General features: G+C 62.3%; 55 protein-coding genes and 1 tRNA gene (2 of these 56 running past the window's edge). 33 read left to right on the top strand and 23 right to left on the bottom strand.

The window, feature by feature from the left end; translation table 11 throughout:
• A protein-coding gene (locus tag NCT32_RS17585) for a metallophosphoesterase (RefSeq protein ID WP_250490459.1) crosses the window boundary here: on the bottom strand, positions 1-946 show its 5' portion. 44 nt of this gene lie to the left of the window's left edge; the window shows 946 of its 990 coding nt (coding positions 1-946); the start codon lies at positions 944-946; the stop codon falls past the left edge of the window.
• Positions 947-1252: 306 nt separating this feature from the next.
• On the opposite strand from NCT32_RS17585, the gene NCT32_RS17580 reads away from it, so the two are divergent.
• The 9 genes from NCT32_RS17580 to NCT32_RS17540 all read left to right on the top strand — a co-directional run bounded on the left by NCT32_RS17580 (position 1253) and on the right by NCT32_RS17540 (position 13538).
• Entirely contained in the window at positions 1253-1924 is a 672-nt protein-coding gene (locus NCT32_RS17580) for an RNA polymerase sigma factor (RefSeq protein WP_061115777.1), read from the top strand.
• Complete coding sequence (locus NCT32_RS17575) at positions 1914-2654, top strand: anti-sigma factor (protein ID WP_061115778.1); 741 nt, start codon at positions 1914-1916, stop codon at positions 2652-2654. The genes NCT32_RS17580 and NCT32_RS17575 overlap by 11 nt, the downstream gene beginning before the upstream one ends.
• Before the next feature lie 407 nt (positions 2655-3061).
• Positions 3062-4273 carry an ABC transporter substrate-binding protein gene (locus NCT32_RS17570; RefSeq protein WP_409219295.1) on the top strand — a complete coding sequence of 404 codons (1212 nt, stop codon included), beginning with the start codon at positions 3062-3064 and terminating at the stop codon, positions 4271-4273.
• Positions 4274-4737: 464 nt separating this feature from the next.
• Positions 4738-5610, top strand: a complete 873-nt coding sequence (locus tag NCT32_RS17565; protein ID WP_061115780.1) for a branched-chain amino acid ABC transporter permease — start codon at positions 4738-4740, stop codon at positions 5608-5610.
• Positions 5611-5617: 7 nt separating this feature from the next.
• Complete coding sequence (locus NCT32_RS17560) at positions 5618-7561, top strand: branched-chain amino acid ABC transporter ATP-binding protein/permease (RefSeq protein ID WP_061115781.1); 1944 nt, start codon at positions 5618-5620, stop codon at positions 7559-7561.
• Positions 7562-7704: 143 nt separating this feature from the next.
• A complete protein-coding gene (locus tag NCT32_RS17555) occupies positions 7705-8439 on the top strand; it encodes an ABC transporter ATP-binding protein (protein WP_061115782.1) in 735 nt (244 codons plus the stop codon).
• Positions 8440-8538: 99 nt separating this feature from the next.
• On the top strand, positions 8539-9375 hold the full coding sequence (locus tag NCT32_RS17550) for a shikimate dehydrogenase (protein WP_061115783.1): 837 nt from the start codon (positions 8539-8541) through the stop codon (positions 9373-9375).
• 138 nt (positions 9376-9513) lie between these two features.
• On the top strand, positions 9514-11439 hold the full coding sequence (locus NCT32_RS17545; RefSeq protein WP_250477424.1) for a potassium transporter Kup: 1926 nt from the start codon (positions 9514-9516) through the stop codon (positions 11437-11439).
• 95 nt (positions 11440-11534) lie between these two features.
• Positions 11535-13538, top strand: a complete 2004-nt coding sequence (locus NCT32_RS17540; protein WP_061115785.1) for an acyl CoA:acetate/3-ketoacid CoA transferase — start codon at positions 11535-11537, stop codon at positions 13536-13538.
• A gap of 34 nt (positions 13539-13572) precedes the next feature.
• On the opposite strand, the gene NCT32_RS17535 is transcribed toward NCT32_RS17540, so the two are convergent.
• Positions 13573-15081, bottom strand: coding sequence for an amino acid permease (locus NCT32_RS17535; protein WP_061116073.1), 1509 nt, complete (start codon positions 15079-15081; stop codon positions 13573-13575).
• A 442-nt stretch (positions 15082-15523) separates the two neighbouring features.
• Here NCT32_RS17535 and NCT32_RS17530 point away from each other — a divergent pair, with 442 nt between their 5' ends.
• Positions 15524-16180, top strand: coding sequence for a peroxiredoxin (locus NCT32_RS17530; RefSeq protein ID WP_061115786.1), 657 nt, complete (start codon positions 15524-15526; stop codon positions 16178-16180).
• A gap of 61 nt (positions 16181-16241) precedes the next feature.
• On the opposite strand, the gene NCT32_RS17525 is transcribed toward NCT32_RS17530, so the two are convergent.
• The 3 genes from NCT32_RS17525 to NCT32_RS37265 all read right to left on the bottom strand — a co-directional run bounded on the left by NCT32_RS17525 (position 16242) and on the right by NCT32_RS37265 (position 17849).
• Complete coding sequence (locus NCT32_RS17525; protein ID WP_061115787.1) at positions 16242-16715, bottom strand: bacterioferritin; 474 nt, start codon at positions 16713-16715, stop codon at positions 16242-16244.
• Between the two features lie 213 nt (positions 16716-16928).
• The gene (locus tag NCT32_RS17520; RefSeq protein WP_061115788.1) at positions 16929-17639 is read right to left on the bottom strand and encodes a FadR/GntR family transcriptional regulator; all 711 of its coding nucleotides are present in this window, start codon (positions 17637-17639) and stop codon (positions 16929-16931) included.
• Between the two features lie 81 nt (positions 17640-17720).
• Positions 17721-17849: a hypothetical protein gene (locus tag NCT32_RS37265; RefSeq protein ID WP_284508532.1), complete on the bottom strand. Its 129-nt coding sequence runs from the start codon at positions 17847-17849 to the stop codon at positions 17721-17723.
• 278 nt (positions 17850-18127) lie between these two features.
• On the opposite strand from NCT32_RS37265, the gene NCT32_RS17515 reads away from it, so the two are divergent.
• The 3 genes from NCT32_RS17515 (at position 18128) to NCT32_RS17505 (ending at position 19913) form a co-directional block, all read left to right on the top strand.
• Complete coding sequence (locus tag NCT32_RS17515) at positions 18128-19021, top strand: ketopantoate reductase family protein (RefSeq protein ID WP_061116074.1); 894 nt, start codon at positions 18128-18130, stop codon at positions 19019-19021.
• Positions 19022-19123: 102 nt separating this feature from the next.
• Positions 19124-19438: a DUF4148 domain-containing protein gene (locus tag NCT32_RS17510; RefSeq protein ID WP_061115789.1), complete on the top strand. Its 315-nt coding sequence runs from the start codon at positions 19124-19126 to the stop codon at positions 19436-19438.
• A 97-nt stretch (positions 19439-19535) separates the two neighbouring features.
• Positions 19536-19913 (top strand): DUF427 domain-containing protein, encoded by a 378-nt coding sequence (locus NCT32_RS17505; protein ID WP_061115790.1) that lies wholly within the window; start codon positions 19536-19538, stop codon positions 19911-19913.
• 3 nt (positions 19914-19916) lie between these two features.
• Here NCT32_RS17505 and NCT32_RS17500 read toward each other — a convergent pair whose 3' ends face one another.
• The gene (locus NCT32_RS17500) at positions 19917-20810 is read right to left on the bottom strand and encodes a LysR family transcriptional regulator ArgP (protein ID WP_061115791.1); all 894 of its coding nucleotides are present in this window, start codon (positions 20808-20810) and stop codon (positions 19917-19919) included.
• Between the two features lie 94 nt (positions 20811-20904).
• Here NCT32_RS17500 and NCT32_RS17495 point away from each other — a divergent pair, with 94 nt between their 5' ends.
• Positions 20905-22032, top strand: a complete 1128-nt coding sequence (locus tag NCT32_RS17495; protein WP_061115792.1) for an aminotransferase class I/II-fold pyridoxal phosphate-dependent enzyme — start codon at positions 20905-20907, stop codon at positions 22030-22032.
• Here NCT32_RS17495 and msrA read toward each other — a convergent pair.
• Genes msrA through msrB form a run of 3 tightly spaced genes read right to left on the bottom strand, consistent with a single transcriptional unit; the run spans position 21996 to position 25100 of the window.
• The gene (gene msrA, locus NCT32_RS17490; RefSeq protein WP_061115793.1) at positions 21996-22709 is read right to left on the bottom strand and encodes a peptide-methionine (S)-S-oxide reductase MsrA; all 714 of its coding nucleotides are present in this window, start codon (positions 22707-22709) and stop codon (positions 21996-21998) included. The genes NCT32_RS17495 and msrA overlap by 37 nt on opposite strands.
• A gap of 23 nt (positions 22710-22732) precedes the next feature.
• Positions 22733-24544, bottom strand: a complete 1812-nt coding sequence (locus tag NCT32_RS17485; protein ID WP_061115794.1) for a cytochrome c biogenesis protein DipZ — start codon at positions 24542-24544, stop codon at positions 22733-22735.
• Between the two features lie 40 nt (positions 24545-24584).
• Positions 24585-25100, bottom strand: coding sequence for a peptide-methionine (R)-S-oxide reductase MsrB (gene msrB, locus NCT32_RS17480; RefSeq protein ID WP_061115795.1), 516 nt, complete (start codon positions 25098-25100; stop codon positions 24585-24587).
• 174 nt (positions 25101-25274) lie between these two features.
• On the opposite strand from msrB, the gene NCT32_RS17475 reads away from it, so the two are divergent.
• From NCT32_RS17475 to NCT32_RS17455, 5 genes are all read left to right on the top strand, one after another.
• On the top strand, positions 25275-26006 hold the full coding sequence (locus NCT32_RS17475; protein ID WP_061115796.1) for a response regulator transcription factor: 732 nt from the start codon (positions 25275-25277) through the stop codon (positions 26004-26006).
• A complete protein-coding gene (locus tag NCT32_RS17470; protein WP_250490458.1) occupies positions 26003-27538 on the top strand; it encodes a HAMP domain-containing sensor histidine kinase in 1536 nt (511 codons plus the stop codon). The genes NCT32_RS17475 and NCT32_RS17470 overlap by 4 nt, the downstream gene beginning before the upstream one ends.
• An 819-nt stretch (positions 27539-28357) precedes the next feature.
• Positions 28358-28753, top strand: a complete 396-nt coding sequence (locus NCT32_RS17465) for a hypothetical protein (protein ID WP_061115798.1) — start codon at positions 28358-28360, stop codon at positions 28751-28753.
• Between the two features lie 258 nt (positions 28754-29011).
• Positions 29012-30817, top strand: a complete 1806-nt coding sequence (locus tag NCT32_RS17460; protein WP_250490457.1) for an alpha/beta fold hydrolase — start codon at positions 29012-29014, stop codon at positions 30815-30817.
• 186 nt (positions 30818-31003) lie between these two features.
• Positions 31004-31429, top strand: coding sequence for an organic hydroperoxide resistance protein (locus NCT32_RS17455; RefSeq protein WP_061116076.1), 426 nt, complete (start codon positions 31004-31006; stop codon positions 31427-31429).
• A 48-nt stretch (positions 31430-31477) separates the two neighbouring features.
• Here NCT32_RS17455 and NCT32_RS17450 read toward each other — a convergent pair whose 3' ends face one another.
• A complete protein-coding gene (locus NCT32_RS17450; RefSeq protein WP_250477423.1) occupies positions 31478-32914 on the bottom strand; it encodes an aldehyde dehydrogenase family protein in 1437 nt (478 codons plus the stop codon).
• 162 nt (positions 32915-33076) lie between these two features.
• On the opposite strand from NCT32_RS17450, the gene NCT32_RS17445 reads away from it, so the two are divergent.
• Positions 33077-33478 (top strand): VOC family protein, encoded by a 402-nt coding sequence (locus NCT32_RS17445; RefSeq protein ID WP_061115800.1) that lies wholly within the window; start codon positions 33077-33079, stop codon positions 33476-33478.
• A 62-nt stretch (positions 33479-33540) separates the two neighbouring features.
• Here NCT32_RS17445 and NCT32_RS17440 read toward each other — a convergent pair whose 3' ends face one another.
• From NCT32_RS17440 to NCT32_RS17425, 4 genes are all read right to left on the bottom strand, one after another.
• Complete coding sequence (locus NCT32_RS17440) at positions 33541-34038, bottom strand: H-NS family nucleoid-associated regulatory protein (RefSeq protein WP_061115801.1); 498 nt, start codon at positions 34036-34038, stop codon at positions 33541-33543.
• Positions 34039-34391: 353 nt separating this feature from the next.
• Positions 34392-34730, bottom strand: coding sequence for a hydroxyisourate hydrolase (gene uraH / locus NCT32_RS17435; RefSeq protein ID WP_061115802.1), 339 nt, complete (start codon positions 34728-34730; stop codon positions 34392-34394).
• Between the two features lie 41 nt (positions 34731-34771).
• Positions 34772-35296, bottom strand: a complete 525-nt coding sequence (locus NCT32_RS17430) for a hydroxyisourate hydrolase (protein WP_061116077.1) — start codon at positions 35294-35296, stop codon at positions 34772-34774.
• A gap of 1 nt (position 35297) precedes the next feature.
• On the bottom strand, positions 35298-36638 hold the full coding sequence (locus NCT32_RS17425) for an MFS transporter (protein WP_061116078.1): 1341 nt from the start codon (positions 36636-36638) through the stop codon (positions 35298-35300).
• 285 nt (positions 36639-36923) lie between these two features.
• Between NCT32_RS17425 and NCT32_RS17420 the strand changes: the two genes are divergently transcribed.
• Both NCT32_RS17420 and uraD read left to right on the top strand, forming a co-directional pair.
• Positions 36924-37871 carry a LysR family transcriptional regulator gene (locus NCT32_RS17420; protein WP_061115803.1) on the top strand — a complete coding sequence of 316 codons (948 nt, stop codon included), beginning with the start codon at positions 36924-36926 and terminating at the stop codon, positions 37869-37871.
• 110 nt (positions 37872-37981) lie between these two features.
• Positions 37982-38506, top strand: a complete 525-nt coding sequence (uraD, locus tag NCT32_RS17415) for a 2-oxo-4-hydroxy-4-carboxy-5-ureidoimidazoline decarboxylase (RefSeq protein ID WP_061115804.1) — start codon at positions 37982-37984, stop codon at positions 38504-38506.
• A 47-nt stretch (positions 38507-38553) separates the two neighbouring features.
• Here the strand turns inward: uraD and NCT32_RS17410 are convergent, their stop codons facing one another.
• The gene (locus NCT32_RS17410; protein ID WP_250477422.1) at positions 38554-39090 is read right to left on the bottom strand and encodes an SgcJ/EcaC family oxidoreductase; all 537 of its coding nucleotides are present in this window, start codon (positions 39088-39090) and stop codon (positions 38554-38556) included.
• 90 nt (positions 39091-39180) lie between these two features.
• On the bottom strand, positions 39181-39717 hold the full coding sequence (gene hpaC, locus NCT32_RS17405) for a 4-hydroxyphenylacetate 3-monooxygenase, reductase component (RefSeq protein ID WP_061115805.1): 537 nt from the start codon (positions 39715-39717) through the stop codon (positions 39181-39183).
• A gap of 429 nt (positions 39718-40146) precedes the next feature.
• Here hpaC and NCT32_RS17400 point away from each other — a divergent pair, with 429 nt between their 5' ends.
• The 9 genes from NCT32_RS17400 (at position 40147) to NCT32_RS17360 (ending at position 47929) form a co-directional block, all read left to right on the top strand.
• On the top strand, positions 40147-41088 hold the full coding sequence (locus tag NCT32_RS17400; protein WP_061115806.1) for a helix-turn-helix domain-containing protein: 942 nt from the start codon (positions 40147-40149) through the stop codon (positions 41086-41088).
• A 262-nt stretch (positions 41089-41350) separates the two neighbouring features.
• The gene (locus NCT32_RS17395) at positions 41351-42481 is read left to right on the top strand and encodes an amine dehydrogenase large subunit (RefSeq protein ID WP_061116080.1); all 1131 of its coding nucleotides are present in this window, start codon (positions 41351-41353) and stop codon (positions 42479-42481) included.
• 9 nt (positions 42482-42490) lie between these two features.
• Complete coding sequence (locus tag NCT32_RS17390; protein WP_061115807.1) at positions 42491-43048, top strand: MauE/DoxX family redox-associated membrane protein; 558 nt, start codon at positions 42491-42493, stop codon at positions 43046-43048.
• Positions 43045-43689 carry a methylamine dehydrogenase accessory protein MauD gene (gene mauD, locus NCT32_RS17385; RefSeq protein ID WP_061115808.1) on the top strand — a complete coding sequence of 215 codons (645 nt, stop codon included), beginning with the start codon at positions 43045-43047 and terminating at the stop codon, positions 43687-43689. The genes NCT32_RS17390 and mauD overlap by 4 nt, the downstream gene beginning before the upstream one ends.
• A gap of 39 nt (positions 43690-43728) precedes the next feature.
• Positions 43729-44250 (top strand): methylamine dehydrogenase light chain, encoded by a 522-nt coding sequence (locus NCT32_RS17380; protein ID WP_250490456.1) that lies wholly within the window; start codon positions 43729-43731, stop codon positions 44248-44250.
• Complete coding sequence (locus tag NCT32_RS17375) at positions 44247-44732, top strand: cytochrome c (protein ID WP_061115810.1); 486 nt, start codon at positions 44247-44249, stop codon at positions 44730-44732. Before NCT32_RS17380 ends, NCT32_RS17375 begins: the two co-directional genes overlap by 4 nt.
• Positions 44729-45187: a cytochrome c gene (locus NCT32_RS17370; RefSeq protein ID WP_086960624.1), complete on the top strand. Its 459-nt coding sequence runs from the start codon at positions 44729-44731 to the stop codon at positions 45185-45187. Before NCT32_RS17375 ends, NCT32_RS17370 begins: the two co-directional genes overlap by 4 nt.
• An 11-nt stretch (positions 45188-45198) precedes the next feature.
• Positions 45199-46704 (top strand): aldehyde dehydrogenase family protein, encoded by a 1506-nt coding sequence (locus NCT32_RS17365; protein ID WP_061115811.1) that lies wholly within the window; start codon positions 45199-45201, stop codon positions 46702-46704.
• A gap of 10 nt (positions 46705-46714) precedes the next feature.
• Complete coding sequence (locus tag NCT32_RS17360) at positions 46715-47929, top strand: porin (RefSeq protein WP_086960626.1); 1215 nt, start codon at positions 46715-46717, stop codon at positions 47927-47929.
• 125 nt (positions 47930-48054) lie between these two features.
• Here NCT32_RS17360 and NCT32_RS17355 read toward each other — a convergent pair whose 3' ends face one another.
• The gene (locus NCT32_RS17355; protein WP_061116083.1) at positions 48055-48546 is read right to left on the bottom strand and encodes a nucleoside deaminase; all 492 of its coding nucleotides are present in this window, start codon (positions 48544-48546) and stop codon (positions 48055-48057) included.
• A 171-nt stretch (positions 48547-48717) separates the two neighbouring features.
• On the opposite strand from NCT32_RS17355, the gene NCT32_RS17350 reads away from it, so the two are divergent.
• The gene (locus NCT32_RS17350) at positions 48718-48936 is read left to right on the top strand and encodes a hypothetical protein (RefSeq protein WP_061115812.1); all 219 of its coding nucleotides are present in this window, start codon (positions 48718-48720) and stop codon (positions 48934-48936) included.
• Positions 48937-49039: 103 nt separating this feature from the next.
• Here NCT32_RS17350 and NCT32_RS17345 read toward each other — a convergent pair.
• From NCT32_RS17345 to NCT32_RS17325, 5 genes are all read right to left on the bottom strand, one after another.
• Positions 49040-49116: transfer RNA gene (locus NCT32_RS17345), tRNA-Val, on the bottom strand.
• A 306-nt stretch (positions 49117-49422) separates the two neighbouring features.
• Positions 49423-50412: a dihydroxyacetone kinase subunit DhaK gene (gene dhaK, locus NCT32_RS17340; protein ID WP_061116084.1), complete on the bottom strand. Its 990-nt coding sequence runs from the start codon at positions 50410-50412 to the stop codon at positions 49423-49425.
• A 22-nt stretch (positions 50413-50434) separates the two neighbouring features.
• On the bottom strand, positions 50435-51064 hold the full coding sequence (gene dhaL / locus NCT32_RS17335; protein ID WP_061115813.1) for a dihydroxyacetone kinase subunit DhaL: 630 nt from the start codon (positions 51062-51064) through the stop codon (positions 50435-50437).
• Positions 51065-51133: 69 nt separating this feature from the next.
• Positions 51134-52975, bottom strand: coding sequence for a glycoside hydrolase family 15 protein (locus NCT32_RS17330; protein ID WP_061115814.1), 1842 nt, complete (start codon positions 52973-52975; stop codon positions 51134-51136).
• 109 nt (positions 52976-53084) lie between these two features.
• Complete coding sequence (locus NCT32_RS17325; protein WP_061115815.1) at positions 53085-53309, bottom strand: hypothetical protein; 225 nt, start codon at positions 53307-53309, stop codon at positions 53085-53087.
• 137 nt (positions 53310-53446) lie between these two features.
• Here NCT32_RS17325 and NCT32_RS17320 point away from each other — a divergent pair, with 137 nt between their 5' ends.
• Positions 53447-55057, top strand: a complete 1611-nt coding sequence (locus tag NCT32_RS17320; protein ID WP_061115816.1) for a Na+/H+ antiporter — start codon at positions 53447-53449, stop codon at positions 55055-55057.
• Positions 55058-55062: 5 nt separating this feature from the next.
• Here NCT32_RS17320 and NCT32_RS17315 read toward each other — a convergent pair whose 3' ends face one another.
• Positions 55063-55755 carry the final stretch of a hypothetical protein gene (locus tag NCT32_RS17315; RefSeq protein WP_250477421.1) on the bottom strand. The gene runs 831 nt beyond the window's last position, so only the last 693 of its 1524 coding nucleotides appear in the window; its start codon lies off the right edge, out of view; the stop codon is at positions 55063-55065.

The raw sequence follows: 55755 nt of genomic DNA, 5'->3' as shown, positions 1-55755 counted from the left end.
GCCCGCGTCCCGCGACATGCGTGACCTCCCGCAAGCCGAGCATCGTGCGCAATTGCTCCGCCGGCACCTTCATGGGCCCAGGGCCGGACGGCGCGCCGGGCGCGGGTTGCGGAAACGCGGTCGACATCGCCGAATAGAAACGCATCTCTCCCTCCACTTTTTGCGCCACCTGATGAACGTGGCCATTCAATACCGTCACCGAGCCGAAGCGTTTCAGTAGCGCGAGCGCCTGCGCGCTGTCGTCGGTGCCCCAGCCCCATTGCGGATACAGCGCCCAAAGCGGGATATGCGCGAACACGACGATCGGCGTGCTGCTCGATTTGCCCTGAAGGTCGGCCTTGAGCCACGCGAGCTGCGCATCGCCGAGAAAGCCGAGGCCGCCGCCCTTCAGGTCGATCACGTTGGTGAGGCCGATGAAATGCACGCCGGCCTGATCGAAGCTGTACCAGTGGCGCGTGCTGTCCTTGCCGTACTGCCCGGAAAAGCGTTCGAAGAACGGATTGCCTTCCTCGACCAGCACGTCGTGCTCGCCCGGCACGTAATGCACGTCCATGCCCGCCCGGCCGATGATCTGCGTCGCCGTGTCGAACTGCGCGGGCTTCGACATATGCGTGATATCGCCCGTGTGGATCATGAAGGCGGGGCGCGTGCTCATCGTGCTCACGCGGTTGACCGCTTCTTCGAGCGTGCTCGTCGGCTCGGTGTTCGGGTCCTTGTTGAAGCCGATATGGCTGTCGCTGATCTGCACGAAGCTGGACGAGCTCGTCTTCTCTGCAGCCTCCGCCGACGAAATCAGCCGCGAAACGGGCACGCCGCCGCTCACGGTCCAAATGACGCCGGCACCCGCCCAGGCCATGCAGGAGAGGGCGGTGCGGCGGCGTTTGCCGTGCTCGTCGAGTTCGTCGCGTTCCGGCGCGGGCGGCAGTGCGGTCGGGTCGGGTGTCATGATGGTTCCTCTAGGGATTGCGGCCGCGGTTCTTGTCGTTCGAATCGGCAAAGTCGCGCCCACGGCGGCTCGATGCATGGGCGCGAGGCCGGCGACGTCCGCTCGCTCGGGCGAGGTCGCTTGGGCATCCGTTCATCGAACCGGCGAAGGGGGCGGGATATTCCCGCTATATTTTTTCGAGTCGCTGCCGCAAATGGGAATAAACCGTCCGCGCGGGGAGTAACGGAGGGGAAGGCGCGGAAAAGCAATGCCAGCCGCGCCCGAAGGAATGTTTTCCGAACGTGGCTGTAAAAGGAGACTCGCGCGATGTGGCCAGGCAGGTCGAGAGAAGACAAGTCCGGGCGCCGCGGCCAGGCGGGCGCCGAGGCGATGCACGCGCGCTTCGAGGCGACGGTGATGCCGCACCTCGACGCCGCGTACAACCTCGCGCGCTGGCTGTCGGGCAGTGCGAGCGACGCCGACGATGTCGTGCAGGAAGCGTATCTGCGCGCGTTCCGATTTTTCGGCGGATTCGAGGGCGGCGAGGAAGCGAACGCGCGGGCATGGCTGCTCGCGATCGTGCGCAATACGTGGTTCACGGAATGGCGGCGGCGCGTGCAGCTCGCGGACGCGACGCCCTATGACGAAGAGCTGGGCGGCGACGAAGCATTGCCGGGCTGGTCCGAGGAAGGCGCGGCCGACCCGGAGACGCTCGCCGTGCGCCGCGACGAAGTTCATCTGGTGCATCGCGCGCTGGAGGCGCTGCCGATCGTCTTTCGCGAAGTGCTGGTGTTACGTGAGCTCGAAGACATGAGTTACAAGGAAGTCGCATCCGTGACGGGCGTGCCCATCGGCACGGTGATGTCGCGGCTCGCGCGCGGTCGCAAGATGCTGGCGGGGGCGGTACGCGCGGCACAGGGCGGGCAGGACAAGCCGAGCGTGCGCCTCGTGCGCCGTGCGGGACCGGGACATGCAGAGGAGTCGGGAAATGGACAATAACGACACCGCCTCGCTCGATACGAGGCTCACCGATGGTTCGCTCTATCAGCGCGCACCCGCGCATCTGCGGGCGCAAGTGCTCGCGCGCGTGCGGGAGGAAGCCGAGCGGGACGCCCGCAAACGTGAGCCGGCGCGCGCCGGCAAGCGCGGCTGGAGCGACCTGCTGGCTGCGCCCTGGCCGTTTTTCGGCGGCGCATTCGCGGGCGCGACGCTCTGCGCGCTCGTGCTCGGCACGATGCTGTGGTTCCAGGCGGCGCCGCTCATGACCGGCGTAGCGGGCGCTTCGCCCATTGCGCAGGAGATCGTGTCGAGTCATGTGCGCGCGTTGATGTCGGACCGTCCGATCGACGTGCTTTCCAGCGACAAGCACACGGTGAAGCCGTGGTTCAACGGCCGCATCGACTACGCGCCGCCGGTGATCGATCCGGCGGGGCCGGGCTTCGCGCTCGTCGGCGGGCGGCTGGATTACATCGATCATCGGCCGGTGGCGGTCGTGGTGTATCGCTACCTGAAGCATCCGATCGACGTGTACGTGTTTCCGGAGCGCAAGGGCGACGTGAAGAGCGACGCGAACGACAAGGCGTTCTCGCCGGTCGTCACGCAGTCCGACGACGGTTACGCGCTTGCGCGCTGGAACCACGACGGCATGACGTTCTGGGCCGTCACCGATGCATCGGGCGCGGTGCTGCGCCAGTTCGCTCACGCGATCGAAACCGGTGCGCCGCGCTAAAGAGGTGCATGAAGAAATTCGCTGAAAGAACCTGAGAGTGCGCAAGGTTGCGCGCGGCGATCCTCCGGGAACCCGCGCGTTTTTTATTCGATGCTTTACGCGTATACCCGCTGTCTCTTCGCTTGCCCGTGACTTAAAAAACGCTTCGGGATGCTGTCCAAATCGCGCCTTCGCAATGCCTGTTTTCGCGCCGGTTCATCGCTCTGCACCCTTACGAGGCGTCAGGTGTGCGCTAACGCTCGTGCTCTTCGGGTATGTCCGAATATGGTCATATCCTTACATTTTTCTACACTCGCTCACAGCCTATGTAATCGATAACGCGTAATGCATTTAAAAAGCATTGCTGGCATTTCCCGCGTTGCATGGGACTTCAAATAACGAATCAGGCGACGGAGACACACATGGGAATGAAGATGAAGCTCATTGCGAGCACGCTCGCGTTCGGCGTTTTCTCGTTGGCGCACGCGGCCGATCCGATCAAGATCGGCGTCGATGGGCCGTTCACGGGCGGTTCGTCTTCCATGGGTGTCAGCATGCGCGACGGCGTGCGTCTCGCCACCGCGGAGATCAACAAGTCCGGCGGCGTGCTGGGCCGTCAGATCGTGCTCGTCGAGCGCGATGACGAAGCGAAGAACGAGCGCGGCGTGCAGATCGCGCAGGAACTCATCAACAAGGAGAAGGTCGTCGCGGTCGTCGGCTACATCAATACGGGTGTGGCGCTCGCGTCGCAGCGTTTCTTCCAGGAAGCGAAGATTCCCGTCTTCAACAACGTCGCGACCGGCACGGTGGTGACCAAGCAGTTCGACGATCAGCCCGATAACTACGTGTTCCGCAACGCGGCCGCCGACCGCATCCAGGCGCCGATGATCGTCGAGGAAGCGGTGACGAAGCGCGGCTTCAAAAAGGTCGCGATTCTCGCCGATTCGACCAACTACGGCCAGCTCGGCCGTGAAGATCTGGAGAAGGCGCTGGCCGCAAAAGGCGTGAAGCCCGTGGCCGTCGAAAAGTTCAACATCAAGGACGTCGACATGACGGCCCAGTTGCTGAAGGCGAAGGAAGCGGGCGCCGAAGCCGTGCTGACTTATGGCATCGGGCCCGAGCTTGCACAAATCGCGAACGGCATGGCCAAGCTCGGGTGGAAGGTGCCGCTGATCGGCAGCTGGACGCTTTCGATGGCGAACTACATCGACAACGCGGGCACGAACGGCGAAGGCGCGCGCATGCCGCAGACCTTCATTCAGGAAGCGAATACGCCCAAGCGCAAGGCCTTCATCGATGCGTACCTGAAGGAATTCAAGCCGAAGAACGATCGCATCGATTCGCCAGTGTCGGCGGCGCAAGGTTATGACTCGGTGTATCTGCTCGCGGCCGCGATCAAGCAGGCGGGCACGACGGACGGCCCGAAGGTTAAGGACGCGCTCGAAAGCCTGAACACGAAGGTCGAAGGCGTCGTGATGGTCTACGACAAACCCTTCAAGAAGGGCGATCACGAAGCGATCTCGCCGAACGTGCCGGTGATCGGCGAAGTGAAGAGCGGCCGCGTGGTCTATGCGTATGACGACGACAAGAAAGGCGGCGGGACTTTGCGTAGCAAGCAGGCTACTACTGCTTCTAATTGACCTTAGCACGCCCCTGTGCGGCGCGGCAGTCACTTTCTTTGCTGCTGCAAAGAAAGTAACCAAAGAAGGCAGCTCGATATGCCCGCGGTCACACGCAGTCTGGCCATGCTTGCCATGTGATCGTGGGCTACCTGAGTGTCGCCCTCACAAGAATACCGGGCTTGGATCGCGCACGGTCTGACAAGCCAGCAGTCATAGGGCGCTGGTTCAGCACGCGCTGCCGACAGGTATGGAAGGGACAACATCGGTCTGTACATGCAGTGAGATGGACGCGTTACTGAAGAGGTACGGGCGGACCCGATTGACCCATCGGCCGCAAAGCGGGCTGGAGCCGTTTGGCGCTGATCCTTTCTTTGCTGCTGCAAAGTGACTGCCGCCCCGCACAGGGGCAGTGCCAATGGAGCGACACGAATTCAGGATTTCACAGAAGCGCAAACCGCATCGCACCCAAACGCAAGCCTCCCATGATCCTTCTGCAACTCATCTACAGCGGCATAGCCCTCGGCATGATCTACGCCGTGATCGCCTTCGGCTATCAACTCACGTTCGCCACATCGGGCACGCTGAATTTCGGTCAGGGCGATGCGCTGATGCTCGGCGCACTCGTCGGCCTCACGCTCGTCTCGGCGGGCGTCAACTACTGGCTGATGATTCCGCTCGTATGCCTCTTCGGGCTCGTGCAGGGCGCGTTCGTCGAGCGCATCGGCGTGCGGCCCGCCATCAAGATCAAGTCCGAGTTCGGCTGGATCATGTCGACGATCGCGCTCGGCATCATCTTCAAGAACGTCGCGGAAAACGTGTGGGGCCGCGACGATCTGCGCTTTCCGTCGCCGCTGCCCGAAGCGCCGCTCAACGTGTTCGGCGCGAACGTGCTGCCGATGGAACTGCTCGTCGTCGGCGGCGCGCTCGTGATGATGCTCGCGGTCGAGTTCTTCAACCGCAAGACGATCTTCGGCAAGGCCGTGGTCGCAACCGCGAACGATCGCGATGCGGCGTCGCTCATGGGCATCAACACGGGGCTCGTCATCACCTTCTCGTATGCGCTTTCGTCGCTGACCGCTGCATTTGCAGGGGTTTTGATCGCGCCGCTCACATTGACCGGCGCGACGATGGGCGCGGTGCTCGGCCTCAAGGCGTTCGCCGTGGCGATCATCGGCGGCCTGTCGAGCGGCATGGGCATCATCGTCGGCGGGATGATTCTCGGCATCGCCGAAACGACGACCGGCTTCTACATTTCCACCGGCTACAAGGATGTGCCGGGACTCGTGCTGCTCTTGATCGTGCTCGCGGTCAAGCCCGCAGGTCTCTTCGGCAAGATGGCGATCAAGAAAGTCTGAGGCGGCGATGAAAGCAAAGAACTGGATTGCGGCGCTGGCCGGACTTGCCGCGCTCGCGATATTTCCGGTGGTGTCGGGCAACCCGTACTACATCCACCTCGTCGAAACGATCATGATCTACGCGATCCTGCTGTTCGGGCTCGATATCGTGGTGGGTTATACCGGCCAGGTATCGCTCGGTCATGCGGGGCTGTTCGGCGTGGGCGCATACACGGCGGGCGTGCTGTTCATGAAGCTCGGCATGCCGTTCTACGTGACGGCGCCGCTTTCGATTCTGGTGACGGCCGGCTTCGGTGCGATCCTCGCCTTGCCCGCGCTGCGCGTGTCCGGCCCTTATCTCGCGATGGTCACGCTCGCGTTCGGCACGATCATCCAGATCCTCATCAACGAGATGGATTTCCTGACCAACGGGCCGATGGGCCTCAAGATCCCGAAGCCGATGTTCGCGGGTCACCGGCTCGACGAGGTGCAGTATTACTGGCTCGTCGCGGCCTTGCTCGTCGTGTCGCTTATCGTCGTGCATCGCGTGCTGAAGTCGCATCTCGGACGAGCGTTCGAGGCCTTGCGCGACAGCCCGATCGCATCGGACTGCATGGGCGTGTCGGTCTATCGGTACAAGGTGTATGCGTTCGTCATCAGCGCGGGCTTCGCGGGACTCGCGGGCTGTCTGTATTCATATTCCGAGCAGTACATTTCGCCGAACACGTATAACTTCGAGCTGACGATCCTGTTCCTGCTCGCGATCATCATGGGCGGACGCAAGACGCGCACGGGCGCGATCATCGGCTCGACGGTCATTGTGATGTTGCCGAAGTTGCTCGACGATATAGCGACCTTTCGCGTCGTCGCGACCGCGCTGGCGGTGATCGTCGTCGCGGGTGCGGTGCTCGCGCTCGCGCGCAGGACCACGACGCCGCAGCGCGTGGCGGTGCCGATCATCGGCACGGCGGGTCTTGCGGTGTTTTCCTTCTGGATCGAGGCCTTGACTGACTGGCGCCTCACCATCTTCGGCCTGATGATCCTGCTTGTCGTGTATTACTTGCAGGACGGCATCGTCGGCTTCGTACGCAAGACGCTGAATCTGGGCCGCGTGCGTGTGACGAAGGTCGATACCGATGCACTCGCGACCGACACGCGTGAGGACGATGCGGTGTCGGCGGTCGGAACGCACGGCACCGACGCGATCCTCGACGTGCGCGGCGTACTGATGCAGTTCAGCGGCCTGAAGGCATTGAACGACGTGGACCTCACGGTCAAGCGCGGCACGATTCACGGCTTGATCGGCCCGAACGGTTCGGGCAAGAGCACGATGATGAACGTGCTGACGGGTATCTATGTGCCGACGGCCGGTGCGATCGAATACGAGGGGCAGTCGCTTGCGGGGCGGACGTCGTCGAAGATTGCGCTGTCGGGTATTGCGAGGACGTTTCAGAACGTGCAGCTCTTTGGCGAGATGACGGCGCTGGAGAATGTGCTGGTCGGCTTGCATCACACGTTCAGGTCGAACTTCGCGGATGTCGGCGTGATGAGTCCGCGCTATCGGCGTGAAGAACGCGCGGCGCGTGAGCGGGCGTTCAACATGTTGCGCTTTGTCGGGCTGGAGAATGTTGCTGCGGAGGAAGCGCGCAATCTTCCTTACGGCAAGCAGCGTCTGCTCGAGATCGCGCGGGCCTTGGCGCTCGATCCGCAATTGCTTTTGCTCGATGAACCGGCGGCCGGTTTGACCGCGCCGGATATTCGCGAGCTTGTCGCGATCATTCGCAAGGTGCGAAATCATGGCATTACGCTTGTGTTGATCGAGCATCACATGGATGTGGTGATGAGTGTTTGCGATACGGTTTCCGTGCTCGACTTCGGGCAGAAGATTGCTGAAGGGAAGCCTTCCGAGATTCAGGCTAATGAGAAGGTAATCAAGGCTTATTTGGGGGGGCAGGCTGCTCAGGTGGCTTGATGTTTTCCTTATTCGTGTTGGTTTATTAGCGTTGCCCCACGCGGGGCCGAGCAAATAGACCGACACGAAAACAGGATTTTCACGAAAGCAATAGACGCCCACGCGACCGCCAGAAACCCCGCGGAAACAACAGCGAAAACACCATGCTGACGATAAAAAACCTCCACGCCGGCTACGGCAAAGTAAAAGTCCTCCACGGCATCTCCCTGAACGTGCCGAAGGCAAAGGTCGTAACGTTGATCGGCTCCAACGGCGCGGGCAAGACCACAACCATGCGGGCAATCTCCGGCATGATCAGGCCGACAGAAGGCGAAATCACAATGGGCGTCGGCAGCAACACAAAGCGCATCGACTCGCTCGAGTCGCACAGGATCGCGCGCCTCGGACTGGCGCATTCACCCGAAGGACGCCGCGTCTTCGCAACGATGTCCGTTACCGACAATCTGCTCCTCGGCGCGTTCCCGCGTCTCACATGGTCACGCCCGAAAGGCGACATCAACGCCGATCTCGAACGCGCGATCGAGCTGTTTCCGCGCCTGAAGGAACGGCGCAATCAACTGGCAGGCACGCTGTCGGGCGGCGAACAGCAAATGCTCGCGATGGCGCGCGCGATCATGCTCAACCCCGACCTCGTGCTGCTCGACGAACCGTCGATGGGCCTTGCGCCCATTCTCGTCGAAGAAGTCTTCCGCATCATCGAGCGGCTGAAGGCGGATGGTGTCACGATGCTGCTCGTCGAGCAGTTCGCCGCCGCAGCGCTCAATGTCGCGGATTACGGCTACGTGCTGGAAAATGGCCGCGTCGCGACACACGGCCCGGCCGAGCAGTTGCGCAACGATCCATCGGTGAAGGCCGCCTATCTCGGCGCGAGTCACTGACACTCGAGCAAATGCCGCACTGCGGCAACCGCAAGCCGAACTATCATGGTGACGGGCGCGCGCGAACACGCGAGCGCGACATCCTCACAAGGAGCTGCCATGATCAGCGGCAAGACCACTCTGATTGCTCACCTCGGCTACCCGACCGAAGCGTTCAAGGCGCCGATGATCTACAACCCATGGTTCGACAAACAGGGCATCGACGCAGTCGTCGTGCCGATGGGCGTCAAGCCCGAGGATTACGTCGCGTTCCTGCCGCATCTGTTCAAGCTGACGAACATTCGCGGCGCGCTCGTCACCATGCCGCACAAGATCACGACCGTCGGCCTCATGGATGAAGTCAGTCCGACCGCGCGCATCGCCGGGGCCTGCAATGCGATTCTCAAACGGTCGGACGGCACGCTCGTCGGCGATCAGTTCGACGGCGCAGGCTTCGTGCGCGGCGTCGAGCGCAAGGGCCGCAAGCTCGCAGGCGCACGCGTGCTCGTGCTCGGCAGCGGCGGCGTCGGCTCGCCGATCGCGGCATCGCTCGCGGCGGCGGGCGTCGCGGAACTCGCGATCTTCGATACCAACACGGCTTCGGTCGAAGGACTTGCGTCGCGCCTGCGCGAGCACTATTCCGAGCTGATCGTAAGAACCGACACGAAAGATCCCGAGGGCTTCGACGTGATCGTGAACGCGACGCCGCTCGGCATGAAGGAAACAGACCCGTTGCCGTTCGATATCGACCGCATCGCGCCGGGTACGTTCGTCGGCGAAGTGGTGATGAAATCGGAGTACACGCCGCTGTTGCGCGCGGCGAAGGACAAGGGCTGCGCCGTGCAGGTCGGCACGGACATGCTTTTCGAAATGATCCCGGCATATCTGGAATTCTTCGGCTACGGCACCGCCACCGCCGACGAATTGCGCGCGGTCGCGCAGATCAAATACGCGTAACGAAGCTCGCGCGGACATGAACGCGCATCGTTTCTATACTTCGATTGACCCAGCTTTGATCGACACAGCAGCGCAGACGCTCATCCTCTGACAAATAGGCCGCCTACGCGGCGGCCCGGAAAAAGGCAGGGAGGAATCATGGGATCGACTGCACCCGGCATTCCGGCCGACGACAAGCACGCGCCCGAGCCGCACGGCCATCCGGCGTTGCTCGGGCTCTCGCTCGCGGCGCTCGGCGTCGTCTATGGCGACATCGGCACGAGTCCGCTCTATACGCTCAAAACCGTGTTCGATCCAGCGTCCGGCCTGCCGTTGCAGCCCGCGAACGTGATCGGCATCGTGTCGCTGATCTTCTGGTCGCTCACGGTCATCGTCTCGCTCAAATACGTGACGCTGATCCTGCGCGCCAACAATCACGGCGAAGGCGGCATCATGGCGCTGCTTGCGCTCGCGGCGTCATCGGTCGAATCGAAGAAGCGGCTGAAACACGTGCTGTTGCTCGTCGGGGTGATGGGCGCGGCGCTCTTCTATGGCGATGGCGTGATTACGCCGGCCATTTCCGTGCTGAGCGCGGTGGAAGGGCTCGAAGTGGCCGCACCGGGCTTGCAGCCCTATGTCGTGCCCGTGACGCTCGTCGCGCTGATCGCGCTCTTCGTGATGCAGAAGCACGGTACATCGGGCATCGGCGCGGTGTTCGGGCCGGTGATGGTGCTGTGGTTCGTCATACTCGCGGTGTCGGGTGTCATGAACATCAAGGACGCGCCGCAGATCCTCCTCGCGCTCAATCCGCTCGCGGGGCTCGAATTCTGCGCGCATCATCGCTGGCTCGCGTTCGTCGCGCTCGGTGCCGTCGTGCTTTCGCTCACGGGCGCGGAAGCCCTCTATGCCGACATGGGCCACTTCGGCTCGCGGCCGATCCGCCTCACGTGGTTCGCCGTCGTCTTTCCGGCGCTCGCGCTCAACTATCTCGGTCAGGGCGCGCTGCTGATCGCCGATCCGAGCGCGTTGCAGAATCCGTTCTACCGGCTGTTTCCATCGTGGATGCTCTATCCGATGGTCGTGCTCTCGACCATCGCGACCGTCATCGCGTCGCAGGCCGTCATCTCGGGCACCTATTCGATGACCAAGCAGGCCATGCAGCTCGGCTTCCTGCCGCGCATGAGCGTCGTGTACACGTCGGCGAAGGAGATCGGGCAGATCTATGTGCCAGGGATCAACTGGACGCTGCTGCTCGCGGTGGTCGCCGCCGTGCTCGGCTTCGGCTCGTCGACGGCGCTCGGCTCCGCGTACGGCATCGCCGTCACCGGCACGATGCTCATCACGACGGTGCTGACCTTCTTCGTGATCCGCTACGCGTGGCGCTACAACTGGGCGCTGTGCGTCTTCGCGACGGCGTTCTTTTTCGTCATCGACGCGATGTTCTTCTCGGCGAACTGCCTGAAAGTCAGGGAGGGCGGCTGGTTCCCCGTCGCCATCGGTCTCGTGATGTTCACGGTCATGGCGACGTGGGGGCGCGGCGCGCAAATGATGATCCAGGAAGCCCGCGCGCGCGCGGGCGCGACGCCCCTCAAGCCGTTCCTCAAGAGCCTCATCGCGCGCTCGCCCGCACGCGTGGAGGGCACGGCCATCTTCATGTCGAACGATCCGAGCGGCGTGCCGCATTCGCTGCTGAACAACCTCATGCATAACCGCGTGCTGCACGAACACACGGTGTTCCTGACGGTCACGACCGAGCCGGTGCCGTGGGTCGACGAGACGCGCCGCGTGTCCCTCGAGGCGCTCGGCAACGGCTGTTTTCAGGTGACGGTCAGCTACGGCTTCAAGGACGAAGTCGATCTTCCCGCCGCGCTGGAGAAGTGCCGGTCATCGGGGCTCAAGTTCGATCGCGCGACGATTTCGTATTTCCTTTCGCGCGCCACCGTGGTGCCCACGCCGGGCACCGGCATGGCGTTATGGCGCGAACGGCTCTTCGCGATCATGCTGCACAATGTGGGGAACGTGGCGGCCTATCTGCGATTACCGGCCGATCGCGTGATCGAGCTTGGCGCGCGGGTCGAGATATGACGGCGGAAATCGGCTGATTCGCGTGCATTCGACGCAAGCAGTCGGCGAAGGATTGCGCGAGACTCATGACAGAAAATCGGCACCGAGGAGACGCCATGACCGCCAGCAGCACGCCAGGCCGCCATTCTTTTCCCTCGACCGTGCGCCTCGTCGAGCGCGGCAAGATCGTCTCTGCGCGCGAGGCCGTGCGCCTGATCCGCTCGGGCGATACGCTCGCGACGAGCGGCTTCGTGGGCATCGGCTTCGCGGAGGAAGTGGCGATCGCGCTGGAGGCGCGCTTTGTCGAAGGCGATGATCCGATCGCTGATCTGACGCTGGTCTATGCGGCAGGTCAGGGCGATGGCCGTGGCAAGGGCCTCAATCATCTGGCGCACGAAGGCTTGATCAAGCGGGTGATCGGCGGTCATTGGGGACTCGTGCCGGGCCTGCAGAAGATGGCGATCGAGAACCGCATCGAAGCGTACAACCTGCCGCAAGGCGTGATTTCGCAACTCTTTCGCGATATCGCTGCGCATCGGCCCGGGCAGCTTTCGACGGTCGGCCTCGGCACGTTCGTCGATCCGCGCAACGGCGGCGGCAAGCTCAACGCGCGCACCACGGACGATCTCGTGCGGCTCATGCCCATCGACGGCACGGACTATCTGTATTACAAGACCTTCCCGATCGATGTGGCGATCGTGCGCGGCACCACGGCCGATCTCAACGGCAACGTCACGATGGAAAAGGAAGCGCTGACGCTCGAAGCGCTGTCCATCGCGATGGCCGCGCGCAATTCCGGCGGCATCGTGATCGCGCAGGTCGAGCGGCTGGCGGAATCGAACACGCTCAATTCGCGTCAGGTGAAGATTCCCGGCGTGATGGTCGACTGCGTCGTGCTCGCGAAACCCGATAATCACTGGCAGACCTTCGGCGAGCAATACAGTGCGGCATTCTCGAGCGAACTGCGCGTGGCCGCGAGTTCGGTGCCGCCGATGGCCCTCACTGAACGCAAGATCATCGCGCGGCGCGCCGCATTCGAGCTGATGGCCAACAGCGTCGTCAATCTCGGTATCGGCATGCCGGAAGGCATTGCGAGCGTCGCGAACGAAGAGCAGGTGATCGACCTCTTCACGATGACGACCGAGCCCGGCGTGATCGGCGGGATTCCGGCGGGCGGCCTCAACTTCGGCGCGGCGACGAATACGCAGGCGATCATCGATCAGCCTTATCAGTTCGATTTCTACGATGGCGGCGGCCTCGATATCGCGTTCCTCGGCCTTGCGCAGGCTGATCGCGAGGGCAATCTCAACGTGAGCAAGTTCGGGCCGAAGCTGGCCGGTGCGGGCGGTTTCATCAACATCAGCCAGGCCGCGAAGAAAGTCGTGTTCGTGGGCACGTTCAACGCGGGCAAGCTCGATATCGCGATCGACGAAGGCAAGCTCAGGATTCGCCGCGAAGGCGATTGCCGGAAGTTCGTCGATGCGGTGGAGCATCGCACGTTCAGCGGCCGTTATGCGGCCGAGCGCGGGAAGACGGTGCTGTATATCACCGAGCGCTGCGTGTTCGAACTCACGGACAAGGGCCTCGCGCTCACGGAAGTCGCGCCCGGCATCGATATCGAGCGGGACATCGTCGCGCAAATGGGCTTTACGCCGATCATGGATACGCCGCCGCGTCTGATGGACGAACGCATCTTCCGCGATGCGCCGATGGGCCTGCGCAACGTGCTGCTGCGGCTCGATCTCTCGGAACGCTTCAGCTACGACGCGGAAAAGAATCTCTTCTTCATCAACTTCGAAGGCCATGAAGTGAAGACGCTGAACGACGTCGAAGCCATACGCCGCGAAGTCGAAAAGCAATTGGCGGGTGCCAGGACGAAACCGCATGCAATCGTGAATTACGATAACTTTTCGATTCGCCCCGACATGCTCGACGCGTATTCGGAGATGGTAACGAAGCTCGTCGATGGTCATTATGACCGCGTGACGCGCTATACGACGAGCAGCTTCCTGCGCCTGAAGCTCGGCGACGCATTGAAGCGCCGCGGCGTCGCGCCGTATATTTACGAAAGCCCGGAAGAAGCGCGCGAACACGAATCGAAACGCGCGTCGGATTCGTGACAAAGGGCCGCGCTGAATGCGGCCCTATTGCGGATCATCCTCGCGCGGTGCGTTGCTGCGGAGTCTCGCGCTGATTGCGCAGGCGGCTATGGCGTATGCCGTAACCGAAGTAGATAACGACGCCGATCGCCATCCATACGATGAGTCGTATCCATGTATCGGCGGGCAAGCCGGACATCAGGAAGAGCGACGAGAGCGCACCGAGCGGCGCGACCACATACACCGCCGGCGTTCTGAATGCGCGCTCGAGATTCGGCTGCGTGATGCGCAGCACCAGCACGCCGATGCACACCACCATGAACGCGAACAGCGTGCCGATGCTCACGAGCTCGCCGACGAGCCCGATCGGCAAGAGCCCCGCCAGAATCATCACGATGATGCCGGTGAAGATCGTCGTGATGTAGGGCGTATGAAAGCGCGGGTGGATCTTCGATGCGAAAGGCGGCAGGAGGCCGTCTCTCGCCATCGAATAGAAGATGCGCGGCTGCGACAGCAGCAGTACGAGAATCACCGACGTGAGGCCGAAGATCGCGCCCAGCTTCACGATCGGCGAGAGCCAGCGCATGCCGATCGCATCGACGCCGACCGCGATCGGATCGGACACGTTGAGCTTGTCGTAAGAGACGATACCCGTCAGCACATACGACACGAGCACGTAGAGGATCGTGCAGATGGTGAGCGAACCGAGCAGGCCGATCGGCATGTCGCGTTTCGGGTTGCGCGTTTCCTGCGCTACGCACGACACCGAATCGAAACCGATATAGGCAAAGAACACGACCGCCGCGCCGCGCAGCACGCCGCTCATGCCGAACACACCCGATTCGCCGGTATTCGGCGGAATGAACGCGCCCGTCGGGTTTTGTGCGGTGACCCAGTGGCTCGTATCCACATACGCGATGCCCGCCGCGATGAATGCGAGCACGATCAGCACCTTGATGATGACGATGAAGCTGTTCACGCGCGCCGACTCGCGTATGCCGATGACGAGCAGGATCGTGATGAGCCCGACGATCACCATTGCGGGCACGTTGAGAATCGCGCCGGCATGGCTCCAGCCGTGGCCGGGATCGTAGGCGAAGGGCGCTTTCGCAAGCCGCTCCGGTATGTCGATGCCGAGCGAATGCAGAAAGCTCACGACATACCCCGACCAGCCGATGGCGACCGTCGTCGCGCCGACCGCATATTCGAGGATCAGATCCCAGCCGATGAGCCACGCGATCAACTCCCCCATGGTCGCGTAGGCGTATGTGTAGGCGCTGCCTGACACCGGCACCGTGGAAGCCATTTCGGCGTAACAAAGGCCTGCGAGCGCGCAGACGATTGCGCCGAGCACGAACGAAAGGATGATCGCGGGCCCGGCGTTGGCCGCGGCCGCGTGGCCCGTCAGCACGAAAATCCCCGCACCGATGATGCAGCCTATGCCGAGCATTACGACGTCGAGTGCGCTGAGCGAACGTTTCAGCGAGTGGCCGCCGTGTTCCTGAAGCACTTCTTCGCTTTCGGCCGCTTCGCTTTGCAGCGAAGCAACGGACTTTCTTTGCATGACAGTCACGTTCGCCTCCTGTGCGGCGCAGCGAGGCCGCGCCACGTGGCGCGACGAAGTCTGTCGCCCGTTCAAGTGCGGGATGATGCACGCCTGCTGCTTCACACCTGCACGTTCGTTCTGACGTATTGTCGTTTCGTGATAGCAGATTTTGCCGGGGAATTCGAGCGCCGCTAAGCGATTTGCGTGCAACGATGCGTTTTACGAGAACGCCGGTTCACGCCGAGCGGCCTGGCAGCAGGAAACATGCCGCGCTCCCCCGCGAGGTTTGGTGTCATCGGCGCAGCGCAAGACCCCACGGCAGTCAAGGACATACCCCAAGTGCGCCGGACCTCGATGCGCGGCGAACTATAATCAGTTCGACAGTTGCGATTTTCAACCCGGAATCCGTTCCTTTTGCACGCGGAGCGTTCACCGGACTTTCCTCACGTGGAGATTTGATATGGCTATACGCATTGGTGATGAAGCCCCCGATTTCACGGCAGAGACGACCGAAGGCACGATTCGCTTTCACGAGTGGATCGGCGACAAATGGGCGATCCTGTTTTCGCATCCGAAGGACTTCACGCCCGTCTGCACGACCGAGCTCGGTTACATGGCCAAGCTCAAGCCGGAGTTCGACAAGCGCGACACGAAGGTGATCGGTCTATCGATCGATCCGGTGACGAATCACTCGCAGTGGGCGAAGGATATCGAGGAGACGCAGGGCACCGCGGTCAACTATCCGATGATCGGCGACGCGGATCTGAACGTCGCGAAGCTCTACGACATGATCCACCCGAACGCGAGCGGCGGTAGCCCGCGCACCGCGAACGACAACGCGACGATTCGTGCCGTGTTCATCGTCGGCCCGGACAAGAAGGTGAAGGCGACGTTCACGTATCCGATGAGCGCGGGCCGCAACTTCGACGAAGTGCTGCGCCTGCTCGACGCGCTGCAACTGAACGCGAAGCACACGGTCGCGACGCCCGTGAACTGGAAGCCGGGCGACGACGTCATCATCCCGACGTCCGTGTCGGACGAGGACGCGAAAAAGAAGTATCCGGACGGCTTCAAGACGCTGAAGCCTTATCTGCGCACGGTGGCGCAGCCGAAGTAACGCACGCGTGTCAGTGCGAAGAGGCGCCGGTCCGCACACGCGGGCCGGCGTTTTTTTCGGCTCAGTTGTGACCGCTGCGGCGTTCAGGCGACGTTTCGACTTCGCCGGGCCTGCGCAACATCTTGTCCACTTCGCCCGCGTGCATCTCCTCGACCTCGATCATCTGCCGCGCGTATTCCTCCAGCGCGACGGAGCGATCTTCGACGAGCTTCAGCAAGTCGCGATAGAGATCGAGCGCGACGTTCTCCGCCTGCAGGGATTCGCGCAGGATCGTCGCGATGTCGAAGGTGTGATTGTCCAGCAGCGGGCCGATTTCAAGCGATGGATACGCACCGAGCGTCGTGATCCATTCGCCGGCCTGATGCGCATGCATGAGCGATTCGTCGGCTTGTGCGCGCAGCCACGACACGATCGGTATGCGCCCGAAGCCGAACACGAGAAACGAATAGTGCGTGTAGCGCACGACGCCCGCCAGTTCGGATTCGAGAATCCTGTTCAGGACGCCGACGACCTTTTCCTTTTCGAGCTCTGCCATTCCTGCCTCCGTGTGTCCAACGCCAGGCGCTCCGTGTCACGGGGAGGCCATGACTCGTCGCATGCCGCGGCATCACTCATTGTAGTCACGCGCAGGGCGCATGCGAGGCGAAACTGCGGCAGTGGAGCGCGCAAGATGCGCTCCCGGAACGGCTGTGGAGGCGATGCGGGCGGTCTCGCGACCGCGGCACCGGCATGGCGGAAAACCCTGCGTTCAGGCGATTTCTTCGACCCAGAGCGACGCCGTGCGCGCAAGGACCTGCGACATGGCCGTGCGCGCGCCGTCGCCATCGGCCGTTTCGATAGCCCGCACGACCCGGCCGTAATCGCCGAGCTGCGAGTCGGGCACGCGCGGCAACGCATGCGGCTGCGCGCGCAGGGCGGCTTTCAGCGTACGGATGCCGACGCGCACGACGCTGCCCATCTGGCGCAGCACTTCGTCGCCGCTCGCATCGACGATAGCGGCCTGCAGCGCCTCTTCGGCGGCGGACTGCAAGGGTTCGGACGGGCTCGCATGCAGGAGGCGCTGGAAGGCCGCGTTGATGGCGATGCGCTGATGCCGGTTCGCGCGCGTCGCGGCGAGCGCGGCGGCGGGCGGATCGACCAGCGAGCGAAACTCGATGAGCCTGCGTATGCAGTCCGGATCGTGCAGCGCACGCATGCGCCACTCGGCGACCTCGGGATCCATGATGAGCCATTCCCGCGCGGGCTTGATGCGCGTGCCTGTCTTGGGTCGCACGTCGAGCATGCGGCGCGAGATGAGAATGCTCAGCGCCTCGCGCATGATGGTCCGGCTCACGCCGTGCTGCTTCGAAAGAATGACTTGTGGCGGCAGCACGTTGTCCTGGTATTCGCCGCTCACGATGCCCGCAACGAGCTGATTCACCACGCGCTTGACGAGCGATGCTTCATAGCCATGATTCATGTTTTTGTTCTCGTGATAACGCCCACGCTTGTGGCTTTCCGCTACTCGTCGCCGAGCGGCAGAGCCAGCGCTTGTCTAAGTTCACGGCGTGCCGGTGCGCCGCGCGCCCGGACGCTCGCGCAGTGCTCCCCCCCGGCACGCCGTGTATTTGGTCCCCGGATTCACCTTGTCGATGCGGCATGCGCCGCCTAACCCCGCAGCGGTCGGCATTGTTTGGACAGCATCGTCGATCCGCTGAAAGAAGCGTATCTCTGCGTGCCCTGTTTTAACAATATGGCGCACCGCTAATTCGACTGACTATCGTGCGTCCGCCCACAAAATCTCGCGGGCACGCAGCGCCGCGCGAATGGCCTTGAAACACGCAAGCGTTTGCGCGTCGTCGGTTATGCGAAGCATCGAACACACCGGTCTCTTTCGGTCGATGCAGTGCCTGTGTGTTACCTTTTCGAGCCACAGCAATGCAACAAGGAATGAAGGAGAAGCGAAACATGAAAGTCGCCGTCATGGGTGCGGGCGCGGTCGGTTGTTACTACGGCGGCATGCTCGCGCGTGCGGGTCACGAAGTCGTGCTGATCGCGCGGCCGCAGCATGTCGCAGCGATCGAACGCGACGGCTTGCGGCTCGACACACAGCATTTCGACGAGCGCGTGCGCGTGGCCGCGAGCACCGACGCGCGCGCGGTGCAGGGCGCGCAACTCGTGCTCTTCTGCGTGAAATCCACCGATACCGACAGCGCGGCACAGGCGCTCGCGCCGCATCTCGAACGCGACGCGTTGCTGCTGTCGTTGCAAAACGGCGTGGAGAATGCGCAGCGTCTGCGCGAACTGTTGCCGCAGGAAGCGGCGGCCGCGGTCGTGTATGTGGCGGCGGAGATGGCGGGGCCGGGGCACGTGAAGCACAACGGGCGCGGCGAGCTCGTGATCGAGCCGTCGACGAAAAGCGAGAATGTCGCACGCGCTTTCGTCGAGGCCGGCGTACCGACCGAGATATCCACGAACGTGCGCGGCGCGCTATGGGCGAAGCTCGTGCTCAATTGCGCCTACAACGCGCTGTCCGCGATCACGCAACTGCCGTACGGCAAGCTCGTGCAGGGCGAGGGCATCACGCGTGCGATGCGCGATGTGGTCGACGAATGCCTTGCCGTTGCGAAAGCCGATAACGTGATCATTCCGGGTGACGTCGATGCCGCCGTGCGCCGCATCGCCGAGACGATGCAGAACCAGTACTCGTCGACCGCGCAAGATCTGGCGCGTGGCAAGACGAGCGAGATCGACCATTTGAACGGCCTGATCGTGCGGCGCGGCGAGGCGCTCGGGATTCCGACGCCCGCAAATCGCCTGCTGCATGCACTGGTCAAGGCGATCGAAAGCAAGGCTTCATAGCCGCAATCCGGGGTGGGAGCGCGCAGGCGGGCACGGCCGATGCTGTGTTATGCAGCACGCACAGAAAACACCGTGCGCAGCCCAACATACCGGAGGTTCGCCATGAAATTGTTCGTCAAGGCCGTGGCCGTCGCAACTGTAGCGGTGGCGCCGGCGCTTTCTTTCGCGCAAACCGATTCATCGCTTACGCGCGACCAGGTGAAGCAGGATCTGCGGCAGGTCGAAGCCGCGGGCTATGATCCATCGCGCGCGGATCAGACCTCGTATCCGTCGGATATTCAGGCCGCTGAAAGCCGCGTATCACGTCAGAACGGCGGCTACGGCGGGACCGTCCCCGGCGCGTCGGCCTCGGGCACGCGCAACACGATGCCGCCTTTGGACAACGACGGCACGAAGCCAATATATTTCGGCCGTTGACCGCTCGGGCCGGGGATGCATTCTGCACGTTTGACGCAACGACGCTACCATCGATTCTTCCGCGTGCATTGTCGCGTTCATTCGCAGGAAGACACTCATGGATAAAGCCGTCAAGATTCCCGGCCCCGATCATCCGATCACGATCGAAGCTAGTCCGTTACGCGTGACCGTGAAAGCAGGCGGGCGTGTCATCGTCGATACGACCGAGGCGCTGTCCTTGCGCGAGGCATCGTATCCCGAAGTGCTGTACGTGCCGCGCAAGGACGTCGACATGACGCAACTCGAGCGCACCGCTCACACGACATACTGCCCTTACAAAGGCGAGTGCAGCTATTACAGCATTGTGTCGGGTGGACAAAAATCGGCCAACGCAGTGTGGTCCTATGAGTCGCCCTACGATGCGGTTGCGCCGATCAAAGATCATCTTGCTTTCTATCGCGATCGCGTCGATTCGTTCGAAACGCGCGACGCATGACCCTCAGTCGAGGAACGTTTTTGCGCGGTGCTTCAGCATCGCGCTGAAGTTGTCGAGCCAGCCGAGGGAAAGACGCCAGCTTTGCCAATAGAGATCAACATCGAAGCGTGAACCGGGCGACACTTCCACGAGTGCGCCGCTATCGAGTTGCCGCGCGACGAGCCGGCTTGGACACATACCCCACGCAAGTCCGGACGTGCACGCGCGCACGAAGCCCTCGCCGTGCGGCACGACATGCGCGGGCGGCTCGATATCCGCGCGGCTCACACGTTTGATGAAGCGCTTCTGCAATTCATCCTTTTCGTTGAAGTTGACGCATGGCGCGCGGCGCAGCGCGTCGCGCGTGAGGCCATCGGCGAAATGGCGCGCGAAGTATGCGGGTGAACATACGGCGCGATAGCGCATGCGCCCGAGCTTCATCGAACGCCAGCCGGGCACGGGTTCGGCCTGCGTCGTGATCGCGCCTTGCACGTCGCCTTCGCGGATGCGCCGCGCGGTGTGATCCTGATCGTCGACGACGAGATCCAGTATCAGTCCCCGCTCGATGCAGAAGTCCGCCGCGGCATCGATGAACCAGGTGCTCATGCTGTCGTCATTCACCGCGATGCGCAGCTTCGCGCGCCGCTCGTTCGGCGTACCCGGCAAAGCCGGCATGCGCCCGCCGAGTTCCGCTTCGAGCAATTGCACGCGTTCGGTATGGCGGCACAGCAGCGCACCGGATGCCGTTGCTTCGCAGGGCTGGCCACGCTTCACGAGCAGGCTCCCCACACGCTCCTCCAGCAGTTTTACGCGCTGGGACACCGCAGACGGCGTGACGTTGAGCTCGCGTGCGGCGCGCTCGAAGGATCCCGTGCGTACGACGGCGAGCAGCGCATCGAGCAGAGCGTAGTCGAGCATTAGCGTTCCTTAATCGAAATAAGAAAGTTTAGTTTTTTGAATGGGGGATCAGAGCGCAGACTACGGCTTTCTTCGATTCCGATCAAGCGACGCCATGCAACCCAATCCCTTCAAGCTCGAACGCTATTTCGCACGGCACGAATTCACCGCGCGCCATCTCTTGTGCAGCTCCGATCCCGAATCCATGTCGGTCGGCGAATTGTTGGCGTACGAACCCGATGCAATCGACGGATTGCGCGATACCTGGCTCGGCTACACCGAGTATCCCGGCGCGCCCGCGCTGCGACGCGAACTCGCGACGTTGTACGAGCACATCGACGAAGACGAAATCATCGTGCACACGGGCGCGCAGGAAGCCATTTATTCGTTCATGCACACGATGCTCGCGCCGGGCGATCACGTGATCGTGCATATGCCGGGTTATCAGTCGCATTACTCGGTGGCCGAGGCCATGGGCGTGCGTGTGTCGCCGTGGAAGGCGCGAGAGGAAGCGGGCTGGGCGCCCGATCCGGACGAACTCGAAAGGCTAGTCACACCGGCTACGCGTGCGCTCGTGATCTGCGCCCCGCACAATCCGACCGGCTATCTGCCGCCGCGCGAAGTGTTCGATGCGATCCTCGCGTTCGCGCAAAAGCACGGGCTGTGGCTCTTCAGCGACGAGGTGTATCGCGGGCTGGAGCACGATCCAGCCGATCGCCTGCCCGCCGCGTGCGACGTCTACGAGCGCGCGATCTCGCTCGGCGCGCTTTCGAAGTCGCACGGGCTCGCGGGTCTGCGTCTCGGATGGATCGCGACGAAGAGCGCGCAGGTGCTCGCGCGCATGAGCACGTTCAAGGACTATCTCACCATCAGCAATAGCGCGCCGAGCGAGTACCTTGCGGCGATCGCGGTGCGCCACACCGATGCGCTCATCGCACGCAATGTGTCGATCGTACGCGCCAATCTGCATACGCTCGACGACTTCTTCGCGCGTCACGCGGACCGCTTCGAATGGCATCGTCCGCGCGCGGGCACGATCGGCTTCGTGCGACTGAAGCGCGGACACGCGGAGCAGTTCTGTGCCGAACTGCTCGCATGCACGGGCGTGCTGCTGCTGCCTTCGACGCTGCTCGATCACGGCGACGCGCATGTCCGCCTCGGCTTCGGCAGACGCAACCTGCCCGAGGTCGTCGGGCTTCTCCACGCCTATTTGGAAGCCACCGCCACGAGCACCGCATCCTGACGATACGCCGCCGGGAACATCTGCTTCAGGTTTGCTACCTTCGGCAGATCGTTGATCGCGATATACGGGCTTTCCGGATGTTCCGTCAGGTAGTTCTGGTGATAGCCTTCGGCCGGATAGAAGCCCTTGTAGTCTTCGACCCGCGTGACGATCTTGCCGCTATAAACGTGCGCATTGTCGAGTTGCGCGATATAGGCATCGACGATATCGCGCTGCGCCGCATTCGTCGGAAACACAGCCGAGCGGTATTGCGTGCCGTGATCCGGGCCCTGGTAGTTCAACTCGGTCGGGTTGTGCGCGACAGAGAAGAAGATCTGCAAAAGCTTGCCGTAGGTGACCTGTGCCGGATCGTACGTGATGCGCACCGATTCTGCGTGGCCCGTGTCGCCTTCGCTGACGCGGTCGTATTGCGCGGTATCGGCTCGGCCTCCCGCATAACCGGACATCACTTCCTTTACGCCGCGCACGTGCTGAAACACGCCTTGCACGCCCCAGAAGCAACCGCCTGCGAACACGGCGGTTTCCGTATGCACGGCGCCCGCGGTTTCGTCGTGCGCGGGCGGCGGGATCTTCACGGCTGCCTCGCTCGAATGCGCGACGCGCTGCAATGCGAACGCGCCCGCGAACAGCACGGCCACGCTTGCGGCCTTGAACGTCTTGCTGGTGGTCTTGAACATCTTTGCTCCTTCGTGTGTCTCGTTCAACCGAACGTGAACGCGTACGCTTCGACCCCAGGGTCGAGAAATTCGATCGTGAATGTGCGATCCGCAACAGGCCCCGTTTGCCGCACGAGTTGATAGAGGCGCTGCTCTGTCACCGTGCCGCTTCCGTCGGCCTCTACGTCGCTGCCGTGCGATGTGCCGGGTGCCGCGCCGTCGATGCTCACGCGAAAGCGCACAGGCGTGCCGTCCTTCGACGGTCCGAGCACGAGATGCAGATCGCGCGCGTGAAACCGATAGACGATACGGCCCGTCGCGCCTTCGAGCGTCGCGTGCTCCGCGCCGACTTTCCAGGCGCCCGCGAGGCCCCAGTCATTGACGTCGAGTGCTTTCGGCGCGGCATAGTCGTGAAGGCGATCCGGCGTTTCGCCGCCCGGCGACATGAACTGCTGCGCGCGCTCGTAGCCGATATACGTTTCCGGCGAACGCATGTCCTTATTATCGGCCTGCATCATCGCGCCCTCGCCGATGGCATCGTCGTGGCTCTTCGCGGTCATCGCCACGGAAGGCGCGGCGCCGTGTCCCGCTTCGGCCAGCAGTTGCTGAATTACATGCTCGGAGTGCGCATAGTCGCCCTCACCGAAATGGTGATAACGGATGTTGCCCTGCGCATCGATGAAATAATGCGCCGGCCAGTATTGATTGTTCAGCGCACGCCAGATCGCATAGTTGTTGTCGATCGCGACGGGGTAATCGATGCCGAGATCGTGGACCGCCTGCTTCACGTTGTCGACGTTGCGCTCGAACGCGAATTCCGGCGCATGCACGCCGATCACGACGAGCCCCTGATCGCGATACTTCTGCGCCCACGTCTTCAGATACGGCAGCGTGCGCAGGCAGTTGATGCACGAGTACGTCCATACATCGACGAGCACGACCTTGCCGCGCAACGCTTCCTTCGTGAGCGGCGGCGAGTTGATCCACTGCACGGCACCGTCGAGCGGCGGAAGCGTGCCCTCAACGGGCAACGGCGCGGGGCTCGCGGACTTCGGCGGCTCGGTGCTCGCCCGCATCATCGCGGCCCCGTTGTTGCCGGCGTCGGCGGACATCATCATCGCGCCATTGTTCTTCGTCGAAAGCTTATCGACGAGTTGCTGTTCGATACCGGATGTCGCCACCGTCGAGATGCGAGCGAGCGCGCCGGTGTCGAGTCCGAGCGCGATCGCGACGACGCCGAGCAGCATCGCCGCACCGATGCCACGCCGCACCCATTCGCCGGCACCCAGCGAGCGCTTCATCGCGGCGAACACGCGTTTGCCGATCAGCAACGCGACCGCGAGCGAACTCCCTGCGCCCGCCGCATAAGCGAGCAGCAACAGCGTGGTGCCGACGCTCGCGCCGTTGAGCGCCGCGCCCGTGAGCACGAGACCGAGAATCGGGCCCGCGCAAGGCGCCCACAGCAGGCCCGTCGCAATGCCGAGCACGAACGATCCGCCGAAGCCCGGCTTGCCGTCGCCGCGCTGCGCGAGGGCGGTGAGACGATTGCCCGCGCTGACGAGCGGATGCATCACGCGCTCGGCGACGCCAGGCAAAAGCAGCGTGAGACCGAATACGGCGAGCAGCACGATGGCGGCCCAGCGGCCGTATTGATTGGCCTGCGTGACCCAGCCGCCACCCACGGCCGCAAGCGTCGCAACCACGGCGAACGTCAGACCCATGCCCGCGAGCAGAGGCAGGCCGCTCTTCACGAACGGCTGGTCCGCGCGCGAGAACACGAAAGGAAGCACGGGCAGGATGCACGGACTGAGAATCGTCAGCGCGCCGCCGAGATAGGCAAGGACGATGAGCAACATGATGATGTCGGGTCGGATTTGGTCGTGTTGTGAACGCGGTTCAGGCCGCGCCCGGCGTGAAAGTCATTGCGACGCCGTTCATGCAGTAGCGCAGGCCCGTGGGCTTCGGTCCGTCGTCGAAGACATGGCCCAGATGACCGCCGCAGCGCCGGCAATGCACTTCGGTGCGCTCGACGCCGAACGAGCCGTCGATACGCGTCGCAACCGCATGATCGAGCGGCGCCCAGAAACTCGGCCAGCCCGTGTGACTATCGAACTTGGTGCGCGACGAGAACAGCGCCAGGTTGCATCCCGCGCAATTGAACATGCCCGTGCGATGCTCGTCGTTCAGCGGACTCGTGTACGGGCGCTCTGTTCCTTCGCGTCGCAACACGTCGAACTGAACCGGATTGAGCAGGCGGCGCCATTCGTCATCGGTATGGACGATTTCGAAGCGTTCCTGCGACGGCGTCTGCGTTTGCGGGCCGGCGGCGAGCGCGCGCAGGCGTCCGCCCAGAGCGAACGCGGCGGCGGCTGCCGCGGTGCCCGTCAGGAGAAAGCGGCGGCGGGTTTGCATGATGCGTTCCTCGTCATCGAGTGGGTTAGACGCATCGTAGTTGCGCGCGCATCCCCGAGTCCTCACCGAAAGTTAAATTAAATGTGATACTTCGGCGCGCGCTTTTCTGCACAATGGCACAGACGCTCGTCCATTTCTTCCGCTAACAGGGCGAGCATCATTCGACATTCGCTCATGGATCATCCGAAACGCATTCTGATCGTCGAAGACGACGTGCATATCGCCGATGTGCTGAGTCTCAACTTGCGCGACGAGCGCTATGAAGTCGTGCATAGCGCCGATGGCGCCGAAGGGCTGCGCTTGCTGGAGCAGGGCGGCTGGGACGCGCTGATTCTCGATCTGATGCTGCCCGGCGTCGATGGCCTCGAAATCTGCCGCCGTGCGCGGGCCATGACGCGCTATACGCCGATCATCATCACGAGTGCGCGCTCCAGCGAGGTGCATCGCATACTCGGTCTGGAACTCGGCGCGGACGACTATCTCGCGAAGCCGTTCTCGGTGCTCGAACTCGTCGCGCGCGTGAAGGCGCTGCTGCGCCGCGTCGATGCCGTTGCGAAGGACTCGCGGCTCGACGCGGGGCGTATCGAAGTTGCGGGCATCGCGATCGATCCGCTCGCGCGCGAGGCATGGGTCGATGGCGCGCGCATCGAACTCACGCCGCGCGAATTCGATCTGCTGTATCACTTCGCGCGTCATCCGGGCAAAGTGTTTTCGCGCATGGATCTGCTCAATGCGGTGTGGGGCTATCGACATGAAGGCTATGAGCACACCGTCAACACGCATATCAACCGGCTGCGCGCAAAAGTAGAGAGAGATGCCGCTGAGCCGAAGCGCATTCTCACGGTATGGGGCCACGGCTACAAGCTCGCGGCGCAATCGCCCGAGGGCGAGGACACCGCGCCGTGAAGCTCACGCTGTCTCAACGGCTCTTCGCGGTGTTTTGCGTGCTGCTGCTCGCGTGCTGTGGCGCGTCGGCATGGCTGCAGATCCGCGCGAGCGACCTGCGCGAGAAGGAGGTCATTCAAAGCCTTTCACGCGGACTTGCGGCGCACATCGCCCATGACGGCGCGCTCGCCGACGCGAACGATATCGACGCGCCTGCCGTGCGCCGTCTCTTCAGTCAGTTGATGGTGGTGAATCCGAGCGTCGAGGTCTATCTGCTCGATGACACGGGGCGCGTGCGCGCCGACGATGCGCCGGCCGGACACCTGAAGCGCAACCACGTCGATCTCGCACCGGTTCGCAAGTTCCTCGATGGCGCGGCCCTGCCGATCCTGGGCGACGATCCGCGCAGCGACGACAAGCGCAAGGTGTTCAGCGCCGCGCCGCTCGCCGCGCCCGGCAAGCCGCCCTTCGGCTATGTCTATGTGGTGCTGCTCGGCGAGGAGCACGACGCGCTGGCGGCGAAGGCATCAGCGAGCGCGGTCTTGCGCACCACGCTCGCATCGATGGGACTCGTCACCTTGCTCGGGCTCGTCGCGGGCCTGGTCGCGTTCGGGCTCGTTACACGGCCGCTGCGGCGACTCACCGAGGCGATGCGCAAATTCGACGCGCGCGGCGGGCCTGCGGATCCGCCTTTGCCTTCGGCGCCGCGAAAGGGCGCAGCCGACGCCCGTGAGAACGAACGCGACGAGATCGTCGTGCTGGAAAGCGCATTCGCGCAGATGGCCGAGCGCATCGCCGAACAGTGGCGCGCGCTCGGCCGGCAGGATCGGGAGCGTCGCGAGATGGTCGCGAATATCTCGCACGATTTGCGCACGCCGCTGTCGTCGCTTCATGGTTATCTGGAAACGCTGTCGCTCAAGTCCGACACGCTTCCCGATGCCGACAGACGCCGCTATCTGTCGATCGCGCTTGCGCAGAGCGCGAAGGTGGGTCATCTCGCGCAGTCTTTGTTCGAGCTCGCAAAGCTCGAACATGGCATGGTCGCGCCGGAAGCCGAGCCGTTCTCGCTGGTCGATCTCGTGCAGGACGTATTCGAAAAGTTCGAGCTGGCCGCGCAGTCCAAAGGCGTGCGTCTCACTGCGCAGATCGCCCCGCGCTTGCCGAGCGTCATTGCGGACCTCGGCATGATCGAACGCGTGCTCACGAATCTGCTCGACAACGCGATCCGTCATACGCCTGCAACCGGCACGGTGGATGTGACGCTTGCACATGGGCGCGAGCATGCCGAGAGAGTCGAGGTGACCGTCAGCGACACAGGGACAGGCATTGCGCCCGCGATGCGGGAAGCGCTGTTTCAGCGCCCGTTTGCATCGGGCGGTGCGCATCGCGGCGGGCTCGGCTTGCTCATCGTGCAACGCATGCTGCAATTGCACGGCAGTGAGATTCGCATGATCGATACCCAGGGCACAGGCACGACGTTTCGCTTCGAATTGCCCGCCGCTGTCGCGCAAAGCGGCGAAGGCTCGCCGCATGCGCACGGATGGCGCGGATAAAAAAAAGCCCGGCATTGCTGCCGGGCTGAATGGGACGGTCATCGCCTGCGCCTGATCGCGCAGTTGGAATGCGCGTGCGGCGTTGCCCGGTCTGACCATCCGCGTGGACGTTTGAATGAAAGCCGAGTCGCAGCGGGCTGCAAGGCAGAGCCATCGAATTGCCATACTGCCTGCGCCTTGTGAGACGTTTTAGTCCTACAGGCTTAAACCAATCTTAAGGACTGTGCGCACGGAGCGGCGCGTATGGGCACGAAACCCCCTATACGGTCAATCGTTTCTAATGCGTCGCTTTCCGTGCCATTGCAAATAAGCGTGTTCACTTATCGGCTAAAACGGTCGGGAAAAAATGCCGAATGACAGCAGCATGAAAAACGCGGCGTTCATCCATACCGGAAACTCACCTTGGTTTCCTTCAATATGTTTGCTAGCATGTAATCGGATCGCAGCCGTTTCTTGATTCTTCGGTCAATAAGTGCGGCGCTGTGGCGTGGAAGTCAATAAGGCCGTCGAGGCCAACAATAGTCGGAGCGCGCCAGGTCGCCGTTTCGCGTTGCATCGCTGCATAAGAAATGAATTCCGCATGTCGGCCGCTGAACGGTCGACTGGTAGTTTTGCGCCGAGCGCTGCAGTGCATCGCAATAAAGATAAGCACCGACGTTTAACGCATTTCACATTTTGTGCTATTTACGCGCTTTCTTTGAGCGCCGGAAATATCTCTTGGCGCCGCAGGTGATTTCCAGACAACCGGTTATCGTCATCGATTCTCAATGACGGTGGAATGTCGCACGCATACGATCCTTGCACAATGCAGGAGGAAACGTGGATACGGAACTGAGTCAACGGCTTGCGAAATCGTTATGGCGTTGTGCATCGCACGGGCAGGTGCTGACTTATCAGCGTTTTCATGCGCAATGCGACAAGACGGTGCCGCTGCCTCAGCGCTACGCCGCGCTCGAGTCGGCGATCAAGACGCTCGGCGATGTGAGTGACATCGACTACGGCGTGCTCATGGCGCTCGACAATGGCTTGCCGGGCGCGGAGTTCTTCCAGCGTTATCTGCGTTATCGTCATGGTGAATATGTAATGCAGATGGGCGACCCGAAATATCATCGCCAGACGCTCGCGCGCAAACGCACCCTCGTCGCACGCGAACGCGATCGCGTGTACGCGCACGCCCGCATGGTGGAGGAGGCGAGGGCCAGACAGGCGGCATGAGCTTCGCTCAGACAACGAAAGACTCAAGGCTCGGCCTCGTCCATTACTTCGAGGCGAGCCTTCGTCGGCTCGACATTGCGTTCACCAACTTGACGCGATGCCGACGAACCGTCCAAACAAAGTGAGCGCCAGCAAACACAAGCCATGCCTTATGCGCCAATAGATAGTTCCCTGGAGCATATTCGCTCTCGGATGCCGCTTTACGAAGGAGCCGCTTAATATAATCGTCTCAATACCTCGACACGAGGGCGAGATCGAATGAGACCGGTTGTATTCGGGAACCGCTTCGGATGGCTGCACGCGGGAAGCGGCACGCGCGGCGTGGTGCTTTGTAACACGTATGGCCACGAATACGTGTGGACATACAGCGGCATGCGCCACCTCGCGGATGCGTTATCGGCGCGCGGCATGTGGGTGCTCCGTTTCGACTATCGGGGCACGGGCGACTCGGCGGGCGCCGATCCCGCACCGGATCAATTCGAATCGTCGGTCGAAGACATCCACGCGGCCGTCGACTGGTTCAGGACAGAGACAGGCATCGAACACGTCACGTTATGCGGTTTTCGCGTGGGCGCGGCATTCGCGCTTGCTGCGGCACTGCGCCGACCCGTCGACGAACTTGTACTGCTCGCGCCCGTCACGAGCGGGCGCGTGTATATGCGCGAACTGAACATCGTGCGCAAAACATGGCTCGAATTGCTTGCGCCGCCCTTGCGCGAGATGCAGCAAGACGATGTCCGGTTCAACGTGCTTGGTCAGATGTATGGCGACGAATTCAGGGACTCGCTGCAAGCTATCGACCTCGTCGCGAGCGTGAACGGCACGGCAAGCGCGCCGGCGCGTCGCGCGTTGATCATGAATGTCAAGGCGGGCGGGACGGACCCTTTGCGCGACGCCCTCGCTGACAAGGGCGTCGAAGCAGAGGCGCGTCCGTTCGAAGACCTGACGGGCTTCATTCAGGAAACTGCCTTCAACGCAGTGCCGCGCGCCGCGTTCGCCGAGGTCGTGGCGTGGATCGCGGGCCGCGCCGCGCCGGTAGCTCATGTGGCGTCCATGGCCGATGCCGATAGCTGGCCCGCGCTGAACATTGAAACCCCCGAGGCGATCGAGCGTCCGGTGCGTATCGGCGACGAAGGGCTTTTCGGCATCCTGTGCGAGCCGCGCACGGGTTCGGCGCGCGGCCCGGTGTACCTGATCGCGAATACGTCGGCGAGTTCGCGCGTGGGCGACAGCAGGCTATCGGTACGCATTGCACGCGAGCTCGCGAGACGTGGCGTGGCATCGCTGCGTTTCGATGCGCGTGGCCGCGGCGATAGCCCGGCAGCGCCGGGCAAGGTGCAATCGGACACGGCATTCGGCCGCATCTACAACCCGATCGCGACCGACGACACCGCGGCCGCGGCACGCTGGCTCGCACGCCAAGGTTATAAGTCGATATTCGCGTTCGGCGTTTGCTCAGGCGGGTATCACGCGCTCAAGGCGGCGGTCATCGAAAAGGCGATCAATGGCGTCGTCACGGTGAATCTGCCGACGTTCAAACGACCAGCGGACGTCGCGCCCGATGGCTTGCGTCAATCGACGCGCAATTCCATGGCAGGTTATGCATTTTCGATGCTCGATCCGCAGAAATGGAAAGCTATCCTGCGTGGCGAAAAACAGTTGACGCGTGTCTTGCGCTTTGTGCTCGGCTATGTGATGACACGCGCGCGTTCACGTATCGTCGATGTGCTGAGGCTCGATCGTCTGAGCCAGACGCCGCCCGAACTCGCCACGGAGCCCGGTCCGATTATTCGCGCGCTCGATGCAAAAGGCGTGAAGACGGTGCTCGTCTATGGCGCCTACGATGCGGGGCTGGATCTGATCGCCGCGCATTTCGGCAAGCACGGCGCGCGCCTTTCGCGCTTTCCGTCCGTGCGCATGATGATCTTTCCGGACCTCGACCATTCGCTCTTCATGACGGCCGGCTCGGCGCACGTCGTCGCGCTGTGCGAACGCATGGCCAAGGAAACAAACGCGCCCATAGCCGATGCGGCTTTTCCCGGCAGAGAACCCGTCGTGTTGTGACCGAGAGGAACGCGCCTTGATGCGTCGCAATACGTCGCGTCAGCGAACTCGCCGCGTCTTGAGTATCCTTCGAGGTTGGAACCCGCCCTTCGCGGGCAGTGTCCCATCGGGAATCCATGTCGGCGGATGTCGAACGGCGCGTTCGCGTCGCGAGGGCCGCTCAACACAATGCACAGGAGTCTGGCGATGTCGATCGAAAAGGTTCTATACCGTGCGCATGCTCATGTCACCGGCGGACGCGATGGCCGCGCGACCGTACCCGAAAGCAATCTGGATCTTCGGCTGACGACTCCGAAAGAACTCGGCGGCGGTGGCGGCGATGGCACGAATCCCGAACAGCTGTTCGCCGCGGGCTATAGCGCGTGCTTCATTGGCGCGATCAAGTTCGTTGCCGCACGCGACAAGATTACGCTGCCCAAAGACGTTGCCATCGACGGCAGCGTGGGCATTGGACAAATCCCGAACGGCTTCGGCATCGAAGTCGAACTGAAGATCTCGCTGCCAGGCATGGATCGTAACGAGGCGCAGGCGTTGATCGACAAGGCGCACGTCGTGTGCCCTTATTCGAACGCGACCCGCAACAACATCGATGTCAAACTGACGCTGGCATAGGCATGTCGAACGCCCGAGCGTGCTTTGGAAGGGACGCTCGGGCGTGCGTCACCACGTTTCTCGCATCACCATCAGACGCGCTTCGGTCATGTCCTCAATCGCATAGCGAATGCCTTCCCGGCCGAGTCCCGAATCCTTCACGCCGCCATAAGGCATGTTATCGACCCGGAAAGAGGGCACGTCGTTGATCACGACCCCGCCAACTTCAAGTGAATTCCATGCTTCATGCGCATGCGCGAGTGAATCCGTGAAAATGCCCGCCTGCAAGCCGAAATCGCTGTCGTTCACGGTATCGAGCGCGTCGTCGAAGTTATCGAACTTTTCGAGAATGGCGACAGGCCCGAACGCTTCCTTGCGATAGAGATCCGAATCTCGTCCGACGTTTTCGAGAAGCGTCGCTTCGAACATCGCGCCATCCACCTTGCCGCCAGCGATGATCTTCGCGCCGGCCTTCACGGCGTTTTCCATCCAACCGGCGAGGCGTTTCGATTCCGACTCGGAAATCATCGGTCCGACGAAGGTCTTCTCGTCCTTTGGATCGCCCATCCGGAGCGACTTCGTTTTCTCGATCAGCTTTTCACGCAAGTCATCGTATAGAGACGCGTGCACAAGAATGCGTTGCACGCCGATGCAACTTTGCCCGGACTGATAGAAAGCGCCGAACGCCAGCCGGTCGACTACATAGTCGAGCTTGCCGCCCTGATCGCTATCGACGATCGCGGCGGCGTTTCCGCCGAGTTCCAGAATGACCTTCTTCTTGCCTGCTTTCGCCTTCAGTTCCCAGCCGACCGCGGGCGAACCGGTGAAGGAGAGGAGCTTGAAACGCTCGTCGGTGGTGAACAGATCGGCGCCGTCGCGATGCGCCGGCAGTATCGAGAATGCGCCCTTGGGCAGATCCGTTTCCGCGAGCACCTCACCGATGATCAACGCGCCGATCGGCGTGCGGCTCGCAGGCTTCATGACGAACGGCACACCAGCGGCGATTGCGGGCGCGACCTTGTGCGCGGCAAGATTCAAAGGAAAATTGAAAGGCGAAATGAAGGAGCAGGGACCGATCGGCACGCGTTTTACATAGCCGTGATAACCCTTTGCGCGCGGCGAGATCTCCAGATTCAGTATTTCGCCGTCGATCCGAACCGACTCTTCGGCTGCGACCTTGAACGTATCGATAAGACGCGTAACTTCGCCGCGCGAATCGTTGATCGGCTTGCCGGCTTCGATGCATAAGGCCATTGCCATTTCATCGGAGCGCTCGCGAAACCGCTTCACGCAATGCTCGAGCACCGCCTGACGTTTGAACGGGGGAAAGGCGCGCATGTCGGGCATCGCGGCGACCGCAAGGCCGATTGCCTCGTCGATGGCGTGCGCATCGGCAAGTGCCACGCGTGTGGCGACTTCACCGCTGAACTTGTCGGTCACCGCAAGATCGGTATTGGCGGCTACCGGCTCGTTGGCGAGGTAATAGGGATAAGTCGGCTTCAGCATGAACGGTCTCCTGTCGGGGGACGACGCGTTGTCGATATCGTTCAGATTACCGCTTAAACGCCGCGCGTGCAGGCAACACCGACTGTGGAATGAGATAGCATGCGAACGGAACCGAACGAAGCGTGCATGCGCGCTTCATGTATCCGACATGAGGAGGAAACGATGCTGACTTCTGGAATCGATCACGTGGGCCTCGCCGTCCGCAATCTCGACGCGACCCGAGACTTCTTCGTTCAGTGTCTGGGCTGGAAGATCGCCGGCGAGCGGCCCGAGTACCCAGCCGTGTTCGTATCCGACGAAAAGTTGTTGGTTACGCTATGGCAGGTGAAAGACGACCCGGCGCCAATAGCATTCGACCGGCGAAAGAATATCGGGCTTCATCATCTTGCGCTGCGTGCAGCGGATGAAGCCGCGCTCGCGACGATTCTCGATCGCGTGTCGGCATGGCCTGGCGTGACGGTGGAATTCGCGCCGGAACCGCTAGGGGCAGGGCCGAAACGCCATATGATGATCTATGAACCGGGCGGCATTCGGATCGAATTCGCGTTCGATCCACGCGTTTAGATTAAATGGATTGTAAAAAACAGCGGAGTCTTGAACGAACTCCGCCGTTTATCTATTCATCTTCAGCCGATCAGGAAAGGCGTGCGATCTTCGACGGATGCAAGCCATGCGGGTGCACGTCCACGTCCGCTCCACGTTGCACCTGATTGCGGATCGCGATAGAGCGCGGGTTGGGGACCGCGCGGCTGTCCCTTTCTTTTGCGCTTGACTGCGGCGCGCGCCTTGCCTTCAGCCTTGGTCGCCGGCGCACTCGCGCCGACCGCGAACTTGCTGCGGTCCTTGGCTTTGGCGATCCAGCCGGGTGCACGTCCGCGCCCGCTCCAGGTCGCGCCGGTTTTCGGATCCTGATAGGCAACCGTGCTTTGTTTTTTTGCCGGGGCCGATCGGCCTGCCTTCTTGCGCGTGCCAGAATATTGTTCGATGTCCGCGACGGTCAAACCATGGCTCGACATCAAATCATGAATCTTTTTCAGCACGCTTTCAGATTCTTTAGCGATGAGCGCATCGGCTTTCGCTTGAAGTGCTTCGATACGTGCCTGAATACTTTCTAGCGTCGACATGACTTACCTCTAATAAATTGTCGTCTGCACTATGCCACGGACGTGCGTGACGCGCTAGAGGAAATTCGTGTCAATACATGGCAAATGACATTCACGGAAAGTGTTTTAACGCGATAACCGTGCGACGCACATTGAGGTATCTATTGCTATCCCGCCAGGAAAGTTGTTCAGCATCTTTCTTAAAGCAGCTGTCTGTTCGAGTTCTTTGAACGATCGTCGACATTTGCGTCTTATGACCAAAGGCGTTGCGATCGACCGGTGAGCGAAACGCGCTTGGCATCGATGGACATTGCGCTAATTTCGATGTTGACGCACGCCATAAACGGCGTGAAGCGCAATGCACGCGCTGCGCTTCAACTTCCGCGATAGGTTCCGAAGCTCCACGGCGAACACAGCAGCGGCACGTGATAGTGCTGCGCGGCATCGGCAAGTGTGAAGCGCACTGGGACGACGTCGGCGAATACATCGGGGGTCTTGAAGTAGTCCGCTACCCAGAAACGCAATTCGAAATCGCCTGCACGCGCCTGTGCGGCCGGCAGGATCGGTGAATCCGTGCGCCCATCGCGATTGGTGCGCGTGCGCGCGAGCAGCGTGGGCGGCTGCGTGCCGATGTCGAACAATTCGATCTGCATGCCCGCGGCGGGCTTGCCGAGCGCGACGTCGAGCACATGCGTAGTGATGCCTGCGGCCATGATGATGTGTCTCCTGATCTGGCGTTTCGTTTGTGTTCCGCTCAACTGCCGCGGTAGTAGTTGTAGCTCCACGGCCCGAACAACACAGGCAGGTGAATGCGCTGGTTGATGTCGATGATGCGAAAGCGCAGCGGGATCTTCGAAAGGAACAACGGTTGCGGCAGATTCGCCTTGCGCGCGGCGAAGTATTCGTCTGCATGCAGCAACAGTTCATACGTGCCTGCGCGATACGTATCGCCGATCAGAAGCGGCGGCTCGCTGCGGCCGCTCGCTGCGAGCGTGATCGTCTGCAGAAGCTTCGAGCGTCCGTCTTCGATTGCGAACAAGTCCACACGCATGCCCGCGGCGGGCGTGCCGTGCCATGTATCGAGACCGTGCATCGTGAGACGCGGACTCAGGCCGTCCTGTTGCACCGGACCTGTCGTCTGGTTCGGCGCGGGCGACGCTGGCGCATCGGCGGAGAGGGCGGTCTTCGCCATCAGCATGCTTGCGCCCAACGAGACCGATTGCAGGGCAAAGCGTCGGCGGCTCACATCGAAAGCCGGAGAAGTGTCTTTGTCGCGCATGTCATGCACCTTGTTTGTTGCCGAGCTTGCGGATGCCGACGATAACCAGCACCGCAGCCAGAATTTCGATGACGGCCACGAGATAGAGACCGGAGGTCAACTTGCCCGTCGCGTTCTTGACGAGTCCCATGACGTAGGGCGCGCCGAAACCCGCGAGATTGGAGACGGAGTTGATGAGCGCCACGCCGATTGCCGCTGCGCTGCCCGCGAGATAGCGATTGGGCAACTGCCAGAACACGGGGATCGCGCTCATCGTGCCGATCAGCGATGCCGTCATGGCCAACAGCGCGATAACCGGCGAAATCTTGTCGAGGCCCATCAGCACGGCAAGCACCGCCATCGATATGCCGCCGACGATGGCCGCCCCGCTGAAGTGCCAGCGCACTTCATTGCTGCGGTCCGAGTGCGCACCGTTGATGATCATGCCGGCCGCGCCGCACAGATAGGCCACTGCCGCGATCCAGCCGACGGCCATCGGCGTGCTCACACCTACGTCCTTGATGACGGTCGGAATCCAGAAGGTGAGCGTCGAGTTCGCGCACAGCAGGCAGAAGAAGATCGCGATCAGCAGCCACACCTTCCGATTCGTGAAGAGCGATCGCCAGTCGTGTCCACGCTCGCCCATTGCGGCATTGTCGCGTTGCAGGGCATCGAGCACTACGCGTTTTTCATCGTCGTTGAGCCAGCGCGCCTGCTCGGGCTTGTCCGTCATGTAGAAGTAGGCGAACACACCGGCGAGCACCGACGGAATGCCTTCGATGATGAAGAGCCACTGCCAGCCATGCATGCCGTGCACGCCGCCCATCGACGTCATGATCCAGCCGGCGAGCGGACCGCCGAGCACCCCCGCTATCGCCGATGCCGACATGAACGTGCCGAAGGCCCGCGCGCGCCGCTGCGACGGATACCAGTACGTGAGATAGAGAATGACGCCCGGATAGAAGCCCGCTTCGAAAGCCCCAAGCAGGAAGCGCAGGATATAGAACTGCGTAGGCGTGGTGACATGCGTCTGCAGCATGCAGATGATGCCCCAGCAGATCGTGATGCGCATGATCGTCTTCTTTGCGCCGATCTTCTGCAGCAGCATGTTCGACGGCACTTCGAACAGGAAATAGCCGAGGAAGAATATGCCCGCGCCGAGTCCATATACGGCTTCGCTGAAATGCAGCGAGTCCAGCATCTGCAGCTTGGCAAAGCCGATGTTCACGCGATCCAGCCACGCGAGCACCCATAGCACGCCGAGAAACGGCAGCAGGCGCCATGACACCTTGCGATAGACGCTCGCTTCGGCGCTTTCGGCCTCGCTCGCGAAGACCGGCATCTCCTGTTTGATGAGCGACATGGTTTCTCCTTTCCAGTCGGTTTGCGTCGCACGGACACTGTCGTGCATTCGGTGGAAGCAAGTATAGAAACGGCCAAAAAATCGGGAACGGGCGGCGAGCCAATAGGCCCCATAGCAACGCGTATATGGGTTGCGAAGCCTTGTCTGGCGGGCCTTGGCGCCGCTCGTTGCGGTGTTTTTTCGTACCTATGGATTACCCTAGCGCCGCCTGCAACAAGCGGTTCTTGCAATGCCGGCTGGCAGAATAGCGGCGCGGCCACGCGAACCATAGAGACAGCACTCACCATGAATCGCACCGACGATCCATTCGATACCTATCTGTTGCGCGTTTTGTGCACGCTGATCGGCGAGCGCAGCGTGTCGCGCACGGCCATTCGTATGAACCAGTCGCAACCGGCTATCAGCTCCGCGCTCAAGCGGTTGCGCGCGATCTTCAACGACCCGCTGCTCACGCGCGAAAAGAATGTGATGGTGCCGACCGAGCGCGCCATTCAACTCGCACAAAGTGCGCAAGCCGCATTGAGCGCGCTCGATAACCTGCTCGTATCGGACGATCATTTCGATCCTGCGACCACCGAACAAAGCTTCACAGTGGGCATGCCCGACTATCTGGCGCCCCCCTTCTTTGCGCATGTCGTGCGCGAATTCAGGCGCGCTGCACCGCATGCGCGCCTCGTCGCCGTGCCGCTCTCGGCCGCATTCAACTATGAACAGGGGCTCTCGGAGGGCTCGCCGGATATCGTCATCGGCAACTGGCCCAATCCTCCCGAGCATTTGCATTTGTCGGTATTGCTCGAAGATGACGTCGTGTGTGTCGTTGCCCGCGACAGCGTATATGCGAAGTCAGGCAAATTCGATGCCGAGGACTATCTGAGCGCGTCGCATATCGTGCCGACGCCGTATTCGCGCGATCAGCGCGGCGTCGTCGATACCGGGCTCAGCACCATGCGCGTGCATCGTGACAACCGCGTGAGTTGCCCATACTTCAATCTCGCGCCCAGCCTCATACCGGGCACCGATCTGATTCTCACGACAGGCCGGCATTTCGCCAACTATCACGCGCAGCATCTGCCGCTCGCCGTGCTCGATCCGCCGATCGAATTTCCGTTCATGCGGTTCTATCAACTCTGGCATCCGTCGCGGCATCGTTCGGCTTCGCACGTGTGGTTGCGCGGCATGCTGACGGCGGCCGCGCAGGAGCTGCGCGCGCTGCGCGACATGCATCGCAGTTAGCGCTATCGCGTTCTGTTATGCGGTCAATAGGATAGGGTGTCTCGCCGCCCGATCGCGCGCTTTCTATACTCGGCACGAATCGCCATCGATGCCTTATAGGAGAGCCATTCATGTCACAGACAATCAATCTCGAACCGATCAACGCGTTCGATCACACGGCCTTCGTCGGCGCCTTCGCGAGCGTGTTCGAACATTTTCCGCAGGCGGCGGAGGGCGCCTGGAGCGCGCGTCCATTCGCATCCGCCACGGGATTGCACGACGCGATGATGAATGTCATCCGCAATCTTGACGACAAGAGCCAGCGTGCCTTTCTGAACCTGCACCCGTTGTTGTCAGGCGCGAATATTCGCTCCGGAACGATGACGGCGGATTCGGATGCCGAGCAAAAAAGCGCCGGGCTCGATGCGATGTCGGCCGAACAGGACGCCTTGCTCGATCGTCTCAATGCCGCCTATCTCGAGCGCCACGGCTTTCCGTTCATCATCTGCGTGCGGCATTACACGCGCGAGGGCATCTTCAGCGCGCTGGAGCGACGTATCGGCCGCAGCACGCAGCAGGAGCTGGATGAGGCTTTGGCGCAAATCGCGTCGATCACGCGTGCGCGCTTGAATGCGCGTCTCTGCGCGCTCAAGTGACGGAAATGCGGCGGCGGGTCTGACGTTGCATCAGGCCCGCGCGCCTATCACTGTGCCGCGTTCCATGTCTGCGCGGTCGTCCGCCACTTGCCGTCGGCGCCCTTGGCGAGCACCTTGAGGACCACGCCCTTATATGACGTCTTCTTGCCGTCCTTTTCCGCGACGGCGGTCCAGTTCGCGGTTTGATACATCAGATTGCCGACTCGCTTCGCACTGACGACATCGATCGTGTGATCGCGAAAGCCCGCATCAAACAGGCCTTTGTAGAACTTCTCGACGTCGGCACGTCCCTGAACGGTTGTTCCGTTTCCGGGGGACACCACGGCCTTTTCGTCGTACAAGGCGCCCAGCGCCCGAGCATCTCCCTTGTTAAAGGCCGCATTCCAGGCGGTATTCGCATCGTCTATTACCTTGTCGTGCTGCGCGAATGCAGTTTGCGACGCGATCAATGCGAACAGCACGCCGGCACCGAATTGCCTTAAGGATTTTTTCATCACGTATCTCCAAGTGGCGAACTCGCAGACCTGGGCGATGTGTGACTGCGTGCGGGTGATGAAAAACGCAAGCACCGATTCCGGTGTCATTTTTCGAATTTGCTTACAGTCGCCCGTCTGCGCGTGGAGTATAGGCAGCGGTCTTCCTGTAATCAATTAACGCAGAATCGGCGATACCTTTCACTGGGCGGCGCACACGCGCGGCACGCGATGAAAGTTGCGGTCGAAATAAATCAGGCTGTCGCCGTCGTCGCGCACGCGGATCGCGGTCGTTTCGACGAACATCACCGAATGCGATCCGACTTCTTTTGCCTCGACGATGGTGCCCTGCAGGCTCGCCAGCGCATCGCGTAATACCGGCACGCCGTTCATGCCTTCATCCCACACCGGCAACGAGAAACGTTCTTCCATGGAGAGTTGCGTGAGACCGGCGAAGTGCCGCGCGATCTGTTCGAGATGACCGGGCAAGACATTGATGCACACGTTACGATTGTTCACGAATGCGGCATGCATCGCGCTCGACCGGTTGATGCAGACGAGCAGCGTCGGCGGCGCATCCGTGACCGAGCATACGGCGCTGGCTGTAATGCCGCAGCGTCCATGCGTGCCCGTCGTCGTGATGACGTTCACCGCGGCCCCGAGATGAGCCATTGCCTGTCGAAACTGCTTGCGTACCTGTTCGATATCGGCAGAGTCGGGGCGGGGCAGCGCGGACATGGAGCGTCTCCTGTTCGTTTCGTGTTTAACTTCGTGTATAGCAAACCGTGAATCGAACGTACGCGCTGAACCGCACAAAGATGATCGGCACGATCCGCTAAATGCCACGCGTGGTTACCGACCGCACTAAAGCTTTGGCTACCTCACGTAACCGAGGCGATTTTGCCGAGAAGCCCCATAAGTCGCTGCAAATGGCGGCGAGCGACGCAATCCGTCAGGAAACCGTGCGCCCCGGCATCCGGCGCAAGTTCTAAAGTGGTTTGTGAAGTACGCGCGGGCGCCTACGCATGGGCGCGCCTGTTTTTCAATCGTGCATTCCTAGAATTGTGCAACGAGCGACAGAAGCAAAAAATTAGAAAGCTTGACGCCAAAAAATCGAAAACCTATAAGCAGTCGCATCGATATCGACGCAAGTAGCAGGAGCAGGGCATGTACGCCAACTATGAAACCTTTGAGGACGCCGACCGCCACGCGCATGCGCTGACAGGTTGGGAACAGCGCTATGACCAGGTGGGCGAAGGCGCGTTTCGCAGCACGGTGAAGCAGGTTTCGGTGGCGGGCGTGCAGGTTTTTCAGGAATCCGCGAACGTTCGTATCGTGCAGCGCGGGCAACTTCCGCCGGGGTTCGTCACATTCGGGCTCGTGCTCGGCGGCGGCGCACCGTTCTCGTTTCAAGGCGTGCGGGTCGACGAACACGCGCTCGTCGCCGCGCCTGGCGGCAGGGAATTTTTGCTGCATTCGCCACCCGACATGTCGATGCTCGGCGTCGCCGTGAATACGAGTCTGCTCGCATCGGCAGCGGACGCGGCGGGTGTCGATGTCCAGGACGAGATTCTCGGTCGCCACGTGCTGAGCATCCCTGCCGCAGCGGGCTGGCGGGCGGGAAAGCGCATCATCGCGGCGGTGGAGACCGTTCTCTCAGACCCAGATCCGTTTTCTTCGGGCGATGGCGCGCGTCGCTTCACGCACACCGTGACGGAGAGCATTCTGGATCTGCTCACGTTCCATGTTCCGACGCGCGAAGACCGGCTCACTTATGCATGCCGTGCCGACGTCGTGCGACGCGCTCATGATCTGGTGCTTGCTCGCCCCGAGCAGCCTATCTCGGTGCTGGATCTCTGCGAAAAGCTGCGCGTGAGCCGGCGCACCATTCAAAACAGCTTTCAATCGGTCACGCAGATGAATCCGGTAAGTTATCTGCGAGCCGTGCGTCTTGCACAAGTGAGACGGCTCCTGACAACGACATCGCAAGGCGAAGTACCGGTGCGCGAAGCCGCGATGCGCTGGGGATTTACCAATCTCGGCCACTTCGCGAGCGATTATAAGAGCCTGTTCGGCGAACTTCCCTCTCAAACACTGCGCGCCCGCTAACGCAGGCGCAATACATTCCCTTCCTGCCGATCGCGAGCCGCATTGCCGCGCTCGGCAATCGGCATTTCCTTTCCGAGGCTTGCATCAAGAGTCGCCTGAATACGCCTGTCGCGCGCATCGCTGTCGGCTCCCTTTCGAATACTCCATTTCGGCACGCACGCGCTGCCGGTTACGAAGTGCTCTTTTTTATTGTCATCTTTAGAGTCGTTTCGACGATAAACGAGGAGGAGCACAGATGAAGGTGAGACGGCTGGCCACCGCCATGGGGGCCTTGTTCTATGGACTGCTTGCGTGTCAGTTACACGCGGGTGCGGCCGAAAAGCCGGAAGAACTGACGGTGGCGAAAGTGCCGCCGTATAGCCCGCATCGCGTGTTCGTGACGGATGTCTCGTTTGCGAGCATGACCGATGCACGAGTGCATGTGTTCGACGGCGACACCAAACGATTCGTCGGCGAGATCGATGCCGGTTTCGCGCCGGGCTTCACGATCTCGCCCGATCACAAGACGAGCTATGTGGCGACGACGTACTTCGCGCGCGGCAGCCACGGCCCACGCACGGACGTAGTCGAGATCATCGATAACACGACGCTCGACGTAACCGGTGAAATCGTGATCCCGCCCAAGCATGGCCAGACCGTGCCGACGCCATATCTCACGATTCTTTCGGAAGACGGCAGCCGCCTGTATGTGTCGAACATCACGCCGTCGACGTCGGTCACCGTCATCGATACGGCCGCGAAAAAGGTGCTCGGTGAGATCGATACCGACGGCTGCGTGCTCGCCTATCCGAGCGGCAATGATCGCTTCTCGGCGCTGTGCGAAAGCGGCAAGGCGCTCACGGTCAGGCTCGACGCCACGGGCAAGGAAGCGAGCCGGAAGCTCTCCGAGGCGTTCATCGACGTCGATCACGATCCTGCCTTCGTCAACGCCGTGCGCGACGGTAACAAGTATGTGTTCACGACCTTCCACGGCAATGTGCGCACGGCCGACTTCTCCGGCGATACGCCGGTTTTCGGCGCATCGTGGTCCTTGCTGAGCGATCAGGAGCGCAAGGCGGGCTGGCGTCCGGGCGGCTTGCAGCAGACCGCGCTGAGCACGGCCAGTCACCGTCTTTACGTGGCCATGCACAAGGGCGCGGACGGCTCGCACAAGGACCCGGGCACGGAGATCTGGGTCTACGACACCGAGAGCAAAAAGCGTGTGGCGCGCTGGGATCTCGCGAAGCAGAAGATCGACCCGCTGCTCGCGATTCAGGTCAGCACCGACGACAAACCGCTCTTTTACGGCCTTACGCCGACCTCCGATCTCGTCGTGATGGATGCGATGACAGGCAAGCGCCAGCACGTCGAAAAGCAGCTCGGCGCGACGTCGACATTGCTGCTCAACCCGTGAGGTGACGCGATGATCGATCCCGTCATTCTCATGGTGTGCATCGCGTCCGCGACGATCATCGCGCTCGCGAGCGCTGCGCCGAAGTGGCGCGAGCCGTCGCGCTTTCGCGCGTCGCTCGAAGCGTTCGCGTTGCTGCCTTCGTTTGCGCTCACGCCCTTGTCGTTCGCGTTTCCTGCGCTGGAGGCTGCGGGCGCAATCGGCTTGTTGTTCGCCGATACGCGCACGCTCAGCGCCATGGTGCTGATCGCGTTGTTCACGCTCTTCGGCGCGGCGCTCGCGATCAACGTGTTGCGTGGTCATACCGATATCGATTGCGGCTGCTCGGGCTTCATCGCCGCGCGTGCAACGGAACGCGCGCCGAAGTCGATCGGCTGGTGGCACGTCGCGCGCGCGTTGATGCTCGCCGCGCTCGCATGCGCCGCGCTCGCACCCGCGACTGCTCGCGAGCTCATGTGGCTCGACTATTCGAGCGCAGGCGCCTGCACGCTTTTTGCCGTCGCCGCGTGGTTCACGCTCGATGCGCTGCTGGTCAATCTTCCCAAGCTCGATTCTCTGAGGAATTCATGATGCAAACCGCCCTGATGATTTCGGCCGCACTGTCGTGGGCCGCATTGCTTGCGCTCGGCGCGATCTGTCTCGCACTCGTTCGCCAAGTCGGCATTCTCTATGAACGCATGATGCCGGCGGGCGCACTCATGATCGACAAGGGCCCGGCGGTCGGCGCGATCGCACCGGTGTTCGAGTTGGGCGATATCGCGGGCCGCGCGGTGAAGGTCGGCGGCTTGTCGAACTCGAGGCGCAACACGCTCGTCTTCTTCCTCTCGCCGACGTGCCCCGTGTGCAAGAAGCTGCTGCCCTTGCTGCCGTCGATTCAGGCACGCGAAGGTGCAACCGACATCGTGCTTGCAAGCGATGGTGAATTCGAAGAGCACGCCGCCTTCTATCGAAAGACCGGTCTTTCGCAATATCCGTATGTGCTGTCGCAGGAACTCGGCCTTTCTTATCAGATCGGCAAGCTGCCTTATGCCGTATTGCTCGATGAAGAAGGCAAGGTCCGCGCGAAGGGTCTCGTTAATACGCGTGAGCATCTGGAAAGCCTGTTCGAAGCAAAAGAACGGGGTGTCGCTTCGTTGCAGGAGTTCGTGCACGGCAAGCACGACGATCACGCACATCACGAACATGAAGGGCAAGTCGGGCAGCACGCCTGAAGACGCCGACAAATCATTCATTCCTACAGGTGAGCGTCCATGAAATGGCTTGATTCATTCTTCGAACATAAGGCGCGCGGCGTTGCACAGCGAAGTTCCCGGCGCAGTGCGATGGCGAAGCTCGGCAAGGTGCTGGTCGGATCGGCAATGGTGCCGCTGCTGCCAGTGGATCGCACCGCGTATGCGACGGAACCGAAGAAGCCGGGCTCGTCGGCTAGCGACGATCCGACGAGCTGCGACTACTGGAAGTATTGCGCGATCGACGGCTGGCTTTGCAGTTGCTGCGGCGGCACATCGAGCAGTTGTCCGCCGGGCACGACGCCGTCGCCGATCACGTGGATCGGCACATGCCGCAATCCGCACGATGGCTCGGACTACATCGTGTCGTACAACGACTGCTGCGGCAAGACGACTTGCGGACGTTGCTTCTGCAATCGCAACGAACGCGAAAAGCCGCTCTACAAGTTATCGCTCAATAACGACATCAATTGGTGCATGGCGAACGGCAATTCGAATTACCACTGCTCGGTATCGGTGCTATTGGGAGCGGCGACGCAATGAACACAGCAAGTGTTTTGATGGCGGCGCTCGCTGCCGGCGCGATGAGTTTTGCATCTCAATCATTCGCGCAAACGATGCATTATCCCGGCGGCAAAGCGACATTCGACGGCAAGTGCGCCGTCTGCCACCAAGCGGGCGGCAAGGGCATGGACGGACTCGCGCCGCCGCTCGTCGACTATCCGGGTAAATACGCGGGCTCGCCCGAGGGCCGCGCGCAATTAGGGCATACCGTGCTCTATGGCATGTTCGGTCCGATCAAGGTCAAGGAGAAGAACTACAACTTCAAGATGCCAAGCTTCGCATCGCTATCCGATGAAGAAATCGCCGACGTGCTGAACTACGTCGTGTTCGATCTGAACGCGCAGCATGGTTCGGCCAAGCCCTTCGACGTGGCAGAGGTCAAGGCATGGCGCGCCGGACCGCTCGATCAGACCGCCGTGCATCAGCATCGCGAAGCGGTCGTGAAGGGCCTCGGGCTATGAAGCCGCGCGCGGTCCTCGCCGCTGCGATGCTTGCCGCGCTCTTCATCGCGGACGCATCGCAGGCGCAGGCGTACGACGCGGCGCGGGCGCGTCAGGACTGGGTGCTCAATTGCATGGGATGCCATACCGCCGATGGTTCCGGCATCCCCGGCAAAGTGCCCGCATTGCGTAACTCGCTCGGCCATTTCGTCTCGTTGCCCGAGGGCCGTCAGTTCGTGATGCGCGTGCCGGGCGCCGCCAATTCCGCTTTGAACGATGCCGAACTCGCGAACGTCCTGAACTGGCTGCTCGCGACGATGAACGAGCAATCGCGGCCTGCATCGTTCAAGCCTTATACGGCGGAAGAGATCGCCGCGTATCGCCGTCCCGCGCTCACCGATGTTGCGCGCACGCGCATGAAGCTCGTGAAGGAACTGCAGGAGAACGGCGTCAACGCCGTCCCCGAACACTACTAGGAGACACTGTGATGAATAACAGCCAGCATCTCGCGATGCTCGATTCGACGCGCACGTTCATCGCGTCGGCGCAGCAAATGTTGATCGACGGCGCATGGGTGAACAGCGCAAGCGGCGCCACGCTCGATGTGATCAATCCCGCCGATGGCGAACTGCTCGCCCGCGTCCCCAGTGCCGATGAGGCCGATGTGGATCGCGCGGTGCTTGCCGCACGTCGCGCATTCGACGACTCCGCATGGTCGCGCATGAAGCCGACTGATCGCGAACGCCTGTTGCTGCGGGTCGCCGATCTGATCGAAGCGAATGCGCGCGAGCTCGCGGAGATCGAGTCACTCGATAACGGCAAGCCGGTAACGGTCGCGCAAGGGCTCGATGTATCGATGGCCGCGCAATGCTTCCGTTATATGGCCGGCTGGGCGACGAAGATCGAGGGCAGCACGCTCGAAGCATCGATCCCGTATAGCCCGTCGAATGATTTCTTCGGTTATACGCGCAAGGAGCCGGTGGGTGTCGTCGGCGCGATCATTCCGTGGAATTTCCCGTTGTTGATGGCCTCGTGGAAACTTGCGCCTGCGCTTGCGACAGGCTGCACCGTCGTGCTGAAACCGGCGGAAGACACGCCGCTGTCCGCATTGCGCCTCGCGATGCTGATCCAGGAAGCGGGCATCGAGAAGGGTGTCGTGAATGTCGTTACGGGACTCGGCCGCACGGCAGGCGCGGCGCTCGCGCGTCATCCCGGCATCGACAAGATTGCGTTCACGGGTTCGACGCCGACCGGCAAGGCAATCGGTCACGCGGCGCTCGACAACATGACGCGCATGTCGCTCGAACTCGGCGGCAAGTCGCCGGTGATCGTGCTGCCCGATGTCGATATCGACAAGGCGGCGGAAGGCGTCGCCAATGCGATCTTTTTCAATTCGGGACAAGTGTGCACCGCCGGTTCGCGCGTCTACGTGCACGAGAAAGTATTCGATCGTGTGATGGAGCGCGTCGCGGCCATCGCTCAATCCTTGCCGATGGGGCCGGGCCTCGATGCATCGACGCAGATCGGTCCGCTCGTGTCGGCGCGGCAGATGGATCGCGTGCTCGGCTATATCGAAGCGGGACGCGATGAAGGCGCGCGTGCGATCGCGGGCGGTGCGCGCAAGGGGGGCGCGGGTTTCTTCGTGAAGCCGACCGTGCTCGTCGATACGGATCATTCGATGAAGGTGGTGCGCGAGGAAATCTTCGGGCCGGTGCTCGTCGCGATGCCGTACGACGATATCGACAGCGTGGTCGCGAAAGCGAACGACACGCCGTATGGACTCGGCGCGAGCATCTGGTCGAACAACCTCTCGGCGATTCACAAGCTCGTGCCGCGCATCAAGGCGGGCACCGTATGGGTCAATTGCCATTCGCTCCTCGATAACGCGATGCCGTTCGGCGGTTTCAAGCAATCGGGCTTCGGACGGGAGCTCGGACGCGCGGTGATCGACATGTACACCGAAACCAAGTCGGTGCTGATCAATTACGCGTGAGGACGCTCGCATGACAACTCGCACGATCGCGCGGCAACTCGTTTCGACGGCGGCGCTCGCCGTATGCGCGAGCGCATCGGCGCAAAGCACGGTGACGCTTTACGGAACCGTCGATGCCGGGCTGACCTACACGACCAATCAGCAGATCACCAGCGCCGACGGCAGCGTCGGTTCTGGGCATAACTTCGCATTTTCTGGCGGCAATCTCGTGCCTTCGCGTTTTGGATTTCTCGGCGTGGAAGATCTGGGCAGCGGCTTGCAAGCGAAGTTCAACCTTGAGAACAGCTTTTATACCGGAACAGGAGGCCTGGTTCAGGGTGGGGCGTTGTTCAATCGTCAGGCCTGGGTGGGTCTGGCGCACGAGCAATTCGGCACGTTGTCGCTCGGGCGTCAATACGATTCGTATTCGGATTTCCTCGGGCCTTATGTGTCGAGCAATTCATGGGCGACGCTTTACGGCTCGCACATCGGCGACGTCGACAACCTGAACGAAGCATTCAACTTCAACAACGCAATCAAGTACACGAGCCCCGACTGGAATGGCTTTTCTGTGGGCGGCACGTATAGCCTCGGTGGTGTCGCGGGTGACTTCGGGCAACGGCGCGGCTATTCGTTCGCAGCAGCTTATACGCGTCTGCCGGTCTCGATCAGTGCGGGCTATCTGAATCTGCACAATCCGCTCGATGCGGCTTTGGGTGGCGCAAACGGCTATATCGGCGATTTTGCCTGCTCCAATCCGTCAGCGCTCTATTGTCAACTACAGAATGCGGAAGCGCTGAAGGCTTATGGCGCGGGCGCATCGTATGCGATCGGGCCGGCGACCATCGCGCTGACCTATACGCATAGCCGCCTCGAGCATAGCCAGTACTTTGCCGATAGCGCCAATCCGCAGGGCCGCAATATTGCGTTCGATATCGGCGAAGTGAACCTGACTTACGCGGCTACGCCGTTTTTGCAACTGGGGCTCGCCTATATCTATAACAATGCGAAACCCGACGGCGGTTCATCGACGCGTTTTCATCAAGTGAACCTCGGCGCGAATTACGCACTTTCGAAGCGCACCGCGTTGTATGGTGTCGCCATCATGCAGAAGTCGGTGGGGGCGGGACTCGGTATCGATCCGGCAACGGGCGGGCCTGCGAATTACGCGCAGATTCCCAATCTGGCTAACTCGAACAGCGATCGACAACTGTCTGTGACGCTCGGCATACGGCATAACTTTTGAGTATTTCCGAGGGCGTGCGTCGACCCCGGCCGGGATGATTCCGCGCCGGGCTTTTTTGCTTGTGTCTTCGCGTGGATCGTTCAATCTTATGGATGCGCATCGGCTGCGGGCATTCCGATGAAGATCTACTGCTGAACGTTGGCCATTCGATAGCGCGCCACGTGAAGCGCCTTGATGCGTTCGGCGAACTCCTCGACGGGACCATCGACGACTGTATTTTCGATAACTTCCTGTATCGTCAGCGGACGCACACGCCCGGGTTGTGCGCCGAGTTCCGCACGCCAGCTCGTGAATTGCGCGGTTGACGCCGCATAGACGATGCGCCCCAGCCCGACCCACGCGTGCGCCGCCGCGCACATGGGGCAATGCTCGCCGGAGGTGTACACGACCGCGTCCTTGCGCTCCGCTTCCGGCACGTTCTGCGCCGCCCATTTCGCAATCGCGAATTCCGGGTGCCGCGTTTGATCGCCGTTGCTCACGCGATTGCGGTCTTCGAAAAGCACGCGCCCGTCCTTTGCGACGAGCATCGAGCCGAAGGGCTCGTCGCCGTTATCGAGCGCTTCCTGCGCCAGTTCGATGCAGCGGATCAGGTGCTTCTTGTCGGTATCGTCGATCATGGTGTGTCCTCCCTGGTTGACTGAACGATACACGGATGCTTCTGCGCTGCGCCAGCGGCGCATTTCCTTTCACATCTGGTGCGGTTCGAAAGCCTCGAACGAACGACTATGGCGGGCAGGGCGGTATAAAATCGGGATGTACTACTCTCGCGCTCCGATGCGCACGCCGCCATGGAAACTCCTTCGGGCAAAGAAGCCTCCCGCAAGCGGATGTCGCCCCGCATGCTCAATGTACTGACGGCACTCATCGGCATCGCTACGCTGGCGTTGGGCGTGGCGTGGCTGATCTATACGTGGATCGTCCATCTGGAAATCCCGTATTTCGCCATTCCACTCGTGCTCACGGTGCCGGTGATCGTCGCGGTGGCGTTCCGAAATTGCTGGGACTGACGCGCGGCCGAATCGCCGTTGCCACGCGGCTGCCAGAAAAGGTTGCGCGGAAATGAAAACGCACCGCGGCGATATAGATCGCCGCGGTGCGTCTGAATGTCGTTGGTAGGCTCGATTGGACTCGAACCAACGACCCCCACCATGTCAAGGTGGTGCTCTAACCAGCTGAGCTACGAGCCTACGGAAGCCGCGAATTATAGGGGAAACTTTCGCGTTGTGGGAGTTCTTGGGTGAAATTTTTTGATCCGGTTTTGGGAGGCGTTGTTCGACCTGGAACCGGTAGCCGACCGTCATCCCGAACGTTAAATTTATTTTACATAACACAAATTATCGTATTTTTCTGGTGTTGCGGCTTTATCCTAATGTCGTGTTCTGGCTATTTACAGATTCGGGTTGTTTACCGGTGGCAAGCTCGCGACTGTTCGCCCAGCGGGAGCCCGCCAATTCACCACGCAATCGCCCATCCGCAGCCCGTTCAACGCTTCCTCACATCCCCCAGCGCAACGCCGCCGTGTGCACCGGACTATCCCAATGCCTCGCCATCTCGTCATCGAGCGTGCAAAGCGTGATCGACGCTCCCGCCATTTCCAGCGACGTCGTCAGCGCGCCCACCTGAGAGCGCGCCACGCTCAACCCGCGCCAAGCGAGCCACGTCCGCGCCGCGTGATAGAGCAGATAAAGCTCCGACAACGGCGTGCCGCCGAGCCCATTGACGAGCAGAAGCAACGACGCATCCGCCGCTGGCTTCAGATCGTCGACGATCGCCGTAAGCAATTCATCCGCAATCGCGTTGGCGGTTTCGAACTTCGCCCGTCTGCGTCCCGGCTCACCGTGAATGCCCACTCCGATCTCGATCTCATCGTCGCCGAGCGTGAAGGTCGGCTTGCCCGCAGCAGGCACCGTGCAGCTCGAAAACGCCACGCCCATCGATGCAATCCGCGCCGTCACGCGCTCGCCGAACGCCCGGCACGCTTGCAGATCGGCACCGGTTTGCGCGAAGCTGCCCACGAGTTTCTCGACGATCACCGTGCCCGCCACACCGCGCCGTCCGGTCGTGAAGCTGGAGTTCTCGACGGCGACATCATCGTTGACGAGCACCGACGCATTCGGCATCTCGCACAGCTCGGACGCCATCTCGAAGTTCATCAGGTCCCCTGAATAATTCTTCACGATGAACAGCACGCCCGCGCCCGTATCCGCCGCCTGCGCCGCCGCCATCATCTGATCGGGCGTCGGCGATGTGAAGACCTGCCCGGGGCATGCGGCATCGAGCATGCCGTGTCCGACGAAGCCGCCATGCAACGGCTCATGCCCTGATCCGCCGCCCGAGATGATCGCGACCTTGCCCGGCTTCAGCACTCGGCGCACGATGTAGAGCGGATCGAAGTTGACCGTCACGAGATCCGCATGCGCCGCAGCGAAGCCCGCGAGGCTTTCAGTCAGGTAATCATCGACGCGATTGACGAACTTCTTCATGTCCGCTGCTCCATTTTTGTGGTCAGGCATCGCCTTGCGCGAGCCGCGCGCAGACCGCTTCGATCATGAGCTGGCTCGATCGCGCGCCCGGATCGACATGGCCGCGCGAGCGCTCGCCGAGGAACGACGCGCGCCCCTTCGTGGCGAGCATGTCGCGCGTCGCGAGCATGCTTTCTTCCGCAATGCGCGGCAGCGCTTCGAGGATCTCCTTCTTCGAAGCGAGCGCATCGGCCATCGCGGTGAAGCGTTCGGCGACAGGAATGAGCACGTCCATCATCGTCTTGCTGCCGATGCCCGTCTTGCCGCGCTGGCCCACGGCATCGACGCCCGCCGCGAACGCGCGCGCGACAGCGGCGACGCCGGCATCGTCGGTCGGTGTCTTCGCCATGCCTGTCAGCATCGAAAAGAAGAGCGGCCCGGACGAGCCGCCGACGGTCGACAGCACTTTCGTCGCTGCAAGCTTGAGCGCGGGCGCGAAGGACTCGCCTTCGATTTGCTCGCGCATGCCGGCGAGCGCCCCCATGCCGCGCAGCAGGTTGATGATGTGATCGCCGTCGCCGATCGCCTGATCGAGCGAGGCGATTTCATCGGCGTGTTCCTTGAGCGACGCATGCGCCGCGTCGATGCACGTCATGACCGTCTTGCCGTTCATCCCCTGCCCTCCGTTCATGCTCAGAGTGAGCTGAAAGGATACAGCGTCGCGACGGCTCGCGCAGACCGATCAGGTCCAGGGCACATGCACCCGATCGAGATTCCTGTCGAGCTGGTATGCCGCGCTGATGAGCGCGAGATGCGTCAACGCCTGCGGGAAATTACCGAGCGCCTCGCCGCTCGTCGCCACTTCCTCAGAGAAAAGCCCGACATGGTTCGCGTACGCCAGCATCTTCTCGAAGACGAGCCGCCCTTCGTCCACGCGTCCCGCGCGCGCGAGCGCCTCCGCATACCAGAACGAGCACGCGGAGAAGCCGCCTTCCGTGCCGGGCAAGCCGTCGAGTGTCGAACCGCGCGTGTAGCGGAAGATCAGCGGATCGACGCGCAACTCGCGACCGATTGCATCGAGCGTGCCGATCCAGCGCGGATCCTTCGGGCCGATGAAGCGCACGAGCGGCATCATCAGCGCAGAGGCGTCGAGCGTGGCGGAGCCCGGCGTCTGCACGAAGCTCCCGATGTCCTCGTTCCAGAACTGTTCGTGGATGTCCCGATGAATCTCGTCGCGCGTGCGGAACCAGATCGCGAGCGGCGCGGGCAGCGAGCGCTTCTCGGCGAGCCGCAGTGCGCGATCCAGCGTCACCCAGCACATCAGGCGCGAATGCAGGAGCGCGCGCGTGCCGTTGCGGAATTCCCAGATGCCGTTATCCGCCTCGCGCCAATGTTCGACGACGTAATCGACCGTGCGCGTCACATGCCGCCAGCCCTCGTACGAAATGGCCGCGCCGTACTTGTTGTAGAGGTAGACCGAATCGAGCAGCGCGCCGTAGACATCGAGCTGGATCTGATCGCGCGCCTCGTTGCCGACGACCATCTTTCCCGGCACTTCGCCCACGAGGCTCGTCAAGGCGCTTTCCGCGAGCGCGTCGTTGCCGTCGACCGAGTACATCACGCGCAACTTGCCGTGCGCGCTGCAATCGCGGCTGCGCTCGGCGATCCATTTCATGAAGCGCTCGGCCTCGCCGGTATAGCCGAGGCGCAAGAGCGCATACACGGAGAACGCGGCGTCACGTATCCAGGTGAAGCGGTAATCCCAGCGGCGCGAGCCGTCCTGCGCCTCGGGCAGGCCGAAGGTCGGCGCGGCGACGATCGCGCCGAATTCCTCCGAGCTCAAGAGCTTCAAGGTCAGCGCCGAGCGCAGCACGACTTCGCGATAGCGCCCGCGATACGTCGAGCGCGACGACCATGCTTTCCAGTAATCGATGGTGTCGGAGAGGATCGCATCGTGGTTCGCCTCGATGTCGGCGAGCCCGTCCGCCCCGCCGAGCGCGAAGCATGCGCAATCGCCCGCCTCGAATTCCAGCGTGGCGCGTGCGCCCTGCTCTTCGACGGCGAGCGGCACGTTCGCGATGAGGCGCAAGGGCGGCGAGCCGTCGGCGCAGATGAATTCGATGCCCTTCTCCACGGCATGCGCCGTGTGCTTCGCGCGCGCGTAGTCGAAGCGCGGGTCGCAGCGCACGTCGAGCGTCATGCGCCCGAACACGAGCCGCACGATGCGCAGCACGCAGTTCGGCACCTCATCGGCGCGGGCGGCATTCGATGCGACCGGCATCAGATCGAGCAGCTCGCACACGCCCTCGTCGGTCATGAAACGCGTGAGCAGCACATTCGTTTCGGGCAGATACATCTGCTTGACATTGGCATGCGGCGCGCGCGGCGTGATCGAGAAAACGCCGCCACGCTCCTCATCGAGCAGCGCGGCGAAGAGCGTGGGCGAGTCGATGCGGGGAAAGCACATGAAGTCGATCGCGCCGCACAGCGACACGAGCGCGGCCGTCTTCATGTTGCCGATCATGCCGCGCCCATCGACGAGCAACGCGGCGGCGTGTGGAACCTTCTGGGGATGGTGTCCCATCGCGATGTGCTCCCGACGAGCTTTGTTGGCATCGTCAGGCGGCGAGCAAGTCATATTCCTGTCGTGCGCGACAGGTTCGGTGCCTGTGACAAAGAATGGACGCCGCGTGTCAGCGCGCGGCGGTTCGATCGCCCTGCGTCGATTCGGGCGGTTTCGGCGCATTCCCGAAGTTCGCCGCGCTCGCCCCGCCGTCTTGCGCGGCGAGCGCGGAGGGCGTCGGCACGGGCGCATCCGCATGACGCGATCTGCCGAAGCTCGCGATATACAGCACGGCCGCCACGGCAACGCCTACCAGCACCGCCGCCACCGCCACGCCCGACGACTTTCGTCTCATTTTCACTCCCTTTCGGATACGATGACCGCGGCTCGCCGCCCGGCCCCGCGTCGATCGTAGCAGCGCCATGCGTGGCGCCTGCGTGGGGCGCCGCGCATTTCGGCATAAGAACTCAACGCAACCCGAGGAAAAAATTCATGCACGCCGCCACGGCATTCAATCTGGTGCTCGTCTCGCTGATCGCGATCATCGCGCTCGAAGTGCTCGCCAAGCGCTTGCGGCTGCCGCCTGCGGCCGCGCTGCTCGTCGGCGGCGTCGCGATGGCGTTCGTGCCGGGCTTGCCGCACATCGAACTCGACCCGGAGCTCGTCCTCGTCGTGTTCCTGCCGCCGCTCCTCATGTACGGCGCGTACTTTTTCGTGTGGGACGACTTCAAGCGCAATCTGAGCGGGATCCTGCTGCTTGCGATCGGCGCGGTGGCCTTCACGACGCTCGTCGTCGGCATCGCGGTGCATCTCGTCGTGCCCGAGCTGCCGTGGGCCGCGTGCTTCGCGCTCGGCGCAGTCGTCTCGCCGCCCGATGCGGTCGCCGCCAAGGCCGTGCTCGAGCGCGTCGCGTTGCCGCGTCGCCTGATGGTGCTGCTCGAAGGCGAAAGCCTGCTCAACGATGCGGCCGGCCTCGTGCTGTTCCGCTTCGCGCTCGTCGCCGCGATGAGCGGCGTGTTCAGCGCGCCGCGCGCCGCCGCGAGCTTCGCGGGACTGGCCGTTGGCGGCGTCGTGGTCGGGATCGTCGCGGGCTTCATCGCCGTCAGGATCATGCGCGCGCTCGAGGACGACTATCTCGTCATCACCACGTCGATGCTCACGTCATGGGTCAGCTATATCGCGGGCGAAGAGCTCGGCGTGTCGAGCGTCATCGCGACGGTCACGTGCGGCATGGTCGTCGGCTGGCATCAGCACGAAGTGTTCACGGCGGCGCAGCGCATGCGCGGCACGGCGTTCTGGCAAGTCGTCGTGTTCGTGCTGGAGGCGCTCGTCTTCGTGTTGATCGGCTTGTCGCTGCGCGGCATCGCCGTGCGGCTCGGCGGCGTCGGCGATGCGTTCTCGCTGCTCGGGCCTGCGACGGCCGCGGTGATCGCCGTCGTGATCCTGTCGCGCTTCGTATGGGTGTTCGGCGTCGAGGCGGTGAAATGGATCGCGTGGTCCGTCACCGGACGCAAGCGCGCGGACGCCGACGAAGCCGGCGTCGCCGTTCCCGACTGGCGCGCCGCTACCGTCGTGAGTTGGGCCGGCATGCGCGGCGTGGTGACGCTCGCCGTCGCGCTCTCCTTGCCCGAGACGATGCCTGGCCGCGATCTCATCCTGTTCGCCGGCTTCGCGGTGATCCTCGTCACCGTGCTTCTGCAAGGCGCGACGATCGGCCCGCTCATCGCCCTGCTCTCGTTGACGCGCGGCCATGAGCGCTCGTCGCGACATCTCACCGAACCGCAGGCATGGGCGCGCATGGAGTCGGCGCAACTCGCCGCGATACAGCCGCTCGTGCACGACGCCGACGGCAATGTGATCCATCCGCGTCTGCTCGAGCAATACACGTATCGCGCGGGGCTCACGCAGCGTTTTCGGGACATGGAGGAATTTCCGACGGACGCGCGTCACGCGCATTACGACGTCGTGCTCGCCGCCATCGCGGCCGGGCGCGCGGAGCTGCTGCGCATGCATCGTTCCGGGGAGATTCACGATGAGCTGCTGCATTCGCTGGAGCACGACCTCGATCTACAGGAGATCATCGCGCTCCATTCACGCGGTTGAGCGCGCTACTTGCCGCTATCGCGCGCATGCGACGGCGCGACGAGCGGCGTCTCGCCGGCTGATTCGTCGCACTGCATCCACGCATAAGCGGTGAGCTTCGCGCGCGCGTTGTTCCTCAGGCGAATGAGCCATTCGCCCGCCGCCGCGCGGCGCATGCCGCTGCGCGCGGCGGTCGGCGCGAGCGCGACGAGGATCATGTGCCCGTCGCCGCGCGCACCCCGGCCGAGATGCACGACGGTGCAGATCGCTTCGCCGCCACGCGTGTATATGCCGATATCGCCTAGCGTGAGCCAGGCGCTCGCGATCCCGTCGGGCGGCACGATCTGCACGTCGACAGCGGGCGCGCCGGCATCGCTCGAGCACCAGATCTCGGCGAGGCTCGGCGCTGCGGAATGCGCACGCACGGGCCAGCGCAACGCCGACTCCGCGCGATCCTCGATCGTCAGCGCCCCGCGGCAGTGCGACAGATCGACATTGCCCGATGGAAGCACGACAGAGCAGGCGCCGGTATCCATTAACTCGTCGAGCGCGCTTTCGATGAGCGAACTGCCGTCCTGCTGCCACGCGACATTGCCGGCGTTCAGGCTGACGAGCGCATGACACTTCGCGCCGCCAATGTCCTGTGCGCGCTGCACGACATAGCGGACGGCGTCGAGCACTTCGGCATCGGGACAGGGGCCGAACGCGTTGCGCATCGT

Origin of the sequence: Caballeronia sp. INML2 (genome assembly GCF_023631365.1) — a bacterium.
GTDB lineage: Bacteria > Pseudomonadota > Gammaproteobacteria > Burkholderiales > Burkholderiaceae > Caballeronia > Caballeronia turbans.
This window is presented reverse-complemented; position numbering and strand designations above follow the sequence as displayed.

Excerpts from the sequence above, each read along its gene's own strand:
- NCT32_RS17450 (WP_250477423.1), bottom strand. The coding sequence starts at position 32,914 with ATGCTGAAGCCGACTTATCCCTATTACCTCGCCAACGAGCCGGTAGCC.
- NCT32_RS17320 (WP_061115816.1), top strand. The coding sequence starts at position 53,447 with ATGCACGCCGCCACGGCATTCAATCTGGTGCTCGTCTCGCTGATCGCG.
- NCT32_RS17455 (WP_061116076.1), top strand. The coding sequence starts at position 31,004 with ATGTCGATCGAAAAGGTTCTATACCGTGCGCATGCTCATGTCACCGGC.
- msrA (WP_061115793.1), bottom strand. The coding sequence starts at position 22,709 with ATGTTCAAGACCACCAGCAAGACGTTCAAGGCCGCAAGCGTGGCCGTG.
- uraD (WP_061115804.1), top strand. The coding sequence starts at position 37,982 with ATGTCACAGACAATCAATCTCGAACCGATCAACGCGTTCGATCACACG.
- NCT32_RS37265 (WP_284508532.1), bottom strand. The coding sequence starts at position 17,849 with ATGCCGACCGCTGCGGGGTTAGGCGGCGCATGCCGCATCGACAAGGTG.
- NCT32_RS17510 (WP_061115789.1), top strand. The coding sequence starts at position 19,124 with ATGAAATTGTTCGTCAAGGCCGTGGCCGTCGCAACTGTAGCGGTGGCG.
- NCT32_RS17365 (WP_061115811.1), top strand. The coding sequence starts at position 45,199 with ATGAATAACAGCCAGCATCTCGCGATGCTCGATTCGACGCGCACGTTC.
- NCT32_RS17530 (WP_061115786.1), top strand. The coding sequence starts at position 15,524 with ATGGCTATACGCATTGGTGATGAAGCCCCCGATTTCACGGCAGAGACG.
- NCT32_RS17380 (WP_250490456.1), top strand. The coding sequence starts at position 43,729 with ATGAAATGGCTTGATTCATTCTTCGAACATAAGGCGCGCGGCGTTGCA.
- NCT32_RS17485 (WP_061115794.1), bottom strand. The coding sequence starts at position 24,544 with ATGTTGCTCATCGTCCTTGCCTATCTCGGCGGCGCGCTGACGATTCTC.
- NCT32_RS17350 (WP_061115812.1), top strand. The coding sequence starts at position 48,718 with ATGGAAACTCCTTCGGGCAAAGAAGCCTCCCGCAAGCGGATGTCGCCC.
- NCT32_RS17575 (WP_061115778.1), top strand. The coding sequence starts at position 1,914 with ATGGACAATAACGACACCGCCTCGCTCGATACGAGGCTCACCGATGGT.
- NCT32_RS17505 (WP_061115790.1), top strand. The coding sequence starts at position 19,536 with ATGGATAAAGCCGTCAAGATTCCCGGCCCCGATCATCCGATCACGATC.
- NCT32_RS17390 (WP_061115807.1), top strand. The coding sequence starts at position 42,491 with ATGATCGATCCCGTCATTCTCATGGTGTGCATCGCGTCCGCGACGATC.
- NCT32_RS17420 (WP_061115803.1), top strand. The coding sequence starts at position 36,924 with ATGAATCGCACCGACGATCCATTCGATACCTATCTGTTGCGCGTTTTG.
- NCT32_RS17395 (WP_061116080.1), top strand. The coding sequence starts at position 41,351 with ATGGGGGCCTTGTTCTATGGACTGCTTGCGTGTCAGTTACACGCGGGT.
- NCT32_RS17560 (WP_061115781.1), top strand. The coding sequence starts at position 5,618 with ATGAAAGCAAAGAACTGGATTGCGGCGCTGGCCGGACTTGCCGCGCTC.
- NCT32_RS17370 (WP_086960624.1), top strand. The coding sequence starts at position 44,729 with ATGAAGCCGCGCGCGGTCCTCGCCGCTGCGATGCTTGCCGCGCTCTTC.
- uraH (WP_061115802.1), bottom strand. The coding sequence starts at position 34,730 with ATGGCCGCAGGCATCACTACGCATGTGCTCGACGTCGCGCTCGGCAAG.
- NCT32_RS17535 (WP_061116073.1), bottom strand. The coding sequence starts at position 15,081 with ATGCAAAGAAAGTCCGTTGCTTCGCTGCAAAGCGAAGCGGCCGAAAGC.
- NCT32_RS17555 (WP_061115782.1), top strand. The coding sequence starts at position 7,705 with ATGCTGACGATAAAAAACCTCCACGCCGGCTACGGCAAAGTAAAAGTC.
- NCT32_RS17495 (WP_061115792.1), top strand. The coding sequence starts at position 20,905 with ATGCAACCCAATCCCTTCAAGCTCGAACGCTATTTCGCACGGCACGAA.
- NCT32_RS17570 (WP_409219295.1), top strand. The coding sequence starts at position 3,062 with ATGAAGATGAAGCTCATTGCGAGCACGCTCGCGTTCGGCGTTTTCTCG.
- NCT32_RS17400 (WP_061115806.1), top strand. The coding sequence starts at position 40,147 with ATGTACGCCAACTATGAAACCTTTGAGGACGCCGACCGCCACGCGCAT.
- NCT32_RS17430 (WP_061116077.1), bottom strand. The coding sequence starts at position 35,296 with ATGCGCGACAAAGACACTTCTCCGGCTTTCGATGTGAGCCGCCGACGC.
- NCT32_RS17540 (WP_061115785.1), top strand. The coding sequence starts at position 11,535 with ATGACCGCCAGCAGCACGCCAGGCCGCCATTCTTTTCCCTCGACCGTG.
- NCT32_RS17500 (WP_061115791.1), bottom strand. The coding sequence starts at position 20,810 with ATGCTCGACTACGCTCTGCTCGATGCGCTGCTCGCCGTCGTACGCACG.
- mauD (WP_061115808.1), top strand. The coding sequence starts at position 43,045 with ATGATGCAAACCGCCCTGATGATTTCGGCCGCACTGTCGTGGGCCGCA.
- NCT32_RS17325 (WP_061115815.1), bottom strand. The coding sequence starts at position 53,309 with ATGAGACGAAAGTCGTCGGGCGTGGCGGTGGCGGCGGTGCTGGTAGGC.
- msrB (WP_061115795.1), bottom strand. The coding sequence starts at position 25,100 with ATGCAAACCCGCCGCCGCTTTCTCCTGACGGGCACCGCGGCAGCCGCC.
- NCT32_RS17545 (WP_250477424.1), top strand. The coding sequence starts at position 9,514 with ATGGGATCGACTGCACCCGGCATTCCGGCCGACGACAAGCACGCGCCC.
- NCT32_RS17515 (WP_061116074.1), top strand. The coding sequence starts at position 18,128 with ATGAAAGTCGCCGTCATGGGTGCGGGCGCGGTCGGTTGTTACTACGGC.
- dhaL (WP_061115813.1), bottom strand. The coding sequence starts at position 51,064 with ATGAACGGCAAGACGGTCATGACGTGCATCGACGCGGCGCATGCGTCG.
- NCT32_RS17460 (WP_250490457.1), top strand. The coding sequence starts at position 29,012 with ATGAGACCGGTTGTATTCGGGAACCGCTTCGGATGGCTGCACGCGGGA.
- NCT32_RS17550 (WP_061115783.1), top strand. The coding sequence starts at position 8,539 with ATGATCAGCGGCAAGACCACTCTGATTGCTCACCTCGGCTACCCGACC.
- NCT32_RS17475 (WP_061115796.1), top strand. The coding sequence starts at position 25,275 with ATGGATCATCCGAAACGCATTCTGATCGTCGAAGACGACGTGCATATC.
- NCT32_RS17425 (WP_061116078.1), bottom strand. The coding sequence starts at position 36,638 with ATGTCGCTCATCAAACAGGAGATGCCGGTCTTCGCGAGCGAGGCCGAA.
- NCT32_RS17375 (WP_061115810.1), top strand. The coding sequence starts at position 44,247 with ATGAACACAGCAAGTGTTTTGATGGCGGCGCTCGCTGCCGGCGCGATG.
- NCT32_RS17525 (WP_061115787.1), bottom strand. The coding sequence starts at position 16,715 with ATGGCAGAGCTCGAAAAGGAAAAGGTCGTCGGCGTCCTGAACAGGATT.
- NCT32_RS17445 (WP_061115800.1), top strand. The coding sequence starts at position 33,077 with ATGCTGACTTCTGGAATCGATCACGTGGGCCTCGCCGTCCGCAATCTC.
- NCT32_RS17360 (WP_086960626.1), top strand. The coding sequence starts at position 46,715 with ATGACAACTCGCACGATCGCGCGGCAACTCGTTTCGACGGCGGCGCTC.
- NCT32_RS17410 (WP_250477422.1), bottom strand. The coding sequence starts at position 39,090 with ATGACACCGGAATCGGTGCTTGCGTTTTTCATCACCCGCACGCAGTCA.
- NCT32_RS17580 (WP_061115777.1), top strand. The coding sequence starts at position 1,253 with ATGTGGCCAGGCAGGTCGAGAGAAGACAAGTCCGGGCGCCGCGGCCAG.
- NCT32_RS17440 (WP_061115801.1), bottom strand. The coding sequence starts at position 34,038 with ATGTCGACGCTAGAAAGTATTCAGGCACGTATCGAAGCACTTCAAGCG.
- NCT32_RS17330 (WP_061115814.1), bottom strand. The coding sequence starts at position 52,975 with ATGGGACACCATCCCCAGAAGGTTCCACACGCCGCCGCGTTGCTCGTC.
- NCT32_RS17520 (WP_061115788.1), bottom strand. The coding sequence starts at position 17,639 with ATGAATCATGGCTATGAAGCATCGCTCGTCAAGCGCGTGGTGAATCAG.
- NCT32_RS17355 (WP_061116083.1), bottom strand. The coding sequence starts at position 48,546 with ATGATCGACGATACCGACAAGAAGCACCTGATCCGCTGCATCGAACTG.
- dhaK (WP_061116084.1), bottom strand. The coding sequence starts at position 50,412 with ATGAAGAAGTTCGTCAATCGCGTCGATGATTACCTGACTGAAAGCCTC.
- hpaC (WP_061115805.1), bottom strand. The coding sequence starts at position 39,717 with ATGTCCGCGCTGCCCCGCCCCGACTCTGCCGATATCGAACAGGTACGC.
- NCT32_RS17565 (WP_061115780.1), top strand. The coding sequence starts at position 4,738 with ATGATCCTTCTGCAACTCATCTACAGCGGCATAGCCCTCGGCATGATC.